The sequence below is a fragment of the Streptomyces chengmaiensis genome (genome assembly GCF_029846775.1).
In the GTDB taxonomy this organism is placed as follows: domain Bacteria; phylum Actinomycetota; class Actinomycetes; order Streptomycetales; family Streptomycetaceae; genus Streptomyces; species Streptomyces chengmaiensis.
The window spans coordinates 1-57,671 of the sequence record NZ_JARWBG010000037.1; the positions used below are offsets into that span (position 1 = coordinate 1).

Below are 57,671 nucleotides of genomic sequence, written 5' to 3' on the forward strand. Positions count from 1 at the left end.
CCCGCCGTCTCCTTCAGATACGAACGGGCCACCGCACCCAGCGCCACCCGCGCCGCGGTCTCCCGGGCACTCGCACGCTCCAGAATGGGCCGCGCCTCATCGAACCCGTACTTCTGCATCCCCGCCAAGTCGGCGTGACCAGGACGCGGACGGGTCAACGGCGCGTTACGCGCCAAAGCCGCCAGCTCCTGGGCGTCCACCGGATCCGCGGCCATGACCTGCTCCCACTTCGGCCACTCCGTGTTCCCCACCATCACGGCCACCGGAGAACCCAGCGTCAACCCGTGCCGGACACCACCCAGGAACGTCACCTCGTCCCGCTCGAACTTCATCCGCGCACCCCGGCCATAGCCGAGNCACCAGTGCGGGTCCGTGCGACTCCCCCGCGGTCAGCCAGCGCAACCTGCTCAACGGTGCTCCTCATGCTCGCTCGCGCCTGGAACTGCGACGGCGCGGCCCGGCTGCGCCTCCCGAGGGAGGACGGCCGTGACCCGCCTCTCCCTCTGATCCTCCCACGTCCCGGCCCGCGACCCGGTCCGTGGTCCAGTAAGCGGACGCTCCGGGCGGAATCCACCCGTCAGCGGGCGGCGAGCGCCCGCTCTCCGGCCTCCCGCATGGCGGCCAGCGGTGCAGGGGTCCGTCCGGTCATCTGCTCGACCTGGAGCACGGCCTGGTGGACGAGCAGATCGAGACCGCCGACGACGGCTCCGCCGTGTGCGGACCAGGCGGCGGCGAGCGGGGTCGGCCAGGGTTCGTACAGTACGTCGAACAGCGTGCCGGGGGTCTCGGGGACGGCCTCGGCGAGCGCGTCCGCGGCACCCGCGGGCGTGGTGGCGATGACGAGCGGGGCGGCGAGCGCATCCGCGGCCCGGGTCCAGTCGGCGGTGCGGACCTCCACGCCGAGCCGCCGGCCCCAGCCGCGCATCTCGTCGGCGCGGGCCTCACTGCGTACATAGGCGGTGACGGGGCCGGTGCAGACCCGTGCCAGTGCGGCCAGCGCCGAGGAGGCGGTGGCCCCCGCGCCCAGCACCGCGGCTCCGTCGACCTTGTCGACACCCCGCTCCCGCAGAGCGGCGACCATGCCGGGAATGTCGGTGTTGTCGCCGACCTTGCGGCCGTCGTCGGTGAACACGACCGTGTTGACCGCCTCCACGGAGGCCGCGGTCTCGGTGACGGAGTCGAGCAGCGGAATGACCGCCCGCTTCAGCGGCATGGTCAGCGAGAGGCCGGCCCAGGTGTCGTCGAGTCCGGCGACAAAGCCGGGCAGCGCCGCCTCGTCCACCTCGAAGCGGTCGTAGGACCACTGGTCGAGACCGAGCGCGGCGTATGCGGCGCGGTGGAGGACCGGGGAGAGGGAGTGGGCGATGGGGGATCCGAGGACCGCCGCCCGCTTGGCTGTGCTGCTGCTCACTGGCCCTTGTTCTCCTGTGCCTCTTCGTACTTCTGCCGGTTGCGTTCGTGCTCTTCGTTGGTGACCGCGAACAGCGTCTCGTCCTCGGTGATCGAGACGAAGTAGTACCACGGTCCCGGAGTGGGGTTGAGTGCCGAATTGAACGCGGACAGACCGGGATTGCCGATGGGGCCGGGCGGCAGGCCCTTGATGTCGTAGGTGTTGTACGGGTCGTCGATCTTGCGCAGATCGTCGACCGCGCCGATGTCCAGCCTGCTCTGGTCCTTGAGGTAGTTGACCGTCGAGTCGAACTCCAGACGTCCGACGGTCTCGGCGTTGTCCGGCTTGAGCCGGTTGTAGACGACCCTGGACACCTTGTCGAAGTCGTGCTTGTACTTGCCCTCGGCCTGGACGAGGCTCGCCACGGTGAGCACCTGGAGCGGGGAGTCGAGCCCCAGCCGCTTCGCCTCCGCTTCGAGGTCCTTCTGGCCGAACTCCGCGTTGGCGCGGGCGACCATCTTGCGCAGGACGTCCTCGGGCTTCATGTCCTTGGCGACGGGGTAGCTGGCCGGGAAGAGAAAGCCCTCCAGCGGGTCCTTGATGTCCTTGCTGTCGTTCGCCCACTCCGGGAGGCCGAGGTTCTTCGCCTCCTTCTCGGCCACGGCGGCAGTGGTGCCCGCCTTCACTTCGAGCCGCTTGTCGATCTGCTCGTAGATGAAGGCGTTCCGCTTGCCCTCGGGGATGACGAGGTTGTTCCGGCTGGCCGGGCTGAGCATCAGCTCGACGGTGCTTCTTGCGGACATCTCCTTCTTGAGCAGGTAGATGCCCGCCTGAATGGTCTTGCCCTTGGGGTCGGCGTTGGCGGCCGACACGAAGGCGTCGGTGCTCTTGACCACGCCGGCCTTCTTGAGGATGGAGCCGATCTCGCCCAGGCCCGCGCCTTCCGGGACCTCGACCTCTACCTGACCGGTGCCGCTGCCCGAGTAGTCCTCCGGTGCGCCGAACCGCCCCTGCCAGAACTGGTAGCCGTAGTAGCCGACGCCGCCGAGGCCGCCCACGAGCACCGCCGCGACGACGAGGCAGGCGAGTCCGTTGCGGCTCTTCTTCTTGCCCGCGCCGCCGCCCTTGTCCCTGCCGCGGCCGTCACGGCCGCTGCGCCGGGACGAGGCGGAGGCGTCGTCGTCACCGTCGTCGTCACCGTCGTCGCCGGCTCCTGTGAAGAAGGGGTGTTTCTCCTCCTCCGGGTCCTCTGCCTCCCAGTCCGCCCCGGCCTGCGGGGCGGGCTCCGGGTCGGGTTCGCTGCGGCGTCGGCGCGGGGGCTGCGGCGGAGGGTACGCCTCGGCCGTGGCGTAGGGGTCGGCTTCCGCCCCGCCGTAGCCGGGCTGCTGTCCCCCGTAGGCGTCGGCCGTGCCCGCTCCGTACGGCATGGCCGTCGGCTGTCCGGTGTCCCAGGCGCCGTACTGCTGACCGTACTGCTGCTGGCCATAGCCCTGGCCGTACTGCACCGGACCGCCCTGCTGCGGCTGCTGACCGTACTGCTGCTGCCCGTACTGCTGCTCGTTGTAACGCTGCTCGCCGTACTGCTGCTGGCTGTACTGCTCGTGACCGTACTGCTGCTGACCGTACTGCTGATACGGATCCTGCCGGTCGCCGTACTGCTGCGGCTGCTGCTGGTACTGGTCATGGCCCTGCTGCGGCTGATCGGCATACGGGTCTTGACCGGCCGAGGCCTGCTGTCCTGACCATCTCTGGTCCCCGTACAGAGGGTCCTCGGGATGCCATGGTTGGGAGCCGGGGCCCCGGCCATACTCAGTCATCGATCCCCTAGGGCCGCGAGGCAGCCGTCCGACGAGCCGTCCTCTTCACTGCACGACGGCTGTTCGAACACAGCCGCTTGGCGCGGAACGTTACCGTATCGCGATCAGACAACCACTTCGACGCCCTCGCCGGGTGGGGCCCCTGACGCCCGTTCGGCCTCCAGGGCGTTCTGGAGGATCACCACGGCGGCCGCCTGATCGATGACAGAACGGCCCTTTCTGGACTTCACTCCCGAGGCCCGCAGTCCCTGGCTGGCCGTCACTGTGGTCATCCTCTCGTCGACCAGCCGGACGGGCACGGGGGCGATGGAACGGGCCAGGTGCTGCGCGAAGGTGCGGATCTTGGCCGCGGCGGGGCCTTCCCGCCCGCTGAGCGAGCGGGGCAGGCCCACGACGACCTCGATCGGCTCGTACTCCTCCACCAGCCGACGCAGCCGCCGGTGGGCGGCCGGGACATCGCGTCCCGGCACGGTCTCCACCGGTGTGGCGAGGACCCCGTCGGGGTCGCACGAGGCGACCCCGATACGGGCGTCCCCGACGTCGATCGCGAGGCGGCGGCCTCTGCGCATCGCGGCGGTCATCTCTCTGCCCTCTTACGCGGTCTCGGCGACAAGCCGCTCGACGGCGGCCATGGCGTCGGCGACGGCGTCCGGGTTCTGGCCGCCGCCCTGGGCGACGTCCGGCTTGCCGCCACCGCCGCCGCCCAGCGTCTTGGCGGCGGTGCGCACCAGGTCACCGGCCTTGAGTCCACGCCCCCGGGCGGCCTCATTGGTGGCGATCACCGTCAGCGGGCGGCCGTTGGCCAGGGTGAACAGGGCGACGACAGCCGGGCGGTCGCTCGCCCCCGACAGTCGGTCCAGCCGGCCGCGGACGTCGAGGACCAGCTTTCGCAGATCGTCGGCGGAGGTGCCGTCCGGGACCTGACCGGTGACCAGCGCCGTGCCCCTGACGTCCCGGGCGCCCTCGGCGAGTCCGGCGGCAGCCGCCAGAACCTTCTCGGCCCGGAACTTCTCGATCTCCTTCTCGGCGTCCTTGAGCTTGGCGAGCATGCCGGAGATCTTCTCGGGGAGCTCTTCGGGACGGCCCTTGACCAGCTCCTGGAGCTGGGCGACGACCGTGTGCTCCTTGGCGAGGAAGTTGTAGGCGTCCACGCCGACCAGAGCCTCGATACGGCGCACGCCGGAGCCGATCGAGGACTCGCCGAGCAGCTTCACCAGGCCCAGCTGGGCGGTGTTGTGGACATGCGTGCCGCCGCAGAGCTCCTTGGAGAAGTCTCCGATGGTGACCACGCGCACCTGCTCGCCGTACTTCTCGCCGAACTCGGCGATGGCGCCCTGCCGCTTGGCCTCATCGATCGGCATGACCTCGGCGTGCACGTCGAGCTCGCGGGCGAGCACCTCGTTGATCTTCTGCTCGACGTCGGTGAGGACCGTGCCGGGCACGGCGGACGGGGAGCCGAAGTCGAAGCGGAAGCGGCCCGGGGAGTTCTCCGAACCGGCCTGGGCGGCCGTGGGGCCCAGGGCGTCGCGCAGCGCCTGGTGGGTGAGGTGGGTGGCGCTGTGGGCGCGAGCGATGGCGCGGCGGCGCCTGACGTCGATCGTGGCGTACGCGGTGGAGCCCAACGTCACCTCGCCGACCTGGACGGAGCCCTTGTGCACGGACACGCCCGGGACCGGCTGCTGGACGTCGCGGATCTGGACGACGGCCCCGCTGTGCAGCTTGATCCGGCCGGTGTCGGCGAGCTGGCCGCCGCCCTCGGCGTAGAAGGGGGTGCGGTCCAGGACGACCTCCACCTCGTCACCCTCGGAGGCGGCCGGGGACGGCACGCCGTTGACGAGGAGGCCGACGACGGTGGTCTCCCCCTCGGCGTTGGTGTAGCCGGTGAACTCCGTGGCGCCGGAGCTGTCGGCGATCTCGCGGTAGGCGGAGACGTCGGCGTGTCCGGTCTTCTTGGCCTTGGCGTCGGCCTTGGCGCGCTCCCGCTGTTCCTTCATGAGGCGGCGGAAGCCGTCCTCGTCCACGGTGAGGCCCTGCTCGGCGGCCATCTCCAGGGTGAGGTCGATGGGGAAGCCCCAGGTGTCGTGGAGCAGGAAGGCCTTGTCGCCGGACAGGACCGTGGAGCCGGCGCCCCTGGCCTCGCTGACGGCGCCGTCGAGGACGTTGGTGCCGGCGTTGAGCGTCTTGAGGAAGCGGGTCTCCTCGGCGAGGGCGACCGTCTCGATGCGCTTGCGGTCGGTCTCCAGCTCCGGGTACTGCTCGCCCATCGTCTTGATGACGGTGTCGACGAGCTCGCCGACGACCGGCCCGGCAGCGCCGAGGAGCCGCATATTGCGGATGGCGCGGCGCATGATGCGGCGCAGGACGTAACCGCGGCCTTCGTTGCCGGGCGTGACGCCGTCGCCGATGAGCATGACGGAGGTGCGCATGTGGTCGGCGACCACGCGCAGGGAGACATCGCTGTCGTGAGCGGCGCCGTACTGCACGCCGGTCAGCGCGGTGGCCTTGTCGATGACGACCCGCAGGGTGTCGGTCTCGTACATGTTCTGCACGCCCTGCAGGATCATCGCCAGGCGCTCGAGGCCGAGACCGGTGTCGATGTTCTTGCTCGGCAGCTCGCCGAGGATCTCGAAGTCCTCCTTGCCCGTGCCCTGGCCGCGCTCGTACTGCATGAAGACGAGGTTCCAGATCTCCACGTACCGCTCGTCGTTGACGGCGGGGCCGCCCTCGACGCCGAACTCCGGACCGCGGTCGTAGTTGATCTCGGAGCAGGGGCCGCAGGGTCCGGGGACGCCCATGGACCAGTAGTTGTCCTTCTTGCCGAGGCGCTGGACGCGCTCGGCGGGCACGCCGACGACATCACGCCAGATCCGCTCGGCCTCGTCGTCCTCCTCGTAGACGGTGATCCACAGCTTCTCCTCGGGGAGGCCGTAGCCGCCGTGCTCGACCGGGGTGGTCAGCAGCTCCCAGGCGAGCTTGACGGCGCCTTCCTTGAAGTAGTCGCCGAAGGAGAAGTTGCCGCACATCTGGAAGAACGTGCCGTGCCGGGTGGTCTTGCCGACCTCTTCGATGTCCGGGGTGCGTACGCACTTCTGCACGCTGGCGGCGCGCGGGAAGGGCGGCTTGACCTCGCCGAGGAAGTAGGGCTTGAAGGGCACCATGCCGGCGGGGACCAGCAGCAGAGTCGGGTCGTCCGCGATGAGCGACGCCGAAGGCACGACGGTGTGCCCGCGCTCCTCGAAGAAGCTCAGCCAGCGGCGGCGAATTTCAGCCGACTCCATCAGTGGTCCTCATTCCGGTTGTATGTCTGCTTGGGGTGCTGGGGATGCGAGGGCTTGCTGTGCTCGAGGGCGGCCCGGCTCCGCTGCGGCGGAAGGGCCCGCGCCGGCGGCGGCGCGTCGACGGGCGTGTGCAGACCCAGCGCCTCGCCGAGCTCGGCCTCGCGCTGGTTCATGGACGTACGCACGTCCAGGGCGAAGTCCCTGAGCCGCTGGCCGGTCTCGACGGCCTTGTGCCGGGCCTTGTCCGCGGCCTGTGCCGCCAGGTTCTCCGGTGTCAGCTGCCGGAGCTTGCGGTTGACCTTGGTCGTGGCCCAGACGCCGGCTGCCGCGCCCGCGGTGAACCAGAACGTACGGCGGAACATCGCAGTGTCAGCCCTTCCGCTTCTTGCGGCGTGCGGACGGCACGGTGCGTCCGACGAGCACGGTGCGGCGCTCCGGCTCGGCGGGCGTCCTGCGTCCGATGGCCCGGCGCACTCCGTAGCCAAAAGCCGCGACCTTGACCAGCGGCCCGCCGAAGGTGGAGGCGACGGTGGTGGACAGCGCGGAGGCGTTGGAGGTGACCTCCTGGACGTCCGATGCGATGGCGTCGACCCGGTCGAGCTGCGTCTGGGCGGAGCGGACCGTCTCCGAGGCGTCCGCGAGCAGCGGCACCGCCTGGTCGGTCACCTCGGTCACCAGCCGGGTGGTCGCCCTGAGCGTCTGGGCCAGCCTCACGAGCGCCACCGCGAGGAAGGAGACCAGGATCGCCCAGAAAACGGCCACCAGGATCCCGGCCACCTCTCCACCGGACACTTCTCCACCGCTCTCTGTGTTTGGAAAAAGTCGCCCTCCGACCCTATCGCGCCTCAGGTCGCACCCCATACCGCATTTGCCCTGCCAGGGAAGGCGGTTGCGCAAGCGGATTGTACGCAGTGCATACGCGCCGGTACGCTCCGCGCCCTATGCGACCAACCCCCCGTGGCCTCCCCTCCGAGCTGAACCGATGCGTCGGACGGGCCGAAGTGCTGGCCGAGCTCGCGCGGCTGCGGAGACCTCCGGCGGCACGGAGGGCGCCGTCGGGAGCCGGACGACGACATGCGCCGGAGCCGGCGTCGGCCCGGGAACGCGCGAGCCCGCCGCTTCCCCGACCGGGAGGGTCGAGGAGGCGGCGGGCTGAAGCGCGCTCGCTCTGACGGCCCGAAGGCCTTGGCCCGAAGGCTTCGATCAGCGGGCGTAGTACTCGACGACCAGCTGCTCGTCGCAGATCACCGGGATCTCCTTGCGCTGCGGGTCGCGGTCCAGGCGGAAGGCCAGGGCCTTCAGGTTGACCTGCAGGTAGCGCGGGGTCTCGCCCTCGGGGGCGTAGCCGCCCTCACGCGCGACCTGGAAGGGGTGCTTCTCACGGCTGCGCTCGCGGACCATCACGACGTCGTCGGGACGGACGCGGAACGACGGCTTGTCGACCTTGCCGCCGTTGACCTCGATGTGGCCGTGGACGACCATCTGACGGGCCTGGTAGATGGTGCGGGCGATGCCCGAACGCAGGACCAGGGCGTCGAGGCGGCGCTCGAGCTCGATGACCAGGGCGTCACCGGTCTTGCCCTCGGCCTTGCGGGCGCGGTCGTAGGCGCGCACCATCTGGCGCTCGCTGATGTCGTACTGGGCGCGCAGACGCTGCTTCTCGAGCAGACGCACCTTGTAGTCCGAGTTCTGCTTGCGACCGCGGCCGTGCTCGCCCGGCGGGTAGGGGCGGGCCTCGAAGTACTTGACGGCCTTCGGCGTCAGGGCGATGCCGAGCGCACGAGACTTCTTGACCTTGGGACGCGACTGGTTAGGCACGTTCTCCAGACCTCCGATATAGGTTAGGTTAGGCTCACCTTAGTAAAGGAGATCGCATGTCTCGCCCTGGGAACACCACGCCCATCACGGACAGCACAGACAACGCCGACGCCCAGAGCATCGACATCATGACGGAGGTCCGATCAGATCGTGGTCAGCCGCGCCCCAGCGGGCTTGAAACCGCCCGGATGCCGTCAGCAGCCGAGCGCACACGAACTCTCGTACAGGGTACATGCTCCGCGGTGCTGCTCATCCCGGGGGTGGACGGGGTGCCTCCCGAACTGCTGATGCCTCAGGCCCGTGTGGCGGGCCCGGAGGGCGAGGTGTTCCTGCTGTATCCCGCAGACTCCCCCGCCGTGCGAGCCGCCACCCACGCCCAGGACGACGAGCTGCCCGCCGTGCTGGAGATCACCGATGTGGCGCCGGTGTCCGTCCCCCACCGCATCCGCGGACGCGCCTGGATCTCCGGCTGGCTCACAACGGCCCCCGAAGTGGCCGAACCAGGCCTGATGATGCTCCGTCTCGAAGTCGGCGAGGCGTCGGTGGACGATCTGTGGGGTGCGCAGCAGGTCGAGCCCGAGGAGTTCGCCCGGGCGTCCGTCGACCCGCTCGTGGCGCACGAGGCGGAGCTGCTGCAGCATCTGCACGCCGCGCACAGCGACCAGGTGCAGTCGCTGTGCGGACTGCTGGGCGAGCGCGCGGAAGCGCCCGGCGGCCCGCCCCAGCGGGCGGTGCCGCTGGCACTGGACCGGTTCGGGCTGCGGGTGCGCATCACGGGGGAACGCTGTTTCGATGCGCGCTTCGACTTTCCCGAGCCGGTGCGCGACATCACCGGGCTGCGGCGCGCGATGCACGCGCTGTTCGAGGCGGCGGCGGCCTGAAGGGGGCCGACGGGCTCCGCCCCCGACCCCGGTGCCGAAACCCAGCCCCGCCGGCGCTTGAGGCGCGGGGATCCGGAGGCGGAGCCCCCGGGAAACGGGGCGGGGGCAGAGCCCCAAGGGCGTCAGCGCGGGTCCTCGCGGAACTCGCCGCGCAGGCGCTCGCGGACCCGGTCCACCACGTCCGCGTACCGCGCCTCCGCGCCATAGCGCGTGGGCTCGTAGTAGCGGCGGCCGTGCACCGCGTCCGGCGCGTACTGCTGTGCCGCGATGCCGCCGGGGACGTCGTGCGGATAGACATAGCCCTGGGCGTGACCGAGCCTGGCCGCGCCCTTGTAGTGGCCATCGCGCAGATGGGCGGGCACGGGCCCCGCCAGGCCGTTGCGCACGTCCTGCCGGGCCGCGGCTATCGCGGTCGTCGCCGCGTTCGACTTGGGGGCCAGCGCCAGGGCGATGGTGGCGTGGCTGAGCGTGAGCGCCGCCTCGGGGAACCCGATCATCGCGACGGCCTGCGCGGCGGCCACCGCGGTCGGCAGCGCGGTCGGATCGGCCAGGCCGATGTCCTCGCTGGCGGAGATCATCAGACGGCGGGCGATGAACCGCGGGTCCTCCCCCGCCTCGATCATGCGGGCGAGGTAGTGCAGCGCGGCGTCCACATCCGAGCCGCGGATGGACTTGATCAGGGCGCTCGCCACGTCGTAGTGCTGGTCGCCGTCCCGGTCGTAGGCCACCGCGGCCCGGTCGACCGTCTCCTCGACGGTGGCGAGGGACACCTCCTGCTCGCCCTTGTCGAGCGCGGCCCCGGCGGCGGCCTCCAACGCGGTCAGCGCCCGGCGTGCGTCGCCGCCGGCGATCCGCAGCAGATGGGCCTCGGCCTCCGCGGACAGCTCCAGCGCCCCGCCTAGGCCGCGCTCCTCCGTCAGGGCCCGGCGCAGCAGCCCGCGCAGATCGTCGTCCGTCAGCGGCTCCAGGGTCAGCAGCAGCGAGCGGGACAGCAGCGGCGAGATCACCGAGAAGTACGGATTCTCGGTGGTGGCGGCGATCAGCGTCACCCAGCGGTTCTCCACCGCGGGCAGCAGCGAGTCCTGCTGGGCCTTGCTGAAGCGGTGGATCTCGTCGAGGAAGAGGACGGTCTCCTTGCCGAATCCGCCGGAGGCGCGGCGCGCGCCGTCGATGACGGCCCGCACCTCCTTGACCCCCGCGGTGATCGCGGAGAGCTCGACGAAGCGCTTGTCGGTCGCCTGGGAGACGACGTAGGCCAGCGTCGTCTTGCCGATGCCGGGAGGCCCCCAAAGGATCACGGACGACGCTCCGGCGGGCCCGCCTCCGGCCTCGCCGACGAGTCGGCGGAGAGGCGACCCGGGCTTCAGCAGATGCTGCTGGCCGACGACTTCGTCGAGGGTGCGCGGGCGCATCCGGACCGCCAGGGGGCTGCTGGACGGGTCCTTCTCCCGGCGCTCCTCGGCTGCTGCGGTGAACAGATCGGGCTCCACGCGGTGAAGCCTAGGTCAGGGCACTGACAATGCCGTGCGCCGCCCGTGGTTCAGCTGGTCCAGAAGTCCCACCAGCGGGTCAGGATCAGCATCCCGATGATCCCGATCCACAGCACCGGCGGCACCCAGTGGAACTCCAGCAGCCCCCGCCGCAACCCCTCGGGCGCCTTCACAACCCGGTGCCGGACGTTGTGCACCNGGTCCAGAAGTCCCACCAGCGGGTCAGGATCAGCATCCCGATGATCCCGATCCACAGCACCGGCGGCACCCAGTGGAACTCCAGCAGCCCCCGCCGCAACCCCTCGGGCGCCTTCACAACCCGGTGCCGGACGTTGTGCACCGTCACGTAGCAGAACATCACGATCGTCGCGACCCACGCCAGACAGCACCACAGACACAGCGAACCGATCACATACAGCGACTGGTACTGCAGCCATGTGCAGAACCCCACCCCGAACAGCGTCCCCGCGTTCAGCCCCAGCCAGAACCAGCGCCGGTACCGCGCCCCCGCCAGCAGCCCCACGCCGATCGCGACTGCCACCGCGTACGAGACCAGCCCCAGCATCGGATTGGGGAACCCGAACGCCGACGCCTGCTCGCTCTCCATGATGTTCCCGCAGGACACAATCGGATTCAGACTGCACCCCGGCGTGAAATCCGGATCCTCCAGCAGCTTGAACTTGTCGATCGTGATCACCCAGGCGGCCAGCAGACCCGCCGCACCCGTGACGATCAACATCCACGCGAACGCCCGACCGCCGCCGNAATCGGATTCAGACTGCACCCCGGCGTGAAATCCGGATCCTCCAGCAGCTTGAACTTGTCGATCGTGATCACCCAGGCGGCCAGCAGACCCGCCGCACCCGTGACGATCAACATCCACGCGAACGCCCGACCGCCGCCGGCAGCCGTGTCCTCAGAGTGCGGCCGGGGCTGTGTCCGAGGTGGTGCGCCTCGTCCGGTCACCGCCGTCGTCGTCATGTCGTCTCACCGTTCCGGTCGATTCCAGGGGCGCTTATTGTGCCGCAATCCAATGCGCCGAATACCACACGGAGTTCATTCGGCAGACGGGTGAAAAACTCCAGGGCGGAGCGTGGGAGCGTGGTGGAATGGCCGCGCAGACCGCGCATGGGATCCGTTTCGGGCGCGGGCCTCCAGCCGGCGGTGCGCAGCACCGCGGGGCAGCCGTGCCGCTGTCTCGGCATGGCGCATCCGGCGCGGCGATCTGCGCATCGGCGGAGGGCGTGAGAGCTCTCCGCCGATGACCATTCAAGCCGTCGATATTCCCGCTGTGGCATTCGGGTGAAGGTACGGAACCAAACCGGGCGAGGGCAGTTGATCAGTCCGCGTTCCACGGTCGTCTCCACGGTCGTTCGTTCACACCAGACGTTCACAGCAAGTTGGGACAAAAAGTGATCAAGAAGATTCTGGCCACCGCGGCCGTCACCGCTTCCGTGGTGGGCACCGGGGCCACGATGGCTCCGCAGGCCATGGCCGTCGGAAACGACGGCGGGACGATGTCGCTCAGCGGCAACGACGCCCATCAGAACTACGGCAACTCCTCCACGTACGGCAACATGAGCCCGCAGATCGGGCTGATCCAGGGCTCGCTCAACAAGCCGTGCGTCGGTCTGCCGCTCAAGGGCAACGTCGGTTCGGTCGCCGGTCTCGTCCCGGTCGCGGTCCAGGACATCAATGTCCTGGCCTCCCCGCAGCAGCAGCAGTGCACCGAGAACTCGACCCAGGCCAAGGGCGACGAGCCGCTCTCGCACGTCCTCAGCAACATCCCGATCCTCTCGGGCAACGGCACGGACAACGCCTAGTCCGCATAGTCCGCAGCACTGTGTGAGTGCGTCCGAAGTTCATAGAGCTGTCCGCATGGAGACGCACTCATATGACAGGGCAAAAGAGTGACTTGTCGAACTGGCTGTCACTTACGGGTTCCCTTTCGGGAATTCAATCGTTACGGATACCGCAGCGGTGTGCACCACCAGGAAACTGGCTGCGCGGCGCGAAGGTCGCGTCGGCGCATGACACCGATGCTGAAAGGATCGAAATGAAGCACAAGAAGGTTGCAGCCGTCGCCGCGGGCGTCATCATGGCCCTGGGCACCGCCGCCCCCGCCATGGCCGACGCGGGCACCACGGGCGCCGCTGTGGGCTCCCCGGGTGTGCTGTCGGGCAATCTGGTCCAGGTTCCCGTGCACGTTCCCCTGGGCGTCTGCGGCAACTCCGTGAACGTCATCGGGCTGCTGAACCCGGCCTTCGGCAGCGCCTGCGTCAACAGCTGACGCACCGACGTCCGACGCCGGCGCGGCATCCGGGCGCGGCAACCGCGCCCCGCGGCCCCGGAGAGCGATCCCGCTCTCCGGGGCCGCCCCTGTTTGCGCCCTCGTTTGCCGCCCCTGTTTGCCGCCTCTTCCGCCGGCCCCGCCAGCCCCTCGCCGGCTTCTTCTCGGCCGCGAGTAGGCCGAGAACACCCCTTGGCAGCCACCGCCCCCGCACTACGATGCCAAGCGCCATCCGACCTTCATGACCACCCGGGAGTTCATTGAAGCGTTGACAGGTGCACGACGAAACAATGTCCAGCGCCGCGACCGGCGATGTTTGCCGGGAGGGGCACTCGTTCCCGGGAACCCCTCACATCCCTCCGACGGGAGAAACCCATGACCCGCGCACTGTTAGCAGGCGGCGCGACGGCGGTCTTCCTCGCCTCGCTCCTCGGCGCCCAGCCGGCCTCCGCGGCGGCCGGCGGCCCTCCGGCCGACCCGGACAAGATGACGATCGAGATCGCGACGGTGAACGGCTCGGGCTGTCGCCAGGGCACCGCGGCGGTGGCCGTGTCCGAGGACAACACCGCCTTCACCGTCACCTACAGCGACTACCTCGCCATGGTGGGCCTCGGCTCAAGCCCCACCGATTTCCGCAAGAACTGCCAGCTCAGCCTGGTCGTACATGTACCGCAGGGCTTCACCTACGCGATCGCCAGCGCCGACTACCGCGGCTACGCCAGCCTGGAGGACGGGGCGTACGCCACCCAGAAGGCCTCGTACTACTTCCAGGGCTCGCCCGACACCGCCGCCCGGAACCACGTGTTCTACGGCCCGCACGACAACAACTGGCAGGCGACCGACGAGACGGACTGGGCGCAACTCGTCTGGGCGCCCTGCGGGGTCCAGCGCAACTTCAACATCAACACCGAGCTGCGGGTGTACGCGGGGAGCTCCGACCCCGCGACGACCACCAGCTTTATGACGATGGACTCGACCGACGGCGAGCTCAACACGATCTACCACCTCGCCTGGAAGGAGTGCCCCGCCTGAGCCGCTTTCGCTGCGGCCCGGCCCTCCTCCTCAGTGGTCGGTTCACTCGCCCATGAGGCGAGGACCCGCAGGTGACCCGGGCTCCCGGGGCGGGCCCGACTCGCCCCGGGAGCCCCCGGGGACTCCCCCACGTGTCCGAAAACACGGAGCGCTCTGCGTCACGCCGCCGTAAGCTCGCGGACATGCAGGTGATCCAGTCGACGAAGCTCGCCAACGTCTGTTACGAGATCCGGGGGCCGGTCCTCGAGGAGGCGATGCGGCTTGAGGCTGCCGGTCATCGCATCCTCAAGCTCAACACCGGCAACCCCGCCGCCTTCGGTTTCGAGTGCCCGCCGGCGATCCTCGAGGACGTGCTGCGCAACCTCGGGGACGCACATGGGTACGGGGATGCGAAGGGCCTGCTCAGCGCGCGCCGCGCGGTGATGAGCCACTACGAGACCAAGGGCATCCCGCTCTCCGTCGAGGACATCTACCTCGGCAACGGCGTCTCCGAGCTGATCCAGATGTCCATGCAGGCGCTGCTGGACGACGGCGACGAGGTGCTGGTCCCGGCGCCGGACTATCCGCTGTGGACCGCCGCCGTGTCGCTGGCCGGCGGGACCGCCGTGCACTACCGCTGTGACGAGCAGGCCGACTGGACGCCCGACCTCGTCGACATCGAGCGCAAGATCACCGACCGCACCAAGGCGCTGGTGATCATCAATCCGAACAACCCGACCGGCGCGGTGTACGACGACGAGACGCTGCGGGGGCTGACCGAGATCGCCCGCCGGCACAATCTGACCGTCTGCTCCGACGAGATCTACGACAAGATCCTCTATGACGGCGTCACCCATACGCCGACCGCCGCGATCGCCCCCGACCTGCTGGTCCTCACCTTCAACGGGATGAGCAAGAACTACCGCGTCGCCGGCTTCCGCAGCGGCTGGCTGGCCGTGTGCGGGCCCAAGGGGCACGCCTCCTCGTATATCGAGGGGCTCACGATTCTGGCCAATATGCGGCTGTGCGCGAACATGCCGGCGCAGCACGCGGTCGCCGCGGCGCTGCAGGGCAGGCAGTCGATCGAGGATCTGGTGCTGCCGGGCGGGCGGCTGCTGGAGCAGCGTGACACGGCATATGAGCTGCTGACCCAGATCCCGGGTGTGACCTGCGTGAAGCCCAAGGGGGCGCTGTATCTCTTCCCCCGGCTGGATCCTGCCGTCTACAAGATCAAGGACGATCGGCAGATGGTTCTCGACCTGCTGCGCTCCGAGAAGATCATGGTCGTGCACGGCACCGGGTTCAACTGGCACGAACCCGATCACTTCCGGATCGTGACCCTGCCCAACACCAAGGACCTGGCCGACGCGGTGACCCGGATCGGGAACTTCCTGGACGGGTACGGCCAGCACTGAAGTGCCTCCCTGATCACCTGGCGATCAGGGTCAACTTTAGACTGAATCCAATGTAGGATGGTCTCTGTCAGAGGGCAGGAGGCCATCTCATGTACGAGCCGATCCGCACCAAGTCCGTCCACGCGATGGCCGACGACGCAGACTTCCCGCATCGCAGCCGCGAGGAGGAGCTGGACATCCAGCTCGCCGGCCATCTGGCCGCGCTCCTCGCCGTCACCGACGAGCTGGGGCTCCTGGAGGCCGGCGACCGCGTCGCGGCCCAGGTGGCCCGGCTGCGCGGCGCGCCGCCCGCCCGCCATGCCGCCCTGTCCGGCGCCGACCACGCCGCCCTGCACCGGCGCGCCCACACGCTGGCGAGCCGTGCCCTGGTGGTCGCCGCCTCCCGCGCCGACACCGCCGCCGCGATCCTCACCGCCGAGCGGATGGACGCGCACACCGCCGCGCTGGACGAGCTCCGGCTGATCGGCGCCCGCTGACCACCCGGTCCACGAGCCGCGAAGGCCCGTGGACCGGGTGACATCCGCGTAGCCACCCCGGCGCCGCGGACGGGAGCGGCACTCCGTGGACCGCGGTGAGGCGCACGCTCAGTCCCTCGCCCCGTCGGGACCCTCGGCGCGCACGCTCAGTCCCTCGCCCCGTCGAGACCCTCGGCGAGCACGAGCTGGGTGACCGTATGGCCGTCGAGGGTACGGACGGCGACCCGGTAGAGACCGGGAGCGGGCAGGGTGGCGGTGGCGCGCACCCGGCCGTCGCCCCAGCCCAGTCTGAGCTGCTGGGCGCCCACGCCGGCGGTGTCCGGGGCGTTTGCGGGGGCGACGGTGCAGCGGACTCCGGACAGCGAGTCGACCCCGCTGAGCACGACGGGCCAGGGGGCCCGCGCCTCGACGAGGTCCGGTACCTCCAGGCCGCACCCCGGCGCGCCCTGCGGAGGGCCGAGGTGCTGGTCGTCGCGCAGCATCTCCGCGACAGCCTTGAGCGCGACCCGGTCCGAGGCGACGGCCCCGTGCTGGAGAGGTAGCGGGGTGACGGCGGGTCCGACGGCCGCAGACTCCTTGTAGACCGTCCCGTCGCCCTTCACGTCGAAGAACCTCAGCCGGCCGCGCGCGTCCCGAATGAAGTCGCCGCTGCTGTGCTGGCGTACGCCGTGGCAGTGCAGTTCGGCGACGCCGTCGCGGAGGGCGAGGCTCTGCAGGGTCGTCTGCTGGGTGCCGGCCACCGCGCGGTGGCCGGGCAGGGCGACCCCTGTGAGCCTGCGGTGGGACTCGGCCGCGGCGCGGGCGAGTTCGGCGTCGCCTCCCAGGGCGGCGACGTCCTCCGGTGCAAGCGTGCGGACGGTGTCGCCGTCGATCAGGCACGCGTAGTGCGGCAGCAGATCGTGCAGCCCCGGCATGCCCGCGGCGACCGACTGCAGCTGCCGGTGCGGCAGGGGCACGGGGGCGCCGCGCCCGGTGTTGAGGATCGCCGTCGCCTTCACGGCGCCGTGGAACGGCGTGCCGAGGGTGAGGACGGCGCGGGTGTCGGCGGCCAGCTCCCCGTCGTGGCCGGGGTCGAGCGCCGCGCGAGTGACCAGCCCGCCCATGGAGTGGGCGACGAAGACCAGCCGCGCCGGGCGTTCGTCGACGCGGTTGCGGCGGGCTTCGTCATGCGCGGGGTGCGCCCGCCATGCGCTGAGGTGGCTGCGCGCGGCCTCCGCGAGGAGCTTGCCGTTGAAGGCTGCCGGCAGTCGCCAGTCATAAGGGAACTCCAGGACGGCCGCGGGGTGCGCGACACACTGACGGACCGTCTCGGCCAGCTCGGTGTAGGGCTCCAGCCCCTGCAGATACGGCGTCCAGGACGAGTGCCGCATCAGCCGGACGGCCTTGATCCGGCCGACTTCGCCGGACCGTTCCTCGGGGGTCAGCCGCAGCGGTTCCAGCCCCTGGGGCCGCGTCCACGCCCGGATCAGCCAGCTCACACCGGATAAGCCCCACACGGTCCGCTGTGTGACGGTGTCGTACAGCTCGCTGCCCATGATGCCGGGCACGATGACGACGGCGTCCTGGGTGCGGTCTTCGGTCAGAACCGGCCTGTGCTCATTCATGGCTGTGAACAATAGGGAACATGTACGGGGAATGCGGGGGATACGGAGAGAGTGGGCAGAACGGGGCCCGAGGTGAGACTGCGTTAGCCGGGAGACCGGAGCCGGCAGTCGGCCGGCCGGCCGGGTCGACGGGCGGCACGGCGACCGGCAGACCGGCGCAGGGGCCGCCCGGCGCGGCGGGGCCGCCCGGGACAACCTGGCCGCACAAGACGGCCGGGTTGCATGAGGCGGCGGAATCGCCCGGGACGGCGGGGCCATATGAGGCGACAGGGTCGCCCGGGACGGCGGGGCCGCCCAGGACAACCGGGCCGGATGAGGCTACGGGGTCGGGGGCCGGCGGCTCCGCAGGGCGCGGCTCGCTGGTCATCGTCGCGGTGGACGACGACGGCGAGCCGGAGTTCGCCAAGGCCGTCGACGAGCAGCTCGCGATCGTCACCGAGTGGTGGGCGACGGGCGCGACGCCGGCAGAGGGATTCGTGCAGACGCTGCTCAGGTCTCCCGAGGAGCGCCACGACGTGGAGCGGTTTCTGCACACGTCGGGCATCCGGGAGACCGAGGAGGACGAGGCGCTCGTCGTCTACGTCACCTCCCATGGCGCGATCGGCGCCTCCAACAGGCACTTCCTGCTGCTGCCCCGCACCGACCCGGACCGGTTGCTGGCCACCGGCATGCCGACGAACGAGGTCGTCATCGCCGCGCTCGACTCACCGGCCCGCCATGTGCTGGTGATCGTGAACGCCTGTGAGGCGGGAGGCATCGGCCCCGAACTGGCCGCGCTGGTGGCGGATCTCGCCCGGGAGCGGACAGCCGGGGGCACCCTGAACGTGCTGGCGACGACGGCCGCGCGCACCCCGGTGATGGGCCGGGAGTTCGCGCTGATCCTGCGGACCGCCCACGACTGGCTGAAGGACGCTGCGGGCATCACCCGTCCCCACCTGTCGCTGTCCGAGTTCCTCCAGGCCCTGGAGCGGGCCACGGACCGGCTCAACGAGGAGCGGGCGCTGTCGCTGCCGGGCCCCCGCCCGGTGCTCCCGTCCAGGCTGGGCGTGCGCACGCCCACGCTGCCCAACCCCGGATACCGGCCGCGGCGCGCCGCCGTCCCCCCCGAGCGCGCGGAAGTCGCGGCGACGCACGACGAACTGGAGTACTGGCTGGACCGGGCCAGCGGCCGAGCGGACGCCGACGACCCCGGCTGGTACTTCTCCGGCCGCCGGGAGCTCAACCGGCGGCTGACGCGCTTCGTCGGGGGCCCGGCAGGCGTGCTCATCGTCACGGGCGCGGCCGCCAGCGGGAAGTCCGCGGTGCTGGCCCGCGCCGTGACGCTCAGCGATCCGGCGTTCCGGGCGTCGCCGCGGTACGCGGACGCAGTCCGCAGGGCGCCCGTGGACGGCGTGCCCCCCGAGGGCTCCGTGCAGGTCGCCGTGTCGGCCCGCAACCGGGGGCCGCTGAGCCTGATAGAGGCCATCGGGGTGCGGCTCGGCTGTGAGCCGGACCCGTCCCGCCCCGCGGCAGACGCGCTGCGGCAGTGGCAGCAGCGGCTGCGTGACGTGTTCACCAAGAGCCGTACGGCGGACGACGCGGTGACCGTCGTGGTCGACGGCCTCGACGAGTCGCCCGCGCCCCTCGCCTGCGTACGCGATGTGCTGGCCCCCCTCGCCGCCTACGCCGGCGGGCCGTGCGGCACGGGCGCGGCCCCGGTTCCGGCGCAGGCGCCGGGCCAGGCGGACGGGCCCGCTCCGCTGCCGCCGCCGCTTCCGGCACGGCGGGGGCTGCGGCTGCTGCTGGGGGTGCGCAGCAGCGTCCCCGGCGCTCCGGACGCGGCCGCCGCGAGCCCCGGAGGTCTGCTCGGGGAACTGCTGGCCGCCTTCCCGGCCGCCCAGGTCGTGCGCACGGACGGCGACGGCGTGCGGGACGACGTCGCCGCGTATGTGACCGCCCTGCTGTGCGGTGAGCCGTGGAGCGCCGATCCGGCACTGGCCGAGCGGGCCGCGCGGATGGTCGCAGCCCGCGTGGGCCGGTCGTTCCTCGACGCCAGGCTGGCCGCCGAACAGCTCCGCCGCGGCGACGCGTCCGCGCTGCTCGGCGACGCGCGGTGGCTCGACCGGCTCGACCGGGGCACGGCGGGCCTGTTCGAGGAAGACCTCCGCAGGGTCGCGGACGAGGGCCTGAACGCCGTCGAGGCGACGGCGCTGCTGCGGGCCACGGCTTTCGGACTCGGCCGGGGCATCCCCTGGGCGCAGGTGTGGCCCGCGGCCGCCGAGGCCCTGCTGGGGGCGCCCATCGAGCACGCGGACGAAAAGATCCGCCAACTGCTGGAAGGCCGGCTGGCCGGGTATCTCACGCATGACAGCGAGGACGACCGCGTGGTGTACCGCCCGGCGCACGAACGACTGGCGGCGATGCTGCGCCGCTGGCCGCGGTACGGGTTGGGGCACGAGGCGCGGCACAAGGCGGGGGGAACGGACATATGACGCCGGACGCACCGGAACCGAACAAGGAGGCCGCGCCGCCGTCGCGCGTCTCACCGGCTGCGGGCGCGACCGGGGGTCCCGCGCCCGGCGACGTCGAACCGGCGGCGCTCACGGGGCTGCCGGACGACGGCGACGGCGAAACCAGCGGCTCCGCGCCCGGCGGCAGCTCGACGGCCACCGAACCACCCGGTGACGCCCCACCCACGGCGTACGCACCCCTCGCTGCCGCGCCGGCCGGGGGCAACGGCGCCCGGACCGGGGGGTCCATCCCACCTGGCGACGCCGAACACACGGCCCACGCGCCGAACCCGGCCGCACTCCCACAGTTGGCGAAGGCAGGCAGCGCAGGGTACGGCGACGGCCCGGCGGATCCCGACCCGCCCGGCCACGCCGAACGCACGGCGCACGCGCGGATCGCCGCCGCGCTCGCGGAGTTGGCGGGAGGCGGCGGGGCCGGGGCGCCGCATCCGTATCTGCGGCGGCATCTGGCGGGGCACGCCGCGCTCGGCGGGGTGCTCGACGACACACACGTTCCTCCGGCGCTGCTGCCGTGGCTGTCCGGCGACGGCGTACGAGGGCTCCTCGGTCTGCCCCGCGCCGGCCGCGCGCAGCAGTCGTGGCTCGCCGCGTGGGCGGCGATCGAGCCGTATCTGCGCGACGCTGACGTCGCGTCACGCCGCTCCAGCCTCCATCTCGCACATACCGCGCTGCGGCACCCCGGCGTCCCGTACGCGCGGCTGCCGCAGGACGTCGCGGACTTTGACGGCTCACGGCTGCGGGTGCTGTGGTCGCGCTGGGCGCCGCCGGCCAACGTCCTGACGACGCTGGGCCGACGCGGCCTGTCCCTCTCGGCGGCGGCCGGCCCCGGCGGGACGCCCCTGCTCGCCGTCGGCAACGAGGCGGGCGGCATCGAACTCGTCGACGCGACGACGGGCGCGGGCGTCGAAGACCGGATTCCGGCCCACGACGGGGCCGTGCGGTGCCTGGACTTCGTGCCCCACGCCACGGGCGCGGGCGACCTCGTGTCGGGCAGCGCGGACGGCGTCGTACGCGTCTGGGACACCGGCCGGGGCACGCTGGTGCACCATATGGCGCTCCGCCGCTCGGCGTGGATCGCGGCGGTCGCGGGCTACCGCGACGCCGAGGGCCGGCTGCATGTGGCGGCGGCCGGCGGGGACGGCTCGGTCACGCTCTGGCGGGAGGGCGCGGGCGAGCGCCGGCTCCCGGAGCTGGCGGCCCACCCGCTGGACCGGGCTGCCTTCGCGCTCACGCTCGCCACCGGGGCCGACGGCCGGCGCCTGCTGGTGGGGGCGGGGCGCTCCCTGCGCGTGTGGGACGTGTCGGACGCCGGGGACGCCGCCCCGCGCCTGGTGTACCAGCACCCGGTCGACGTTCCGGTGCGGTCCTGTGCCGGTACGGGCGTCCCCGGCGGGGTGGCCACCGGGCACGCGGACGGCTCCCTCACGCTGTGGGACCTCGCCGGCGGGGCGCGGGCGGCGCTGCCCGGCGAGGGGGAGCCCGTCACCGCCCTGACGGCCCTCCGGACCGGGGACGGAAGGGATCTGCTCGCCGCGGCCGGCCCAGGAACCGCCGTCGACCTGTGGGACGTCGGCTCCCGCCAGTGGACGGGACGGCTCACCGGTCACGGCGACGCCGTGACCGCGCTGTGCGCTCTCCCGGCGGACGGGCCCGCCCGGCTTGCCTCGGTGGCGCGGGACAACACGGTGCGGCTGTGGGACGGTCAGGACCTGCGCCGTGCCGTGGACGGCGTCGACCCGGCCCCTTCGGCCGTCACGGCGACGCTCGCCGGACGCCTCGGCTCGGCGCCGCGGCTGGCGGTCGGCTACGCCTCGGCGCGGGTGCAGCTGTGGGACGCGGGCACCGGGGAGCCCGACGCCGGTTTCGGCACGGCCCCGCGGCACCAGGTCTCCGCTCTGGCCTGGACGCCCGCAACGCCCCACGGCCCCGGTCGGCTGCTGTGGGCGGCGGCCGACTGCACCGTCCGCGCCTGGGATCCCGCACCCCGGGACCCCGGCCGCGCCGCCGTGCCGTTCCCTCCGCTCAGGGGGCACTCGCTGCCGGTGCGGTCCCTCGCGTCGGCCGTGCTCTTTGACGGGCGGCCCGTCGCCGTCAGCGGGGGTGACGACTGCACCGTACGGCTGTGGGATCTGACGACCGGGCAGCAGCTGCTGCACTGGCGGCACGCCTTCCGGGTGCGCGCCGTGGCGGCGGCGTCCGACGGGCACGGCCGGGACTGGGTCGCCTCCGGCAGCACGGACGGGACGGTGCACGTGGTGGAGCCGGCGGCCGGCGGCCCGGGCCGGGTGCTCACCTGCCGTCAGGGTTTCGTCAACGCGGTCGCCTTCGGGGCCGATCCGGGGGGCCCGCTGCCGCCGTTCCTCGTGAGCGGCGGCGACGACGGCACCGTACGGCTGTGGGACCTCACCGCGTACGCGCCGCTGGGCGCGGTGCTGCGCGGGCACACCGAGGCCGTGGAGGCCGTCGCCGCCTGGACGGCGGTCACACCGTCGGGCGCACGTCGCGCGTTCGCAGCGAGCGCCGCCCGGGACGGCACGATCCGCTTCTGGGACGCGGCGACGTCGCGCTGCGTCCTGCAGCTGGCCGCGGGCAGCCGGGTCCGTGCGCTCTCGGCACAGGGCCCGGCCCTGGCGATCGCGGGCGACGCCGGCGTCGCTCTCCTGGAGCTGGACGGGGACCTCGACGGGGACTTGGACCTGCCCGCGCCCGACTGCCTGGACCTGCCCGGCTAGCGCCCCACTCGGCGGGCTCTGCCCTGCCGCGGCACCGGGCCGGGGGGGGGAGCGCCTCCTCCCGGCCGACCGGTCTGCGCCCCCCGGAGTTCGGGCCATGCGCCCCCTGAAGTCCTTTGTGCGCCCCTGCTGGAATCGCCAAGTCCACACCTCGGGCGTGTCCGGCGTCGGAAGATGATCGTTCAGGAACAGGCAGGTGACGAACAGGACCGATCACCGGGTGAGGAGCGGTGCATGAGCGAGGGGACAGTGTTAGGAGCGAGCCTCATCCGGGCGCCGGAGCGCGGGGTGTGGCGGCTGGGGAAGGCGAAGGACCCCTGCAAGTACACCTACATCAGCCCGGAGGACGACAGCCGTTCGGGTGGCAGCCGCTGGAGCCTGGTCAGCTACGGCACGCTGTACTGCGCCTCCGAGCTGGACGGCTGCTTCGCCGAGGCGCTGGCCCCCTTCCGGGTCGCTCCCGAACTGCGCGCGGTCATCGGCGACGACTGGCAGCAGCAGGCCTATATGCCGCCGGGCCATCTGCCGCGGGACTGGCGCACCCGGCACACGCTGGTACGGCTGCGGCCGGACGAGGAGGCGCGGTTCCTGGACGTCGACGACGAGCAGACGCTGCTCACGCTCTCCGCGGAGCTCAAGGAGCAGTTGGAACGGCTGGGCGTCGACTCCCTGACGCAGGAGTGCACCCAGGGCCCCGACCGCAGGGTGACCCGGCTGATCTCCGCCTGGGCGATAGCGCAGCGCACCCAGCAGCAGGGCCGGCTGATCCACGGGATCGCCTACCGCTCCCGCTTCGGACTGCGGCAGTGCTGGGCGGTCTTCAGCGATGTGGAGCTCGAAGAGATCGAGTCCCAGCCCATCTGGCCGGAGACGGAAGGGCTGCGCACGGTGGCCGAGGAGTACGGGCTCACCATCCGCTGACCCACCGGAAGACCACCGCGTACCCCGCTCGCCCACACGGCTGAAATCCGCCATGTCCGCCGCCTCGCCCCGACCTCGGAACAGCCGGTAAGTCCGCAGCTCAGACGGCAATGCCGGGCACCGGTAAACCACTTGACGCTGGCTCAGGAACGGTGAACTCTATGCATAGGTGGTGGAGTTGGACGTGGTTTACGGGTAGCTTTGTTGGACCAGCCGGCTTCGCAGGACCTACAACCAAGACGATCAACTGCTCCCGCAGACCGAGAGAACCAGCACGGCGCGCATCCGGCGCGCAAGGGGGAGCAGGGGGGAGCTGTTCATGCCCACCACCGCCCCGAGCCCCGCCGTCGGCGTCAAAGCCTTACCCAAGAGTGTGGCCAGCGCCGAACGCGCCCATGTCGCGACCGTCCGCATGTCCGTCGCGGACATCGCGCGCTTCCTTCAGGACAATCTCGGCCAACGGCTGACCGCGCGGATCACCAACATCAGCGATCCGCGCCAGGTCGGCAAGTGGGCGTCGGGCGAGTCCGCCCCCCGCCAGGACGCGGAGGAGCGGCTGCGCGCCGCCCTGCAGGTGTTCCAGCTGATCCAGGACGCGGAGAGTCTCTACACCGCACGGGCCTGGCTGATCGGGATGAATCCGCAGCTGGAGGACGAAGCCCCGCTGACGGTCATCTCCGACGGCCGCTTCAGAGATGTGATGGTCGCGGCCCGCGCCTATGTGGACGGCGGCTGACGAGCGCTCGCAGACACCCGGACGGCCCCCGAAGCCCTGAGGGAGCTTCGGGGGCCGTGGTGTGCGGCGGGCCGGGACGACCACAGGTCAGGGCGGATGCCGGGAGCCCGCCGCGGCATTCGGGGCGGTCGGCCCGGAGGGGTCAGCCCAGGCGGGCCACCAGCGCGCGGTACTCGTCCCACAGCTCCTTCGGAGTGTGGTCGCCGAAGGTGTTGAGGTGCTCGGGGACCAGCGCCGCCTCCTCGCGCCAGACTTCCGTGTCGACCTTGAGCAGGAAGTCGAGGTCCTCCTCGGCCAGCTCCAGGCCCTCGGTGTCCAGGGACTCCCTGGTCGGCAGAGTGCCGATGGGGGTCTCGACGCCCTCGGCGACACCCTCCAGACGCCCGACGATCCACTTCAGAACGCGGCTGTTCTCGCCGAACCCGGGCCATACGAACTTGCCGGCGTCGTTCTTGCGGAACCAGTTCACGTAGTAGATCTTGGGCAGCTTGGACTGGTCCGCGGAGGCGCCGACCTTGATCCAGTGGGCCATGTAGTCGCCCATGTTGTAGCCGCAGAACGGCAGCATGGCGAACGGGTCGCGGCGCAGCTCACCGACCTTGCCCTCGGCGGCGGCGGTCTTCTCGGAGGCGACGTTCGCGCCGAGGAAGACGCCGTGGTTCCAGTCGAAGGACTCGGTCACCAGCGGGACCGCCGAGGCGCGACGCCCGCCGAACAGGATCGCGGAGATCGGCACGCCCTTGGGGTCCTCCCACTCGGGCGCGATGATCGGGCACTGCGAGGCGGGGACGGTGAACCGGGCGTTCGGGTGCGCGGCGGGCTCGTCGGAGTCCGGCGTCCAGTCACGGCCCTTCCAGTCCGTCAGGTGCGCGGGCGCGTCCTCGGTCATGCCCTCCCACCACACGTCGCCGTCGTCGGTGAGGGCGACATTGGTGAAGACCGCGTTGCCCCACAGGGTCTTCATGGCGTTGGCGTTGGTGTGCTCGCCGGTGCCGGGCGCGACGCCGAAGAAACCCGCCTCCGGGTTGATCGCGTACAGCCGGCCGTCCTCGCCGAAACGCATCCAGGCGATGTCGTCGCCGATGGTCTCCACCGTCCAGCCGGAGATCGTGGGCTCCAGCATGGCGAGGTTGGTCTTGCCGCAGGCGGAGGGGAAGGCCGCGGCGACATAGCGGGGCTCGACCGGGCCGGAGGCAGAGGACGGAGGGGTGAGCTTGAGGATCAGCATGTGCTCGGCGAGCCAGCCCTCGTCACGCGCCATGACGGAGGCGATGCGCAGCGCGTAGCACTTCTTGCCGAGGAGCGCGTTGCCGCCGTAGCCGGAGCCGTACGACCAGATCTCACGCGTCTCGGGGAAGTGCGAGATGTACTTGGTGGAGTTGCACGGCCACGGAACGTCGGCCTGTCCGGGCTCCAGCGGGGCGCCCAGCGTGTGGACGGCCTTGACGAAGAAGCCGTCGGAGCCCAGTTCGTCGAGGACGGGGCGGCCCATCCGGGTCATGGTGCGCATGGAGACCGCGACATAGGCGGAGTCGGTGATCTCGACGCCGATGGCGGAGAGCGGCGAGCCGAGCGGGCCCATGCAGAACGGCACCACGTACATCGTGCGGCCGCGCATCGAGCCCCGGAAGACGCCTTTCTCGCCGGTGAAGATCTCCTTCATCTCGGCGGGGGACTTCCAGTGGTTGGTGGGGCCCGCGTCCTCCTCCTTCTCGGAGCAGATGAAGGTGCGGTCCTCGACCCGGGCGACGTCGGTCGGGTCGGACGCCGCGTAGTAGGAGTTGGGGCGCTTGATCGGATCGAGCTTCCGGAAGGTGCCCTTGGCGACGAGCTCCTCGCACAGGCGCTCGTACTCAGCCTCGGAACCGTCACACCAGACGACGCTGTCCGGCTGCGTGACTGCTGCGATCTCGTCTACCCAGGCGATGAGCTCCTGGTGGGTGGTGGGGACGGTGTCGGGAGCCGCGATGTCGCGCGCCACGATTGCTCCTAAATGAGGGGTTTTGTTGTTTTTTGCCCCTTGGGGGCCGCGACCCGGATGCTTCACGGTAAAGATCTCCTTGGCGCTCATCCGGTGCCGACCGCACTCATCTGATCATCGATGCCAGCTGCCCATATGTCCAGAGGGCCTCTCACGTGAGCAAGCCCACTCATGCGTCACTCCTGATTCGCCGGAGTGCGGCGCGTGCTTCGCCTGGAAGAGACGGCACGGTGTGACGAAGACGGACTCCTGCGCCTACGGCTCCGTAGGTACCATCCCGTCATGACTGCCGCCGCCGCGCCCGAAGCGACCGAGACAGCAACGACGACAGCCGAGAACGAGATATCCGCGGACCGGCACCACCTGCTGAAGCCACGACTGCGCGGCTGGCTGCACGCCGGGATGTTCCCTGCCGTCGTGGTCGCCGGGCTGGTGCTCACGGCACTCGCCGACACCGCCCGCGCCCGGATCGCCTGTGCGATCTATGTGCTCACCGCCTGCCTGCTCTTCGGGGTGAGCGCGCTCTACCACCGGGGAAACTGGGGACCGCGGGCCGAGGCCGTGCTCCGCCGGCTGGACCACGCCAATATCTTTCTCATCATCGCGGGCACATATACCCCGCTGACCGTGCTGCTCCTCCCAGATTCCACCGGCCGGACGCTGCTGTGGGCGGTATGGGCGGCCGCGGTGGCGGGCATCGCCTTCCGCGTCTTCTGGGTGGGCGCGCCGCGCTGGCTGTACACACCCTGCTACATCGCGATGGGCTGGGCGGCCGTCTTCTTTCTGCCCGAATTCATGCGCGCCGGCGGGATCGCGGTGCTGGTGCTCGTCATCGTCGGCGGCGTGCTCTACAGCGCCGGCGGAGTGATCTACGGGATCAAGCGCCCGAACCCCTCACCCCGGTGGTTCGGCTTCCACGAGGTCTTCCACTCCTTCACGCTCGCGGCGTTCGTCGTGCACTACGTGGGCATCTCACTGGTCGCCTACCAGGCGTCCTGACCGACCCCACGCCACACGGGCGGCCAGGGCAGGCCGCCGGGCGTGTACGACCTGATGCCCGCCGTGGGCATCCCCGGTGAGGACCTGGGCGACGTCGCCGACGCGGGTGCGGTCCGGACGTTCTCCGTCGTCGGCGAGCCAGGACGCGCCCGCGCGCACCGGCCCGCCCGGCCCCCCGACGGCGACCGCTGGATCGAGCCGGGCAACGCCCCCGGTCTTCCCGGCAAGCCGGGCAGGAACCAGCGCGTCGGCTCAGCGGTCGACGGGACCGCTGCCCATCTCCACGTCGCGCCCCGTTCGGCCCGCGGGCGGGCGGTGCGATGCACGCGCTGCCCCGGTCGAATGCGACCGGCGGCAAGCAGCAGCCGGCGACCTCGTACGTCCCGGCCGGCGGTACGCCCAAGGCGCTCGGCTCCGCCATGAAGCAGCCGCCTGAGCGGTTCGGCCCCCGCACCCACCCGTATGCATGATCTGCACGACCGGGCGCGGGGCCCGGGGCCACCCGCATGCGGCGATCTGAACGACCGGGCACGGGACCACCCGCATGCGGCGATCTGCACGACCGGGCGCGGGGCGCGGGGCCACCCGTATGCGGCGATCTGCACAACCCGGCCCGGGATGCCGGGGCCATGCATGACAATGACGTCCATGGCCGCCACCGCGCATCCCCACTCCGCCGCCCGCGCCGCCCCCGGCCTGCGGGAACGCAAGAAGATCAAGACGCGGCTGGCCATCCGGCGGGCCACCTACCGGCTGATCGCAGAGCGGGGCTACGAGGCGACGACCATCGAGCAGATCGCACAGGCGGCCGAGGTCTCGCCCTCCACGGTCTTCCGCTACTTCCCCAGCAAGGAGGACATCGTCCTGACGGACGAGGCCGACCCGCTGCCGGAGGCGGCGCTGCGCGCCCGGCCCGCGGACGAGCCGCCCATCGAGTCCCTGCGGGCCCTGCTGCACCAGGCACTGGGCGCGATGTCCGCCGAGGCCCCGGAGGAGATGGCCCAGCGGTCACGGCTGCTGGCCGAAGTCCCCGCGGTACGGGCCCGGATGACGGAGTCGGCGTCCCAGGCGGCCCGGCGGCTCGCCATGGTGATCGCGGAGCGCACCGGGCGCGACCCGGAAGACCTTCGGGTACGGGTCTTCACCTCGGCGGTGCTGTCGGCGCTCCAGGAGACCGCCGTCTACTGGGCGGAGCGCGGCTGCCGCGACGATCCGGCCGCTCTGCTCGACCAGACGCTGGACACGCTGGGGCAGGGCCTGACGCTCTGATCCGGGAATCCGTTCGACAACACCCGTCGCGTCGGCGATCGTGCGGAGCGGCCATGAACGGAGCCCAGGGAGAGGGCCGTTGAACCCCACCATCCGGCACATCACGTTCGACTGCACCGACGACCCTACGAACTCGCCGGTTTCTGGAGCGCGTTGCTCGACCGCCCGATGTCCGACGAGCCCGCGCCGGGTGATCCGGAGGCGCTGGCCGAGGACCAGCGCATCCCCGGATGGCTCGTCGCCCTGATCACCACCGCCGGGGGTGCGGCGGGAACATGGTGGGCGCAGCGGTAGGGCGTGACCCGACTACACCGAGATCGTTCACGGTGCATGAAGATCGCGAAGCGTACTTTCGCTGCCCTCGCCATTGCTGCCGCATCAGCCGCAGCCCTTGCGCCTTCCGCATCGGCCAACGATGCCCTTGGTGAACACAGCAGCCGCGCCGACGCTGCCGTTGGCACTGCGCCCGTTGGGTCGGACCCCATCGGACTTACTTCTCAGGGCCGGGATTACCTGACCCTTGAAGTTCGCGTCGAGCACCCCACGCGTTTGCTGATGCCGCGCTAGGCCACGCGCCCGAACTCCGTCCGCGTCTTCAGCGCGTGACAACCCCGGCACAGCACTTGCACGTTGCCCGCCGTGTCGGTCCTCCCATCGCGAGGGGCCGCACATGGTCCACATCGACGTCCGCCGCGGGGAAGACGTCCAGCCTAGACATTTGGTGACGGCCCGTCAGTTCCTTCGGCGGGCCGTTTCGGTTTCGAGCCTGGTGGTCTCGTCGGTCCAGACGGACAGCCGGAGGACGCATACGCCGCGCAGCATTTCCGCCACTCCTCCGTCACGCTTTGCCGCGTGCTTCGTCCCCATGCTGTCCATAAGGAGCACGGAATTCCCGGTGTCCGCCTGCCGTTCCTCCATGCCCCCGTAGGGCCGGACGAGTAAGGGACAACGAACTCCCGCGAACCTCCACATGCCCGCTGACCTGCGCAGATGCCGCCATGGCCGGGTGTCTGCAGAACAGTTGTTCTGAAGCGTTCGGAGACCCGGCGGGCAACGAGGTCTGCACAGAGCGCGGAGAGCGGGGCTGGTGTCCGCGGCGCCCGCGCCACGTCGGCCGGCCTCCGCGGCGGCCCGCACCCCGCCGACCCGCCTCCGCTGCGGCCCGGCCACCACGCCGGCCTGTGCCGTCAGCCGGTCAGCTTCCGGGTGAGCTCCGACGCGTCCGTGGTGGGTGCGTCGCAGGTGAAGTTGCGGCAGACGTACGCGGCGGACAGCCCGCCGACGAGCGGCCGGTCCCGCAACAGCGGGAACTCGGGCTCACCGCCTGCCTCCCCCACGGCGACGACCGCGCCCGGCGCCGGGGCCAGCAGCGCCGTGCGGTGCAGCTCGCGGGTCGCCGGCTCGACCTCCGGCCCCACGACCGCCACCTCGCGCGGCCCGTCGAGCAGGGCTTCCACCGCCGCGAGCCCCCAGCCGATATACCGCGGCGCACGCGGACCGAGCGCCTTCACCACGCCGAGCGCCGCCTCCGCGGCGCTGCGGTGCGCCTCGGAGCCGGTGTGCGCGGCGTACGACAGGAGCGCACCGGCCGCCGCACACCAGCCGGACGGGGCGGCGTTGTCGGTCGGGTCCTGCGGGCGGCGGATGAGCTGCTCTGCGTCATGGGCGGTGTCGTACAGCGCGCCGCCCTCACCGGTGAACCGGTCCAGCACGATGTCCAGCAGCAGCCCGGCGAACTCCAGCCACACGCCTTCACCGGTGACGCCCGCCAGCGCGAGGAATCCCTCGGCGACGTCCGCGTAGTCCTCCAGCACTCCGGCGTTCGCACCCGCGCGGCCGTCCTTGGAGGTGCGGCCGAGCCGGGCCCCGCCGGGACCCTGGTTCAGGTGTACGCGCACCAGCAGATCGGCCGCCTCCGTGGCGTGCTCGATCAGGTCGGGGCGGTCGAAGTACGCACCTGTCTCGGCGAGCGCGGCGATCGCCAGCCCGTTCCAGGCGGCCACGATCTTGTCGTCCCGGCCGGGACGCGCCCGTTCCTCGCGCGCGGTCAGCAGCCGGGCCCGGATGTCCTTGACCCGGTCGGCGTCCAGCACTCCGCCGATCTGCGGCAGTTGCAGCACGGACGCGCCTCGTTCGAACGTGCCCTCCGGAGTGACGCCGAAGTACCGGGCCGCGTACTCCGCGTCGTCCTCCCCCAACACCGCGACCAGCTGCCCGGGCGTCCACACGTAGTACGCGCCCTCCACATGCCGGCCCGTGCCGTCGTCCGAATCCGCGTCGAGCGCGGAGGCGAACCCGCCCTCCGCGGTGCGCAGTTCCCGGACCATGAAGTCGGCGGTCTCCAGCGCCACGCGCCGTGCCAGCTCGGAACCTGTCTGCCGCCACAGATGCGCGTACACCCGGCACAGCAGGGCGTTGTCGTAGAGCATCTTCTCAAAGTGGGGTACCAAAGGCCCATCTGCCCTCGGCGTGAGCACGTACCGGTGGAACCCGCCTCCCACCTGGTCGTACAGGCTCGAACGGGCCATCGCACCGCACAGCCCTTCCGCCATCTCCAGCGCGGCCACGGAGCCGGCCCGCGCGTGGTGGCGCAACAGGAACTCGATCACCATCGACGGCGGGAATTTGGTGTCTCCCTTGAACCAGCCACTCGCGGGGTCAATGTCCCGAGTCAACTGGAGGAGCGCAAGGGCCTGGGTCTCCTCGGTGGGCGTTCCGGCATCCCCGGTGCTCAGTTCCCGCCCGGCAAGGTCCCGAGTGATCTTCCCCGCGACTTCCCCCACCTCGTCCCGGCGGCTCGTCCAGGCGTTGTGCACGCCTTCGAGCACCTGGCGGAAGGACGGCATGCCGTGGCGAACCTCGGGCGGGAAGTAGGTGCCGAAGTAGAAGGGCTCCCCGTCCGGCGTCATGAACACGGACATGGGCCAGCCGCCCTGCCCAGTGGCGGCTTGCACAGCCTCCATGTAGACGGCGTCCACGTCGGGCCGCTCCTCACGGTCCACCTTGACGGACACGAAGTGCTCGTTCATGTACGCGGCGGTGTCGTCGTGCTCGAAGGACTCGTGCGCCATGACGTGACACCAGTGGCAGGCGCTGTAGCCGACGCTCAAGAACACGGGGACATCGCGCCGCCGGGCTTCCTCGAACGCCTCGGCCGCCCATGGCCACCAGTCGACGGGGTTGTCCGCGTGCTGGAGGAGGTAGGGGGACGTGGCCTGCGCGAGTCGGTTGGGCATACCCCCATCCTTGCGCACCCGCCTCCGCCCCGCCCATGCGCCACGGGGGCAGCACGCGAACGGGACGGAGGGGTGCCGGCTCAGTGCTCGCGCGGCCGGTATCGCAACTGTGTGGACCTGCCTCGCCACGGTTCGGGACCGGGACATGGCGGGGACGCCGGAGGGGCGACGGGCTCACCACACGGCAGGCAGAAGGACCATCCCGATTCGGGGTCCGTCACGCACTCGGCGCGACAGCGCGGGCACTCCTGCATAGTCGCCTTCTCAAGTCATGCCGTGATGTCGTACTCCCCGGCCTTCACGGCGTCGGTGAACAGCGCCCATGACTCCGTCGTCATGGTAACGACGGTGTCGGGGTCGTCGCTGTCCCGGAAGGCGACCACGCCGGGCACGTTGGTGGCCACCTCCGGGCAGTTCTGCACCCCGGAGCGCGGGCGGCACATGGACACTCCAACGAACACGAAGTCGGGCCGATTCGCCATGGTGCGATTCCCTTCAACGAAGCAGTGGGGAAGCGGTCCCCGCGCCGTCGTGCACCCGCCCCCGCCATGCCTGTCGGTGTCCACACGGCAGAGGCGGGAACCTATGTGGCCATACTTCGAGCAACGATCAAGGCGACGGCTACGGACCACGTGGCAACAGCGAGTACCACCATGAGGGTGCGTAACGGCCTCATGCGGGACTCAGAGCCGAAGGGGAGGTCGTCCACTCACGGCCTCCGTATTCGGGGCTCACGAATGCCGTGGGGGCCTTCCGACGCTCGCTGGGGAGCTTGGCCGGGTCCTCCCAATCGGCGATCACCTCGCGCAGGATGCCGACCCGCCCGGCGGCGTTCTTGACCGGCTTGCCAATGTCCTCGGTGCCGACCACTACGCGACACCCTTCGGGGCGCACTCGTTGTGCCAGTACGCGACAGCGGGGGCCATGACCGGACGGGTCAGCATCCCCCGGCGGCAGCCCTCAAGGGGCTTGATCGGCTTCGTGCACGCGGGGCACGTCTCGCCCGCCGGGGCGTAGGTGCTGTACTCCATCTGCCGCGCGTCGGTGTCGGTCGCAGTCGCCTTACTGGCCATCGTCGCTCTCCCCTCACGTGGTCCGATGCCGACCACGCTAGGGAGGGCGCAACCTCAACTCCCAGGAAATTGCACGAGATTGCACGGCTTCACCTGAGAGTCCGCATGGCGCTGGTGATCAGCGCACGGGCCTTCGCTCCGTAGACGGCCATATCGGCCAGCTCCGTGAACGTGTCCGCGTACGCGGCTACCTCACTGGGCTGGGTCAACGTGAGGTAGCCGGAGACCAGCTCGACGTTGACCTGTGAGGTGTCGAAGATCCAGAACCCCTCCACCGGCATCCTCGACCGATCCGTTCGGGTAGGCACCACCCCCAGGCTGACGCTGGGAAGTGAGCCGACCGTAAGGAGATGGCCGAGCTGTTCCTCCTGTACGTCCGCCCCGCCGAGCCCGTTTCGCAAGACGGATTCCTCAACCAGGAACGCGAACCACCGGTCACCCTCATGTAGGACGTGCTGACGTTCCATGCGCACGGCCACCGCGTCGGCCACGTCGTCCACCTCCACACGTCTGCGTTGGACAGCGCGCAAGACCGCTTCGGTGTAGCCGTAGGTCTGGATCAGTCCCGGGACGAACCACGAGGAGTAGGCGCGGAACCGGCGGGTACGCTCGAAGAGCGGGAGACGGGCTTCCTGGGCCTGCTTGAGGCCGGCGCGTTCCATGCGCCGCCAGCCGATCCACATATCCTCGACTGTCCGGAGGGAAGCGATCAGATCATCTGTCTGACCTTCGGCACCGCACGCGCAGCACCATGCCCGGATGTCGTCGGCGGACGGGGGCGTGCGGGCGTTCATGATCCGGGAGGACTTCGAGGGGTGCCACCCGCACAGCAGGGCGAGCTTGCGCCCGTTCAGCCCGGCGTCCCGGCAGAGCTCAGCGAGTCGGTTCGCCAGAGCCTGCCGGGCTTGCTGGGCGCTCGATGATGGAGAGACAGCCATGGTCGTGACCGGTCAGCCCGGCTTGTACTCCTCGTGCGGAATAGCTCGCTGCCACACCGCTTCGAAGGCTGTGGCGCACAGACGGACCCGCGCGGGGTCGTTGGTGTACTCCCGTCCCTCTTCGTCCAGCTGGCCGTCCCCGGTGAAGTGGTGGAAGAGGGCTTGCGTGCTGTCGAAGACCCAGAAGTCCGTACCCGGCAAGGCCAAGTCCGTCGTCTGCCGCCGGGGCAGCCACCGGACCAGCTCACCCGCAGCGATGTTCGTGAAGGTGCAGTCGTACTCGTACCGGATGTAGTCACTGATCGGTTCAGACACGATCCGGGCCCGGCGAACCACGACCCCGCGAGCTGTCGCGGCAGCCACCGCGTCATGCCAGCCACCCCACCAAGAAGACCGGTCGGCGGGGTCAAAGCGCTTGCCCTGCTGCCACGCGATGAACTCGGGGTCGTCGCGCATATAGCTGTCGCGCAACTCAAGATGCACGGCAGAGTGCCGGGCCTGGGCCAGTGCGTTACGCGCGGGTGGCTGCACTTGCTGCCTCTCCGTTGTCGTCCGGGCGCGGGATGAACTTCAGCATGACCGCCGGAAGCCTGATGATCGTCTCGTGGTCCGGCACGTCGGTGGAATGGCCGGGGATCGAGCCGATCTCCTGGCACGCCTTCGCCTCTTCCTCAGTCGCCTTATACGACTGAATCAGGAGGTCACCGGTCTCTTCGTCAAGCCAGATCGTCGGAGACTCGTCGGTCGGCGTGTTGGGGATGATGCCGAGGAACTTTAGGTTCACGATCGCTCCCGCTGTCGAGTCGGTTGCATGGGCGTGCACGAGCCTCACCCCTGCGGCTGACGGACGCAAGAGGGCGTCAGCACAGGGTGGTTGGAATCTCCAGTCGCACGACGACGCCCCCGACAGCCACCCGGTACGGGCAACCATCGGGGGCTTGGGTGGTCCTTCGCGGGGCTTATCCACCTCTTAACGGTGTCTTTCTCGGGGGCTCAAACAGGCTCTTGTCCAGTAGCCGCAGAGGTCGGCCGCCCAAAAACGGAGCCGCACCCAGGGCGCGTTTTCCGAGCTGGAGCCGGGGTCGCCGGCGGGCACGCGCGGGAACTTCCGGGCCGCTCTCCCCTACCCGGGCGGGTTCGCCGGGCACTGTGGGCAGTCGATGACCATGCGTCCGAGCGTGCTTCGCGGTGGACATCGACCGGTAGGCGGTCCTTGCGGGCGTAGCCGAACCGGGGGCACGAACGGCAGCGGATCGGCACCCACAGGTGGTCATCTCCGCTGAGCGAGACACGGCCATCGGGCCTGACCTCGTCACGGCGGGTCTCCCAGTGGGGGCGCGAAGAGGCCCCGGACAGACAGCCGGGGCAGCGCATGAGCAGCGGGCAGCGCGAGCGGTGACGAAGTGACCCTGAATCCGGGTTACCTCTTATAGATAGTGTTTTTGGATCCTATGCACGGAACGGGACTAAACGTCATTCCGTCACTTCGTCACCACGTAGGCGGCCAGCGGGGCTCGTCCGCGCTGTCCCGACACACTCACGCGGGGCGCGAAAATGAACAAGGCCGGGTCCCGATGCCCAGCTTTGCGCTTCGAACTCACTTCTCGGTGGTGGTGTCCTTCTTCGACAGCCAGTCGAACTCAAGCCGTTCCAAGATCGGGGTGTGATCCCCCTGCCGCGCTGCGGGCTTGACCGTGATGCCCTTCTTTCCAAGGGCGCACTTCAGGAGCATCCGCTTGTCCGCCATGTCCGCCGCTTCCCATGCCTCACGCAAGGTGTTGACCTGAGTGAGGGGCGAGAGGTCTGCCTCCGCGTCCAACGCCTCAAGGGTCGCGGCGGTGCTCTCGATGACGGCGCGCTGCCCTTCACTCAGCTCCTCGAAGCGCTCTTCATCCATCTTCCCGTACACGTAGAAGTCGTCTTCGAGCTTCTTCACGCGCCGCTGGGCGGCCTCAAGGGCCTTCTGGGCCTCTTCCTTCTTCGCCTGCGCTTCGGGGTCCGCGAAGGCGAGCCACCGGCGGGCTATCTCGATGACCACCGGGTCACCCGGCTCAAGGGCCGTGATGTGGTGGATCCAAGCCTGTCCAACCGCGTGGTCGATGCGGTCGGCGAGGGTCACCACTCCCTCGCAGGTCGACTTGCCCCGCGTCTGCCGGACCTCGCACCGATAGCGTCCGCCACGGTGGCTCATCGAGCCACCACACGGTTCAAGCTCGCCTGTACCCTTCTTGTCCCGCATCCGCCCGCATCGGTAGCTCCCCGTCCCCAGGTACTTCGCTTCCGGCTTCCCCTTCGCCCACCGTTCATCGGTCCGTTCGGCGATGAGGGCCTTGATCTTGAACCACTCGCCCGGCGTCACAACCCCCTTGCCGCACATGGTGACTTCGCCCTTCTCATTGCGCAGGGGCTCGCCGTATCCCTCCCAACTGTCCAACGGGTTGCCGTGCTCGTCCGTCTTGCGCCGCCGGACCGGGACCATGCCCGCGAAGAGCGGGGACTGAGCCAGCTTGCTCACCGCCGTGGGCGACCAGGTGGCACCGCTCCGGGTCCGGTACCCCTCCTCATTGAGTTGGTGGGCCGTGTCCTTCGTCGTCTTCTTGTCGAGCAAGAGATCCGCCAGCCTGCGAGCTGTGCCGTACTCGTAGGGATGGGGTTCGACCTTGCCGCTTCCGGGAGCGCTGTCACTTTCTCGAAGTGGGGCACCGTCCACTGCTGGTCCACTGAGTAGCGTGCGAAGCCGCCGCCGAGCTGGTCGTAGATCCCGCCGCGAGCCATCGCCTCGCAGGTGTCGGCAGCCATTTGCAGCGCCCCTGCGGCCCCGGCGCGGGCCGCGTGCCGCAGCAGAAACTCGACCACCATCGACGGCGGAAACTTGGGCGCGCCGCCGAACCCGCCGAACCGGTCGTCGTACTCCCTGGTCAGCGCCAGCAACGCCTGCGCCTGCTCCTCTCCGCCGGGCGCACCCTCCCCGCCGAACGCGAGCGAGCGCGCGGCCAGACTGCGGACGACCTTCCCGGCGACCTCCCCGACCTCCTCACGCCGCTCGTCCCATGCGGCCGCAACTCCCTCCAGCACCTGCCGGAAGGACGGCATGCCGTGCCGGGGCGCGGGCGGGAAGTACGTACCGAAGTAAAAGGGCTCCCCGTCCGGCGTCATGAACACTGTCATGGGCCATCCGCCCTGCCCGGTCGCCGCCTGTACGGCCTCCATGTACACGGCGTCGACGTCCGGCCGCTCCTCGCGGTCGACCTTGACGGACACGAAGTGCTCGTTCATGTACGCAGCGGTCTCGTCATCCTCGAACGACTCGTGCGCCATGACATGACACCAATGGCACGCAGAGTAACCGACCGACAACAGTACGGGCACATCGCGCCGTCGCGCCTCCTCGAAAGCCTCCGGCGCCCAGGGCTGCCAGTCGACCGGATTCTCCGCATGCTGAAGCAAATAAGGCGAGGTCACGCCAGCCAACCGGTTCATACGAACCAGCCACTCACAGCGCCCGGCGCGACCGATGAAGCCTTCGCGGGATCGCTGAGCTTGGCTGACTTGCACTTGTGCGCCATCACGTGGTGGGCGACTCCGTCCCCCTCCGAGACGGGCGGCCCGACACCTCGGAACAGTAGGCTGGGCGCAGCAGTGCCAGCCCTGCCGAGGCTCCTCGAAGGAGGTACACCATGACCGCCGAGATGGTGGCGCCCGCGTGGATGCATTCGCAGATCAGCGCGGAGCAGTACGACTCCTGGTCCGAGGAGCAGTGCGCCGGCATCGAGATCGTGGACGGGATGGTCGTCGTGAGCCCGAGCGCCTCCAAACGGCACAACCGGCTGGCTCGGATCCTGGCCAATGCCCTGGACTCCGCCGCGGGGCCCGACTGGAACGCGGACACGGACTTCGACGTCCGTCTGCAGGACGTTCCCCTCACCAACCGCCGTCCGGACGTCATCGTCTACCGGGCGGAGACCATCGACCTCACGCCCACCCGCCCCGAGCATGTGCTCCTGGTCGTCGAGGTCGTGTCGCCCGGTTCGGAAACAACCGACCGCGTCGTGAAGGTGGACCAGTACGCCAAGTCCGGCATCCCCTTCTACTGGCGGGTCGAGCAGGCCGCCACCGGCGTCCCGATCGTCTACACCTACGTCCTCGACCCCGCCACCAAGGCTTACAGGGACGGCGAGATGTTCACCGGCACGGTGAATGCCACCGCACCTTTCTCCCTCACGGTCGATCTCGGGGACATGTAGGGACGTTGCGGGCATCCGTGGCTTCGGGCGTGGAAGGTGGCCGGACACGTCGCCGTCCATCGAATCCGCACGGCAGGTCTTCACAACCCCGGCACGCGCCGTGAAGACACACGCTTCGTCCCGCCGGTCATCTGCGGTCGGCCCCGCAACCCCCTGCCGCACCGGACAGGAAACGCCAAGGGGTGCCCGGCCCAGCCATACGCCATGGCTCAGGCGCGGGTCGTGGTGGGCGCCTGCTCGGCTGGGACGCTCTGCCGGGCCGTGCGCGTCCGCCCGGTGCCCGCGCTGGACGGGGCAAGGAAGCCGACGAGGAGCGCGGCGACGCCGAAGCCCACTGCGACGCACAGCGCGACGCCCATGAACTGGCCGAAGAGCTGGGGCACCTGGGCACCGAGCCCGGCGCCGAGGTTGAGCAGGAAGCCGTAGACGGCCAGCACAGTAGCCCGGGAGGCACCTGCGGCCGTCCCCACCGCCTGAATCAGGGCGGGTCCCGCGGTGGTGGCCGCGAGCATGGTCACGAACAGCGCCGCGCCCAGTCCGATGACGCTGTCGTGCGCGAGACCTGCGGCGGCCATCCCGAGGGCGGCCAGCACCAGCGCGCCCGCAGCCCGCCGGCCCGCGCCGATGCGGGACAGGGCGGGGGCGAGCAGAACAGAGGCGATCAGCGCGGGCAGCGCGCTGGCCCGCAGGGCGAGGATGGCGTTGGCATCGCCGACCAACTGCTCGGGCCCGTACAACTGGACCGCGGTGTACGCGGCAGTAATCCCCCCGAGCACCACCAGCGCGCTGAGGAACAGCGGCAGCAGCCGACCCAGACGCGGGGCGGCGGCAGTGGACTGGCCTGTCTCGTGCGATGCGGGGGGCGGCGCGTCCGGCAGCATCACCTTGTAGATCAGCACCGCGGCCACCGCGAGCAGCGGCGCGGAGATCCAGAACACCGAGTCCCAACCAGCCGCCGGGGCCAGCAGCTGACCCGCCATCTGCCCGATGACGAGGCAACCGCTCAGACAGCTCGAGAAGATCGTGATGCCGACGGCGAGGCGCTCACCCGGAAGCCGCTCACCGAAGTACACGTACACCACAGGCGGGACGACACCAGCCGCCAGGCCCTGAAGGGCACGCACCACAGACCCGCTCAGCAGATCACCGGTCAGCGGCATGATCGCGGTGAAGGCCGCGAGTACAGCAAAAGACCAAGCGATCGTGGCGCGCCGCCCGAGCCACTTGGTCAGCGGCGCAGCGAGCAGCGAACCGCAGGCGAAGGCAATGGCGAAGGCGGAGGTGGCCCAGGCTGACGCCTCCTGCGTCACATGCCACGCGTCGGCCAGGTAGGGCATGAGCGGGATCGACAGATATGCCTGGCAGGCCAGGATGACGGCGGCCGGGGCCAGCGTCCACAGGGTTCTGGCGAACGGCGCCGTTGGGGCACTCGCCTTGTCGGAATGCTTCAAGGGTGGGGACTTTCTATGGAAGGGCAGGGAAAGGTGCGGACTCGGAGCATCTGCCAGCAGGCCGCGGCCGCGACGAAGTTGGCGGCGCGACGGACAGAGCCCTGGATGGCCAAGGGGCATCGATGACGCCAGTTCGTTTGGTCCGGCAATCCGCCGAACGCGACGAGAGCTAGTTCCATGTCGAATAGTACGACATCAAATCATCTCGCACGAGGCCCTCTAGAGTGGGGACGTGGCAGAGAAGACGCAGCAGACAGACGCGGTGGACGAGATCCTCGCCCAGTGGCACAGGGAACGCCCCGACCTGGATCTGGCAGCCATAGGGATCTTCGGCAGGCTGGGGCGGCTCTCCCTCCTCCTTGGACCAGCCCTCGACGAGGTGGCCGCCGGGCACGGACTGCGACCCGGCGAGTTCGACGTACTGGCCACCCTGCGCCGCTCCGGGCCCCCGTATACGCTCATCCCGTCGGCACTCGCCCAGACCCTGATGCTCTCCCGCGCCGGAATGACCAACCGGCTGGACCGCCTGGAGGCCGCCGGTCTGGTGGAACGCACCCTCGACCCCGCGGACCGCCGCAGCTTCCGGGTCTCCCTCACCGACCGCGGCTATGAACTCGTCGACGCCGCAGTCACCGACCACGTCGCGAACGAGACTCGACTCCTTTCCGCCCTCACTCCCGAGGAGCGCGCGGCCCTCGACCGGGCCCTGCGTGGCCTCCTGCACGCCATCGGGTAACAGCCGCATCACACCGCAGGTCACGGGCGGGTACATGCCAGAGGAGTGGCCTCGTGCCCGATATACACCCCAGCCACAGCGGCATGCCATCGCTGGACGAAGCCGGTCAGCGGCCACCGCGACTGATGGACGATGCCGGTCATCGGACCTGGCCACGCAATCGTGGCGGGGCCCAACGCGGCACATCCGGACGATCCGGCACCTGGAGAGAACGGTTCCGTGATCGCCGTCAGCGCTCGAAACGACGCACGCACTGACGAGGGGCTGGACTCCGATCGCCGCCGCGTTGTGGACAGCCCCCCGTCAACCCACTACGTGGCCACGACTGACATCCTGGCGCGCTGCATCACTCATGAGCGGGGACCGGCGACTGGAACACAGCGCCACGCGCCCGCTTCCTGAGGCAGAGTGGCACCTTCAAGGCGCACCCGATGCTGATACACCGCTCGGGCGCCCACCCCATGCAAGCCCTCAGTTGATCTTGGACCCGGGCGTCTTCCCTGCGAGTCAGATCCTCACCTTGCGTGTACATACGGGCACTTCTTGGAAACATGCCAGGTCAGAACTACCTGGTTGTCTTCTTACAGTGGCACTAATGGCACGCAGAGTAACCGACCGACAACAGTACGGGCACATCGCGCCGTCGCGCCTCCTCGAAAACCTCCGGCGCCCAGGGCTGCCAGTCGACCGGTTTCTCCGCACGCTGAAGCAAATAAGGCGAGGTCACGCCAGCCAACCGGTTCATACGAACCAGCCTCTCACGCCGACACGACCCTGACGGCTCGGCCCGCAAGCCCCTGCCCCACTTGACCGATTTGCCCTCATATACCACCACCTCGTGGTCGAGGTCGTGTCACCGGGCCCGGAGACCACTGACCGGATCGTGAAGGCGGACCCAGTACGCCAAGCCGGGATCCGGTGCGCGCGCCCGGGCGGCTTTGCACTCCCGTGTTCACCGACGCCGACCGTCCGGCCTCATGGACGGACTGGAGACCGCCCGACGCTCCCTCAACTGCGCGTTGCTGATGCTGGTTTGATGCTGCTGCGGGATCCCCTGGACAGCGGCAGCGAATCGCCTTTGACGGGCGGTGCCACTGCCGACACCTTGGTAGCGTGGTCGGACGCGCGGTGTCCCGGTCAGCCGAATGCCGAAGCCCGCGCCACCGATGCGGGAACCAGGCCAGTTCGGGAGTTGGCGTGGGACAGGGCAATCTTCCAGCCGAGGCCACCAGTTTTGTCGGCAGGCGTCGAGAGATCGCTCTGGCCCGGGAGATGCTGTCGCGGACCCGGTTGCTGACCCTCACCGGTCCAGGCGGCATCGGCAAGACGCGTCTCGCGCTACGACTCGCAGACCAGGTGAAACGATCGTTCCCGGACGGTGTCTGGCTCGTGGAGCTGGCCGCCACCGAGGACGAGGAGGCGGTTGTCCAGACGGTCCTGTCCGCCTTGGGCCGGGACGACGACGGAGGCCGGCCGCCCATGACCGTACTGGCTGACCATGTGCGCCAGCGGCAGCTCCTGTTGGTTCTGGACAACTGTGAGCATGTGCTGGTGCCCTGCGCCGCTCTGGCGCGAAGCCTGCTGCAGGCAGCACCGAGCCTGCGTGTCGTCGCCACCAGTCGGCAGGCACTGGGAGTCAGCGGGGAGGGAGTGGTGCCCGTGCCGGCGCTCGAGGCTCCCGATCCATGTGGGGGACAGACAGGCCGGTCGCCCGGCGAAGCCGTGCAGCTCTTCATGGAGCGTGCCGCTGCCGCGCTCGGCGACCCGGCCGCCACCGCCGTCGACGCGCACACGGCCGCACTGATCTGCCACAGGCTCGAAGGAATTCCACTGGCCGTCGAGATGGCCGCCGCGCGTCTACGGGTTCTCAGTTGTGAGCAGATCCTGCAACGCCTGGACGACAGGTTCGCTCTGCTCACCGGCGGCTGCCGCGGCGGGCTGCCTCGACAGCGCACGCTGCAGGCCACAATTGACTGGAGTTTCGAGCTGTGCACCCCCGCGGAACAGCTGCTGTGGGCGCGGATGTCGGTCTTTCCCGGCGCCTTCGACCTGGATGCCGTGGAAGCGGTGTGTGCGTTCGGCGATCTTGCGCACCGGGATGCTCTCGACGTCCTGACGGGTTTGGCGGACAAGTCCGTCGTGTTGCGTGAGGACCATCATCCGTGTGCCCGCTACCGGATGCTCGACACGGTACGGCAGTACGGCTTGCTGCGGTTGGGGGAGTCACACGACGAGGGGCTTCTGCGCCGTCGCCACCGGGACCACTTCCACGGCCTGGTCCTGCGCGCGCGGCAGGATTGGTTCACTCCGCGTCAGACGGCATGGACCGAACGCCTCCATTGCGAACGGCCCAACCTGCGGACCGCGATGAACTTCTGCTTCAGCACGCGTGGCGAGGCACAGGCCGGGCTGGAGATGGCCGCCGCGCTGTGGAGCCATCGCCTCGGCGCGGGCAGCCTGTCGGAGGAACGCCGCTGGCTGGAACGGGCCCTGGCTTCGACGGCTGTCCCCGGCCAAGCCTGGGCCAGAGCCCTGTGGGCGGACGGATGGCTGGCGTTGCTGTGCGGGGACCCTGACACGGCGCGGATCCGCGTCGCAGAATGCCGTGCGCACGCCGACCAGCTGAAGGACGCCCTGACGGCGGCACAGGCCGCCCAGCTGGAGGGCTTGGCCGCACTCTTCGCCGACGACTTCTCGCGGGCGTTGCCCGCGCTGGAAGCCGCACTCGACCGGTTCGGCCCGTGCGGAGACCTCGGCGACATATGGACCACCGTGTTCCTCCTGGGCCTGGCCTGCTGCCTGCATGGCGACGCCCGTGCCGCCGACCTCAGCGCACAGTGCCTCGCACTCTGCGAGGCACATGGAGCCCAGTGGTCCCGTCCCTACGCCCTGTGGCTCCTGGGTCTGCACCACTGGCTCCGCCAGGAAACCGGGCATGCGGTCCGGCTGCTGCGCGACGGTCTGCGCACCATCAGCCCTGCCCAGAACCGCCTCGCCGTCGCACAGTGCCTGGAAGTCCTGGCCTGGGCGCAAGCACACGACGGGCATCACTCCGAGGCCGCCGAGCTGCTGGGCGCCGCACACAGCGCCTGGCAGCTCGTCGGCGCCACCCTGCCCGGAGTAGGACGCCTGCTGCACCATCGCACCGCATGCGAGGAACTGCTCGTCTCCCGCCTCGGCGAGAGCAGGTTCACCGCACTGCACCGCACAGGCGCCGCACTGGAAACCGCCCAGGCCCTGGCCCTCGCGCTCGGCCGGCAAGAGGAACCCCCCGCCGGCGATCCTCAACCCCCACCGCTCGCCCAGGCCCTCACCCTGCGCGAGCGTGAAGTCGCCGAGCTCCTGGCCGAAGGCCTCACCGACAAGGAGATCGCCGCCCGGCTGGTGATCTCATCCCGCACCGCTGAGGGCCATGTCCAGCGCATCCTGCGCAAGCTCGGCTGCACCTCCCGTGTGCAGGTGGCCACCTGGCTCTGCCGCTGAGATGGTCGCGGCCTTTGCCGGCTGCGAAATCCCGGGCGGCGCCATCCCTGGGCGGAGCCGCGCTGGTGGTGCACGGCTCCGCCGCCGTTCGGGGGCGCTAGCTGAGGGTGATGTCGTCGATGTAGCCGCTGTAGTCGGCGTTGCCGGGTCGGTCCTGGTCGTAGCCGACGTTGATGCGGTTGATCTCCTTGTCCTTCAGCCCGTCGGGGAGCTGGACGGTGACGTGGTTCCACTGGCCGGGCTTGAGGCCCTGGCACTGGCCGGCGGGATGGATCCTGTTTCCGTGCTGGTCGACTGCGGCGGAGTCGCGCAGGGTGGAGCCGTCAGTGAACACCAGGTCGAGCGCGACGCAGTTGCCGTTGTTGACCGGCCAGTCCACGTTGTCCCATCGGTCGTCGGTCTTCGGGTGGATCCAGTAGCTGAGCGTCTTTCCGCCGTCGACCTTGATCGGCTTGTCACTGAGGTCGAAGAGCTTGAGATAGGCGTGGGCGTTGGGGTGGGCGGCGCCGCCCCTGGTCGAGCCGGAGTACTTCAGCGATCCGGTCCCGGTGCGGGCCGTCTCATCGGTGCGCGGACTCGCCACCGGCCCGGGGACGCTGTACCGGCCGCCGACGTCGGACACGCCGCCCTTGTCCTGGTCGACGGTGTCGGTCCAGGACGGCATGGCGTCGCCCTGCTCGAAGCCGGTGGTGAAGTCCGCACCGTGCTCGGGGTGGGGGTCTGTCGGGGCGGGCGAGTCCGGAGGGGACTGGCCTGGGTCGGTTCGTTTGGTCTGCCGGTAGGTGAAGTCGGTCTGGGCTGTGTCGAAGTCCAGGCGCGGGGTGTTCAGGAGGAAGCAGTACGCGACGTTGAGCTGGGGGTCTCTAGTGGTGAAGCCGCTGTAGCTGCACAAGGTCGCGGTCTCGCCGTCACGGGGAGCGAAGTGCCTGACGAGGTAGGCGCCCTTGTCCTGGTTTGCTTCGTAGACGCCGTAGGCGAATGCTGCGGGTCCGCTGACAGTGCATTCGTCTCCGTCGCGGGCGCAGGCGTGCGCGGCCCAGTCGGCGTCGACGCTTTCCCTCTCGTGGCCGGTGTCCGCACCGAGGACCAGGTCGTGGTCTTTCGCGGAGAGGTAGCAGTAGCCGCGGCTGCCGCCCTGCACGTCGTTGCCCGACAGGCTGGCGACATCGGCGAAGGAGGCGTCGTTGCAGGTGAACTCACCGGCGGGGACGGTCTTGACCACCCAGGATCCGTCGCCGCCGTAGGCGGCCTGATAGGCGCCGGACTCGGGCACCGCGCACGTTTGATCCGGGCCCGCGCAGAAGGCGAACGGGGCCGGGGGGTTGGCGATGTAGCAGCTCTTCGTCTCGCCGGGCAGGGGGTCCTTGCCGAAGGCGGCGATGGTGCAGGGGACTCCGTCGGGGTAGTCGGCCGCCTTGACCGTCTTGTAGGTCCAGCCGCGGTCCTCGTCGTTGATGTGCGCGCCCAGCGCCAACCGGACGGCGCCGGTGACGTGGCAGCGCTCGCCCTCGACGGCGCATGCCTGGTACGGCCCGCCGGCATTGACCGCCTGGCTCGGCGGCGCCCCGGTCAGCACACGGCACTCCTTGGCCTTGCCGGGAGCCGGATCGCCGCCGAAACCGCCGACGGAGCAGACGGCAGTGGACGTGACGGGCTTGACGAGCCAGCTCGCCCCGGTGCCGAACGCCGCCAGCTGCGTGCCGGAGACCTCACATGTCGCGCCCTCTTGCGCACATACACGTACCGAAGCCAGCCACGACCCGTCGCTGCCCTTGACCGGGCTGTCCTGAGCGGGGACGAAGCACGACTGGTGAGCCCTGGGGTTCGGGTTGACCGGGAACGAGGACGCCTTGCACGCAATCCCCTCGGCAGGCAGCGGCACGGTGACGTACGACCCCGCCGCACCGAATGCCACCTGCCCGGTGCGCCCCTCGATTCCCTTGCACTCGCCCCCGTCGTCCGCACACGGGATGAACCCGGCCGGGGCCACCGGAGCAGTGTCTGAGACGGACATGGGCATGAACATCTTTCCCTGGCGTACACGGGTGTCAACCGCGTCCTGAGCAGCCTTCACATCATCCGCGGTGAACAAGTCCTTCGGCGTGTCGGCGACGACGGGCTTCACATGGCGCTCCTTGAAATCCGCCTGCATCCGAGGAATGTACTTCTCAGGGTTGCGGCACGACTCATAAGTGGAGTTGGGGTCGCGCGGGCAGTAGTCGAATATGTGATCGCTCGACCACTGCGGCCAGACAGCCTTGTCCATATAGGCCCTGGTGAACTCCTTGGAGCCGGTCCCCTCGTTCAGCGAGGCGAATACCGCGTCGACCGCCTGGTGCACGCCGTTGATGAAACCGCTGCGCAGCGACCCGACCGACGCCTCCGCATCCGCCGAGATCCGTGCGTTCGCGGTACGGGCGGCGGCGATCGCCGTGGAGTGCCCCGTCCTGGCCGCGTTGGCGCTCACGGTCTCCATCGTGAGGTGGGCGCCGAACAGAACCTGCTTCTGCGCACGGTCGAACGCCTTCTGCGCGGTGGACAGCAACTCCGGAATGGACTTCTCGATCACATTCTTCTTCATCGTGTCATGCCACGCCTGATTACGGGCCTCGATCTCCCTGTCCGCCTCGCTCTTCCCACTCGCCCAGTCCGCAATCTGGGCGACGACCGTCGTGACAAGCGCCACGACCCCGAAAAGCATGGCCAGTTCCGGCTGCCCTGCCATCTCAGATACCGTCGCCAGCAGAGCCAAGGCGTTCACCACGCCGCTCAGCGCGTCATGCCGCTCCACCGCATCCGCAATGCCCAACAGCTGCCCCACGACCGGAACCGGAGCCAGAATGACGGTCGCCTTGGTCAGATCGGAGGCATCCTGACTGAAAGCCTCCGCAATCGAGTTGATCCAGGCGGCCGCCATCGCCGGTGTCAGCGCCTCATTGAATACACCCCAGCCCTCCGTCAGCGCTGTGGAAACCCGGGCTGGCGCCACACCCTCCACCGACGTCGCCCCGCCGAACGGATGGAACAACTTGCCGGGGTTCTTCCAGGACTCTGCGAGATCAGATGTGAACCCGACTTCCGACAGATCAGAACCAGCGGCCCTCGCAGCCTCATAGGAGGACGCCGCACTGCGGACCGAGGCGCGCGCGTACACCGGAATCTCCTCCGGTGACAGACCTGCAACCACCTCCGACTCGGCGGGCACCTGGAAGACCTTCCCCTCCTCCGCGGCGGAGCGGAACTCCTCAACGGCCTTCACCTCGGCTGCAGTCGCAGCACGCAACGAGATCGCGCACCCTTCAACAGGACTCGCTGCGCCGCATGCGACTGGCGCGGGAGAATCCTTGACCAGTCGGGAGGATCTATCGGGGTTGTTGTAGTCGGCAGCCTCCAGAGATGCCCAAGAGTGGCCCGAGGCAGGCTTGAATGAGTGTCGCGCGAAACCCTTGGGGCGATCATAGCTCGGGCGATGGGGCTGGCTGATTGGGCTTCTCTTGACAAAGGACAACTCGCTGATCGGTCTCTTGGCGATCTCAAGACGGGCCGCGAGCGCTCGCTGCACTTCCGGATTTGTGGGGTCGTTGGCTGCCCACTTGGTGGCTATGCCCACTGCCTTCGCCGCGTAGGGATCAGCTTTGATCCCGAAGTCGAACACGCCGAAGAGCGTCCTCTTCACCCCGAACGTCTCTTTCAGGCCAATTTTGCCGCCATGGGTGATCAGTTCTTCAGCACGCGTGGAAAACAACTCGTACTTCGGCGTCCTCAGGACGTCCTCCGTACCCGGCGTCGCCACAGGGTAGTCGATTTTGACCTGCTGCCGAGATGCGTCCAGCGGCTTGAAACCCAGAGTGCCCCGCATCGCGTGAATCATCTCGTGAAAGAGCACGGTCGCGGAGCGCGGGGCGAAGAGCCTTCCGTTCTTGTCATAGAATCCAGGGACGTAGTCCGCTATCGTGATGACGTTGCTCGCGTTCCCGACCCCTTCGCCGTCCCAGGGGCTTCCGGAAAGCGAGACTCCCGTAGTTCGTCCCTGGGTACTCAGTGTCGTGCTTTCGCCGTTAGGGTCAGCTCTCGCGATCAAGGCGTTCACACGCAGCGTTTCTGCGGGGCTCACCGGATCGTTGAACTCATTCCCAAAGACGGTAGCCGGCAACACGGATGCCCGCCCCATCACCTCAAGCAGTCTGATTCCTTCGGGGTTCGACGCGATCTCGTCAAGATCTGCCCAGATCCTGTTCAGAAATTCCTGCGCTTCTGAACCACTGGCGTTGGCGGGCGGCCAAGAGTTCCCGTCGAGCAGACTTCCATTTTCATCGGTCACTGTGCCGGGGTATACGGCGATACCCGTCGGCGCTCCTGAGGGCAGCACGTACTCGAATGCCACGACCTTGGCTTTGCCTGCCCTGGAGCCGACGTAGTAGTAGTCGTACATCCCCACCTGAACGCTTCGAGGGTCACCGGATCCCTTGCTCAGGTCAGGCGGCGTGGTGTGAACCGTATCCGGCTGTGTCGGCGCGGCCGAAGCAGCGGAGGGAAACCGCCACTGCACGACAGTGGCCCCCGTGGCCAAGAGCACCACGGGGAGAATCAACGCCATGAGGCGACATTGCCACCAGGGCGATTTGCGGTGTACGGGCACGACTGCTCCTGTTCTCTTGCGTGAGGACGTCGTCCGAAACCCCCGCAGCCGCCTTTGCCCCGCCAGAGGCGGGCGTGCTCCGAATTCGAGCTGCCCCGCGCCGGCGGCACGCGCCGAACCGCCGGCCGCATGGACTTCGGCAGTGTCCCCACTCCTCCTCCCGCGTCCGAGCCGACCCGGAAGTGGCGAGAAGTGTCCACTCATGGCAAGAGAGAGCAGCAGCGTAGAAATACCTGAACAGCTACGTGGCCCCTGTGGGCTCGCAAGCGATCTTCCTGACGTGCCCGTTGAGCGTGGCCGGCATGACAACTCGGCCGATCAGGAGCGTCTGAGCCTGTGCCAACTCCAGGCTGGGACCCGGGTTGCCGCTGCTCGGCCGCGAGCGCGGACATTGCATCATGGTGTCGACCAGACCGGCGTCGGCGCGCCGAGCCAGCCGATGTCGTTGAAACCCAGCTCGACGATGGCGTTGTCCAGGTCCGACTGGTCGCCGCAGTGGGCGGAGCCCGAGGTGTTGTTGTGGACGAGGCCCTCGGCGATCTGACCGTCCGGCCCGATGGCCGGGACGTTGCAGCAGCCGTCCCTGTCGTAGTCGAGTGCCGGCTGCCGCTTCGGATCCGCCGCGGTGGCGCTTTCGGGGAGCGCGGGCGGTGGCTCGGGGCCGGCAGCCGCCACGGGGACGGCAGGAATGAGGACGGCAGCCATCTGCCAACCTCCGGTGTCTGCGGAGCGAGGACGTGAGCGGACAGCGCGGAAGGCGGCGTGCTGATTCTCGGCAAGCCCTTGACCGGCGCGGGCCCGAAAGAGTGCATGGAATTCGATGAATATTGAACCAGTGCAGCGAAGGAGAGGGCACTTTGCAGTCGGGATTCACGGCGAGATTTCAAGATCACTCAGCTTGATGCAAGCCGCACAAACAGTCGCAAACAGTGATGACGGGAGGACTGAACGGCGAACACTCCGGACAGAACGACCGTTGCACGCGGTGTTCGAACCGTTGCCGGGGTGCAGCAATTTCACCCTTCGATGAACACGCATCGAGAAATGCCTCTACCTGTGAGTCACCTGTGGGATATGGGTGAACGTTGAACAGATCGATGCGTTCAGACGACCGACCAGCCTTTCTTTGCACAATCCGGATTTCGCACCGGGTGAGGCGACTGCATTATGTTGAATAGCAGTGAGAGGGTCGGCGGCGGTGTTCGGCAGGACAGGCACGCGGTGGTCACGCTGCCCGGCCCTGTTCGGGACCACGCATGTACGGGAGAGGCAGGTATGGCCGGGCACCGGGGTGAAAGCGCGACGAGGCTCTGTCAACCGATTGTGTCCGCGAGACTGGCGCCGCCCCTCATGGGCCCGTTGCTCGATCGCCCGAGGCTGCATCGGAGGCTGGCCACCGGGGTGACGGGCCGACTCACGGTCGTCATCGGCCCCCCGGGTGCGGGCAAGACGGCGCTCCTGGCCTCCTGGGCGCGCTCCCACGTCTGCATGCCCGGCCACACGGCGTGGCTCACCCTGGACACGGATGACAACGATGCAGCGCAGTTGCTCGCCCACCTGGAAGCGGCCCTGGCCCGCATCGGCATGATGTCCCCCGACTCCGTCGACCGGTTCTCCTCCGGTCAACGGGAGGGCGAAGTCAGCGTGTCGGCGCTGCTGAACGCGGTGAGCGAGTTCCGGACCCCCATCGTCCTGGTGCTGGACGGGGTGCACGAACTGCGAGCCGGACCGGCGCTGAACGCGCTGCTGCAGTTCACCCGCTACGCCCCGAAGTACCTGCGCATCGTGCTGGCGTCGCGCAGGGAACCCGGACTGCCCCTGCACAAACTGCGCGCCCTGGGTGAACTGACGGAGATAAGGGGCTCCGACCTCGCCTTCACCCGCGAAGAGGCCGCCGTGCTGTTCCGCGAACACGGTGCGGAGGCAGGCGAGGAGCGGATGGCGCGGGTCATCGAGTGCTCCGGCGGATGGGCGCTCGCAGTCCGTTACGCAGCCGTGCACCCGGTCCGCGGCACCAGCCACCAGTCCTGTCTTGAGAGCTGGTCACAGGCCGTCCGCTCCTGCTCCGACTTCCTGATATCAGAACTGCTGGAGCCGCTGCCCGCGGAGCATCAGGACGTGCTGCTGCGCACCAGCGTCCTCACCGAGTTCAGCGCCTCTCTGGTGCGCGCGCTGACGGGACGGACGGAGGCCCACCGCATCCTGCGGGTGCTGGCCACCCACTACGACCTGCTGGACCGCGACGACGAGTGGACTTACCGTCTGCCGAATCCGCTGATCCGCGGAGTGCTCTCCAGGGAGCTGACCGAGCGGTACGGCTGGGACGAAGTCATCCGCCTGCTGCGGACGGCCGCGGACTGGCACGGCGAGGGCGGCCGGCGCATCAAGGCCGCGGAGTACGCCCGGGCGGCGGACACCCATGCCGCGCGCCCCCCTTCCGACACCGGCATCGTGTTCCCGCCCGCCCTTGCGACGTACCAGGCCGACCGGGAACGCGCGGCGGGCCGGGCCGTCGACACGGCGACGGCATCACCCGTTTCCGCGGAGGAGGCGATCACCCGCCCGTCGCCCTCGCTCTCACCCGGCCACTTCCGGCCCGGCGCAGAGGACTTCGAACCCCTGACGCCGACCGAACTGGACGTGCTGAGGCTGCTGCCGCGCGGACTGACCCTGGAGGAGATCGCCGCACAGCGCCATGTCTCCCTCAACACGGTGAAGTCCCAGGTGAGGGCCATCTACCGGAAACTCCGCGTGAGCCGTCGGCGTGATGCCGTCTCGATCGCCGCCGAGCACGGCGTGATCTGATCCGCTCCCAGGACCCCTCGGCCCCACCCCGCGCCGTGCCGCCGTGCCGCCGTGCCGCCGTGCCGCCGTGCCGCCGTGGCGCCGTGCCGCCGACGAGCTGCGGTCGGCCCTTCGGTCTCGCCGCGCCCCGCCCCTCCCGCAGTGCCGCCGCCGCGCTTCGGCGACGTACGTCATCCGCACCCCACGCCCATCGAGCCCCTCCCGGGTGATGCCCATCACCTGGGAGGGTGATCGCCAAAGCCCGCGCATTTCACCTTCGACGCATGATGATCCGCCGGTCGCCGGGGAGTTGTCTTGAGCCATCGGCACAGTCTCACGCGAGGGAGGCCGACGGTGCGCGACGACAGCCAGGGCGGGGCGAACGGTGACAGCGAGTTGGACGGACTCCGGAGGGTGGAAGCCGTCAGCGGGCCGGCCGTGCGGCCGGTGCGCGGATCAACCCGACTGCCGCCGCTCCCGGGCGAACCGCCTTACTCGGTCTTCGTTTCCTCGATCGGGGACCCGACCGTGCTCTGGTCCGACACGCCTGCCCAGCCCCAGGGGCTGGACGGCGCGGGCGGGGGCGTCGATCCGGAGCGGGCGCGCCTGATCAGTGTGGCCGAGGCGGTGGAGCGGTACACCAATGCCTTCTACCAGCCGCACATGGTGCGGTGGGCCTCGGCGGACGAACTCGGGGACGAGGCCGTCTCGTTGCAGTCACTCCCGCGCTGCTCGGCGGCCGAGCTGGCGGACGAGGCCAACTGGCTGATCGACCCCGACCCGTCCCTGCCGCAGCGCTGGGTGCGCGGCTGGTCCTTGACCAGAGGGCGCCCGGTATGGGTACCGGCCACCTACGTCTGGCTGTTCACGGCGCACGAGGCGTACGGCGAACGCATAGCCAACCCCATCTCAACCGGCTGTGCCGTTCACTCCGACGTCCACCAGGCCCTCGTCAACGGCATCTGCGAAGCGGTCGAACGCGACGCGATCTCGCTGGTCTGGCTCCAGCGCCTGGAGCTGCCCGAGATCGACGTCTCCGACGACCCGGCGTTCACCGCGCAGCGCGACCTCGTGCGCGACGGTTTCGTGGAGTACCGGTTCTACGACGCCACGACCGACGTCGGCGTGCCCACCGTCTACGCCGTCGTCCTCAGCGATCACCACGAGTCCCTCGGCCAGCTGGTCATGTGCGCGTCCGGGCCGGACCCCGTCGGCATCGTCCGCAAGATCTACCGCGAGGCGGCGTCGTCAAGGATCGCGCTCCAGATGCCGCACCAGGTGCCCGACGATCCCCAGGACTTCACCAGCGTGCTGCACGGCGCCATCCGCATGGGGCGCCCCGAACAGCGCGACGCCTTCGACTTCCTGCTCAAGCGGCCCCGCCCGACCCGGTCGCTGGCCGACCTGCCCTCCGCTCCCGCCGCCGACCCCGCGGAGCAACTGGCGTGGCTGGTCCAGCGGCTGGACGCGATCCGGGCCGAGGTGATCGCCGTCGAGCTGACCACCTCGGAGGCACGCCACGCGGGCCTGCGCTCGGTACGCGTCATCGTGCCCGGGCTGATGCCCCTGTCCTTCGTCCACCGGAACCGGTACCTCGGCCACCCCCGGCTCTACCGCGCACCCGAGGCGATGGGATTCACCAGCCGTCCCGAGCACGAGCTCAACCCCCACCCCCAGCCCTTCGCCTAGACCCTCTCGTTCGGATCGTGCCGGGCTCGCATGCCCGCGCCGCGCCGATCCCGCAGCCCCCGGGCCCGGGAAGCCCCCAGCCCTCCGGCCCTGGCGGACCCGGGGGCACAGGCGACAAGCCCATGACAGCTCATTGTGCACCTCCTGCTCTCGCCGCCAGGCAAGCCGGCAGATCCAGGTGCACTGCCCTGCAGCACTAGGAGAACCCCGTGCCGCTCACCCGAGAACCCACCCACGTCCTGTGGACCGGTACGTTCGGCCGGAGCGTGGCCGACCACCTGTCCAGAACAGCCGGCTGGCGATCGTCCCCCGCCGACGTGCACGGACGCCGATCCGCCGAGTGGCCCCCTGCCGCGTTCCGCGTCGTTGCCCTCTGGCGCCATGAGTCCGCCCTGCTGGCCCGGGTCGCCCGGCTCCATGCGGCCTGGGGCACGGCCTGGCTCCCGGTAGTGCAGGAGTACCCGGTGATCCGGGTGGGACCGCTCGTCGTGCCGGGCGAAGGATCGTGCTACTCCTGCTACCTCCGGCGCAGAGCGCAGCACGACCAGGGACGCCCTGTGACGCAGGCGCTGGAGACGGCGTTCGACGCGGCGCCCGAGAACGGGGTCACCGGCTACACCGACGCCCAGGCGTTGATCGCCGCCGGTGTCACGGCCGACCTGGTGTCCCGTCACCTCACGGAGCGGACCGTCGCGCCGGGCCATGTCGTGTTCTACAACGTGTTGACCCGCTCGCTCTTCGCCGACACGGTCCTCGGGGTCCACGGCTGCCCGGAGTGCGGACCTTCCGTCGACCCCGACGACGGCTGGCGCGAACTCGCCGAAGACCTGACCCGACCGCCGGCCGCCGGGGCAGGGGCCGGTGCAGGGGCCAGGGCCGGTGCAGGGGCCGGAGGCGGAGGCGGACGGTGAACGCACCCGCGAACGACACCCGCCGGCGCGGCACCCCCGCCGCCGTACTGGCCGCCGCCGTTCAGGGCGATCCGCAGTTCCGGGTGCCTGAACGCCCGCAGCTCTGCCGTGGACTGCACATCGTCGACACGCCCGAAGGAGTGGTCGTCGACGGCGCGGCCGAGCGCCAGCACCTGCGCGGAGCATCCGCCGCGGTGCTCCGGCAGACCCTGCTGCCCCTGCTCGACGGCACCCGGGACCACGCCGCCCTGGCCGAGGCGACCGGCTGGAGCCTGAAGGCCGTCGGTCAGGCGGTGGCGACCCTCTACTTCGGCGGCGTACTGGAGGACGCGGAACAGGCGGTCGCCCTGCCGGAGGGGACGGGGCCGTCATCGTCCGCCGCGATCTGGATGTCCCGGACCCTGGACTGCAGCCGTGTCCACGCCCATTCCAGCCTGATGGCCCAGGCCGCCCTGTGGTCCCGGGTCCGCCTCGCCGTCCGGGAATCCTGGCGGGCTCCGCTGCGGGCGGCACTCGCCGACCTCGGCATCACCGACGTCTCGCAGGCCACACCGGCCTCGGCGAAGACGCTGGCGAGCGACGCCCTGGTGGTGGTCGACCTGGCCGCCCCCGCCGACACGGTCGACCGGATGGTCGAGGCCACCGCGGACCGCGGCCTGCGCCTGCTGCTGGTGGACGAGCGGGACGGCCGCGTTCTCGTCGGCCCGCTGGTCGACCCCACGGCGACGGCCTGCGCACGCTGCGCCCGCGCCGCGGTGGGACCGGAGAGCGATCCCGTCCTGTGGGAGTCGGTTCCCACCGCGGGCTCGATGGTCGCGGCCGGGCTGATCGCCGAAGAGGTCCGGGCGCTGCTGCTCCGCAACGAACCGGCCCAGTCCCTCGGCGGGCAACTGGCAGTGGACCTGGCGAACGCGACCACCAGCGTGTACAAGCTGACCCCCGAGACCGACTGCCCCACCTGCTACCCCACGTCCGCCGAGCGCACCGACCCGCTGCCGGCCGCACCGCTGCACTACGAACACGCCGTCGGCTTCCCGCCCCGGCACCTGGTCAACCCGAAGGCCCACCAGCACCACTTCCGTCCCGAGAACGTCGGCCTGCAGTTCGAGCACCTGCGGTACCCGAGCAACCCGCGCCAGCCGCTGCCCGAGCTGAACCTGGCCGAGCTCCAGGCCCTTTCCGCCGCGGAGGAACCCGCGGACTGGCCCACCGTGCTCGCGGCGGCGCTCCGCTTCACCGCCGGGCTGCGCGCACCCTCCGACGCCGGCGAGGCCACCGATCCCGGCCGGGTGAACCGCTGGTCGCCCAGCGGCGGGAATCTCGGGTCCTGCCACGCCTACGCGGTGCTCCGCGGTGTGCCGGGGCTCGCCGACGGCATCCACTACTACGACGCCGCGGCACACGCCCTGACCGCGATGCACCCTCATGCCGATTACGCGCGCGCCGTGTTGACCGCACTGGGAGCGCCGCCGGACAAGGAGTCGGGCGTTCCGGACGTCTACCTGGTCCTCGCCTCGGACATCGGACGGGTCGCCCGCAAGTACGGGCCGTTCTCCTACCGGGTCGGGAACCTCGACACCGGATGCGCGCTGGCCCAACTGGGCCTCGTCTCCTCCGCGACCCGGACGGCACTCCGGCTTCTCGACCCCCATGTCCTCCAACCCCACCGGGAGACGGTGACCGGCGTCAGCGGTCCCGCGCTCCTCACCGCAGCCGTGCAGCTCCGTCAGGAAGGGAGCGCCCCGTGCCGCTGATCGACATCGGCCGTCTCACCGAGGACCTGCTGACCGCGCCGCCCGCGTCCACGCCGCCGGCGACGCATGAGCCCCCGCCCCGGGCGCCCGTGGCCGTGCCGGGCAGTCCCGTCGAGGCCCTGCGCAGGCGGGGAGCGGTGCGTGCCTGGTCCCATGAGCCCCTCGACGGAACTCTGCTGCCCCGGGCTCTGGACTATGCCCGCGAGCAGGACGCCCGCCTCTGGCAGCCGGCCTTCCCCGAACTGCCCTCCCCGGTGGCGACCGTCCTCGCCCACAGCGTCGAGGGCCTCCCCCGGGGCGTCTATCGCTACGGCGCGGGAGCGCCGGGCCCCACCCCGGAGCCCGGCGAGCTGCCGCCGCTGGAAGACCTGGTGCTCCAGCTCGAGTTCGCCCGGGCTCCGGCCGTGGTCGTGGTGCACGGCGACCTTGCGACGGCCGTGGCACGGTACGGCGTGACCGGCCATCGGCAACTCCTGGCTCGGGGCGCGGCATTCGCGCACTCCGTGTGGCTGGCGTCCCTGTGCGGCGGCGCCGTCGGCTCCGTATTCGCGGGGGTGCTGAGCGCCGCCGGCCGCAACCATCTCGGTCTGGACGGCGCGGGCCGGGCCCAGCTCCTCGGCCTGGCCCTCGGCCGCCCACGGCGTTCCGCGTCACCCGAGGGCGGCTCCCGGCGATGACCACACAGACCGCCGGCGCGAGCGCCGGCACCCCACCGCCGTCCTGGCTGGACACCGAACGACCCGCCGCCCGGCCGGACATCGAGATCACCGAAGGGCTCAACGGCGAGCCCCTCGCCTACGACCCGGCGGGCGGCCACTACACCAGGCTCTCCCGCAGCGGAGCTGCCATCCTCACGGCACTCGACGGCACTGTGACCGGGCGGGAGTTCGCCCGCCGCGCGGTCGGCGCCGGCCGACCGGACGCCGACGGGAACGCCGAGCGGATGGTGCTGGACTTCCTCGGCGAGTTGCGGGCGGCCGGGCTCCTCACCGTCCCGCCCGCCCGGGGACGGCAGGAGGCGGCTGTCCGGTTCGCCCGGAGCAGTCATATGCCGCGCCGGGCTCTGGTGGGACCGCGCGTGTCCGACGTACTGGATCCGGTGGCCGCCGTACTGCGGCGCGCGCCGGGCCTGTTCGGCGTCCTGTGGACGGCGGCGGCCGTCGGCAGTCTGATCGCCGCGGGCACTGTCGTCGCCTCGCAGGCCGCGGCCGAGGGCCCGAGTCTGTCCGGGCTGGGCACGGGCTGGGCCCTGATCGTCGGACTCATGATCGTGCAGACCGTGGTCCACGAGCTGAGCCACGGGGTGGCCTGCCGGTTCTACGGCGTGCGGGTCAGGGAGATCGGCATCGGGCTGCTGTTCTACCTCGTGCCCGCGGCCTATGTGGACCGCACCGACGCCTACCGGCTGCGCACCCGCGGACCGCGGGCGGTCATCGCCCTCGCCGGCGTGGCGCTGGACATGCTGTGGCTCGGCGGCTGGGCCGTGCTCGCGCTCACCGCGAGCGGCGGCGCCGCCCAGCTCTCGGTGGTGATGGTCTGGCTCCAACTCGGCCTGCTGCTGGCCAACCTGAACCCGCTGCTGCCCACCGACGGGTACCACGCGCTGGAGGCCGCGTTCGGCGCGGTCAACCTGCGGTCCCGGGCGCTGACCGCACTGCGCTGCCGGATCCTGCGCCAGGCGCCGCCGAGCTGGCTCGCCGCTCGAAGCCGCTCCCAGCGTGTCCGGTACCAGCTGTTCGGACTCGTCTGCCTGGTCTACGCACTGGCCATCGCGGTCTTCGTCGCCCGCTCGCTGGCGCTGTTGACGGGGTGGACGGCATGACCCGCACCATGCTCGGGAACGACGGCGTGGACACCACCGGCCACACGCTCGTCGAGGGACCTGCTCTGGCCCGCGTGGCCGGGCTGCCGGCGCGGTCCGTGGCGGTCCTGGCCGCCGAACCGCTCGCGCGGCTCCTCGACCGGATCGCCGCCGCCCGCGCCGACCTGCACGCCCTGGGCGTCGAAGTGGCGGAACTGCTGTACGCGGCCGTGCCGCTGATGGACTCGGCGTCCGGTCGCCGGGCGGCCCTCCGGTGGCGACGGGCCGCGCATGCGGCCGATCCTGTGCCGGCG

The 57,671-nt window shown here is 70.2% G+C and carries 47 protein-coding genes and 5 pseudogenes (1 of these 52 running past the window's edge); 26 read left to right on the forward strand and 26 right to left on the reverse strand.

All coding sequences use genetic code 11. From position 1 onward, the window contains the following. The 8 genes and pseudogenes from QCN29_RS25700 to rpsD all read right to left on the reverse strand — a co-directional run. Positions 1 to 411, reverse strand: a pseudogene (locus tag QCN29_RS25700) (chorismate synthase); the annotation flags it as partial. 166 nt (positions 412 to 577) lie between these two features. Continuing rightward, entirely contained in the window at positions 578 to 1,411 is an 834-nt protein-coding gene (locus tag QCN29_RS25705) for a shikimate dehydrogenase (protein WP_240140205.1), read from the reverse strand. Beyond that, entirely contained in the window at positions 1,408 to 3,207 is a 1,800-nt protein-coding gene (mltG, locus tag QCN29_RS25710; RefSeq protein WP_279931116.1) for an endolytic transglycosylase MltG, read from the reverse strand. The genes QCN29_RS25705 and mltG overlap by 4 nt, the downstream gene beginning before the upstream one ends. 104 nt (positions 3,208 to 3,311) lie before the next feature. Beyond that, positions 3,312 to 3,776, reverse strand: a complete 465-nt coding sequence (gene ruvX / locus QCN29_RS25715; RefSeq protein WP_240140212.1) for a Holliday junction resolvase RuvX — start codon at positions 3,774 to 3,776, stop codon at positions 3,312 to 3,314. 24 nt (positions 3,777 to 3,800) lie between these two features. Beyond that, positions 3,801 to 6,485, reverse strand: a complete 2,685-nt coding sequence (alaS, locus tag QCN29_RS25720; protein WP_279931117.1) for an alanine--tRNA ligase — start codon at positions 6,483 to 6,485, stop codon at positions 3,801 to 3,803. After that, on the reverse strand, positions 6,485 to 6,847 hold the full coding sequence (locus QCN29_RS25725; RefSeq protein ID WP_279931118.1) for a hypothetical protein: 363 nt from the start codon (positions 6,845 to 6,847) through the stop codon (positions 6,485 to 6,487). Before QCN29_RS25725 ends, alaS begins: the two co-directional genes overlap by 1 nt. A gap of 7 nt (positions 6,848 to 6,854) precedes the next feature. Beyond that, entirely contained in the window at positions 6,855 to 7,277 is a 423-nt protein-coding gene (locus QCN29_RS25730; RefSeq protein ID WP_240140209.1) for a DUF948 domain-containing protein, read from the reverse strand. A 411-nt stretch (positions 7,278 to 7,688) separates the two neighbouring features. Further along, complete coding sequence (rpsD, locus tag QCN29_RS25735) at positions 7,689 to 8,303, reverse strand: 30S ribosomal protein S4 (RefSeq protein WP_279931120.1); 615 nt, start codon at positions 8,301 to 8,303, stop codon at positions 7,689 to 7,691. Positions 8,304 to 8,491: 188 nt separating this feature from the next. On the opposite strand from rpsD, the gene QCN29_RS25740 reads away from it, so the two are divergent. Then, positions 8,492 to 9,184, forward strand: a complete 693-nt coding sequence (locus QCN29_RS25740) for a DUF2470 domain-containing protein (protein ID WP_279931198.1) — start codon at positions 8,492 to 8,494, stop codon at positions 9,182 to 9,184. 122 nt (positions 9,185 to 9,306) lie between these two features. Here the strand turns inward: QCN29_RS25740 and QCN29_RS25745 are convergent, their stop codons facing one another. The 3 genes and pseudogenes from QCN29_RS25745 to QCN29_RS25755 all read right to left on the reverse strand — a co-directional run bounded on the left by QCN29_RS25745 (position 9,307) and on the right by QCN29_RS25755 (position 11,413). Then, positions 9,307 to 10,674 (reverse strand): replication-associated recombination protein A, encoded by a 1,368-nt coding sequence (locus QCN29_RS25745; RefSeq protein ID WP_279931121.1) that lies wholly within the window; start codon positions 10,672 to 10,674, stop codon positions 9,307 to 9,309. 50 nt (positions 10,675 to 10,724) lie between these two features. After that, positions 10,725 to 10,868 (reverse strand): annotated as a pseudogene (locus tag QCN29_RS25750) (vitamin K epoxide reductase family protein); the annotation flags it as partial. Continuing rightward, positions 10,844 to 11,413, reverse strand: a complete 570-nt coding sequence (locus tag QCN29_RS25755; protein WP_279931122.1) for a vitamin K epoxide reductase family protein — start codon at positions 11,411 to 11,413, stop codon at positions 10,844 to 10,846. The gene QCN29_RS25755 and the pseudogene QCN29_RS25750, both read right to left, overlap by 25 nt. A 673-nt stretch (positions 11,414 to 12,086) precedes the next feature. Here QCN29_RS25755 and QCN29_RS25760 point away from each other — a divergent pair. The 5 genes from QCN29_RS25760 to QCN29_RS25780 all read left to right on the forward strand — a co-directional run bounded on the left by QCN29_RS25760 (position 12,087) and on the right by QCN29_RS25780 (position 15,866). Then, positions 12,087 to 12,497 carry a rodlin gene (locus QCN29_RS25760; RefSeq protein ID WP_240138796.1) on the forward strand — a complete coding sequence of 137 codons (411 nt, stop codon included), beginning with the start codon at positions 12,087 to 12,089 and terminating at the stop codon, positions 12,495 to 12,497. 233 nt (positions 12,498 to 12,730) lie between these two features. Next, entirely contained in the window at positions 12,731 to 12,964 is a 234-nt protein-coding gene (locus QCN29_RS25765) for a chaplin (protein ID WP_279931124.1), read from the forward strand. 375 nt (positions 12,965 to 13,339) lie between these two features. Beyond that, complete coding sequence (locus QCN29_RS25770) at positions 13,340 to 13,996, forward strand: DUF4360 domain-containing protein (RefSeq protein ID WP_279931126.1); 657 nt, start codon at positions 13,340 to 13,342, stop codon at positions 13,994 to 13,996. A 182-nt stretch (positions 13,997 to 14,178) separates the two neighbouring features. Next, complete coding sequence (locus QCN29_RS25775; protein WP_279931127.1) at positions 14,179 to 15,390, forward strand: pyridoxal phosphate-dependent aminotransferase; 1,212 nt, start codon at positions 14,179 to 14,181, stop codon at positions 15,388 to 15,390. 89 nt (positions 15,391 to 15,479) lie between these two features. Further along, on the forward strand, positions 15,480 to 15,866 hold the full coding sequence (locus tag QCN29_RS25780; RefSeq protein WP_279931129.1) for an SCO4983 family protein: 387 nt from the start codon (positions 15,480 to 15,482) through the stop codon (positions 15,864 to 15,866). Between the two features lie 146 nt (positions 15,867 to 16,012). On the opposite strand, the gene QCN29_RS25785 is transcribed toward QCN29_RS25780, so the two are convergent. After that, positions 16,013 to 17,470 carry an esterase/lipase family protein gene (locus QCN29_RS25785; protein WP_279931131.1) on the reverse strand — a complete coding sequence of 486 codons (1,458 nt, stop codon included), beginning with the start codon at positions 17,468 to 17,470 and terminating at the stop codon, positions 16,013 to 16,015. A 374-nt stretch (positions 17,471 to 17,844) separates the two neighbouring features. Between QCN29_RS25785 and QCN29_RS25790 the strand changes: the two genes are divergently transcribed. The 4 genes from QCN29_RS25790 (at position 17,845) to QCN29_RS25805 (ending at position 24,369) form a co-directional block, all read left to right on the forward strand. Next, positions 17,845 to 19,941 (forward strand): hypothetical protein, encoded by a 2,097-nt coding sequence (locus QCN29_RS25790; protein ID WP_279931132.1) that lies wholly within the window; start codon positions 17,845 to 17,847, stop codon positions 19,939 to 19,941. After that, entirely contained in the window at positions 19,938 to 22,712 is a 2,775-nt protein-coding gene (locus tag QCN29_RS25795) for a WD40 repeat domain-containing protein (RefSeq protein WP_279931133.1), read from the forward strand. The genes QCN29_RS25790 and QCN29_RS25795 overlap by 4 nt, the downstream gene beginning before the upstream one ends. Before the next feature lie 234 nt (positions 22,713 to 22,946). Continuing rightward, a complete protein-coding gene (locus tag QCN29_RS25800) occupies positions 22,947 to 23,633 on the forward strand; it encodes an RES family NAD+ phosphorylase (protein ID WP_240138804.1) in 687 nt (228 codons plus the stop codon). A 319-nt stretch (positions 23,634 to 23,952) separates the two neighbouring features. Then, complete coding sequence (locus QCN29_RS25805; protein ID WP_279931135.1) at positions 23,953 to 24,369, forward strand: XRE family transcriptional regulator; 417 nt, start codon at positions 23,953 to 23,955, stop codon at positions 24,367 to 24,369. A 142-nt stretch (positions 24,370 to 24,511) separates the two neighbouring features. Here QCN29_RS25805 and QCN29_RS25810 read toward each other — a convergent pair whose 3' ends face one another. Continuing rightward, positions 24,512 to 26,350 (reverse strand): phosphoenolpyruvate carboxykinase (GTP), encoded by a 1,839-nt coding sequence (locus tag QCN29_RS25810; RefSeq protein ID WP_279931136.1) that lies wholly within the window; start codon positions 26,348 to 26,350, stop codon positions 24,512 to 24,514. Positions 26,351 to 26,632: 282 nt separating this feature from the next. On the opposite strand from QCN29_RS25810, the gene trhA reads away from it, so the two are divergent. The 5 genes from trhA to QCN29_RS25835 all read left to right on the forward strand — a co-directional run bounded on the left by trhA (position 26,633) and on the right by QCN29_RS25835 (position 29,185). Beyond that, complete coding sequence (gene trhA / locus QCN29_RS25815; RefSeq protein WP_279931137.1) at positions 26,633 to 27,349, forward strand: PAQR family membrane homeostasis protein TrhA; 717 nt, start codon at positions 26,633 to 26,635, stop codon at positions 27,347 to 27,349. A 320-nt stretch (positions 27,350 to 27,669) separates the two neighbouring features. Next, complete coding sequence (locus QCN29_RS25820; protein ID WP_279931139.1) at positions 27,670 to 27,819, forward strand: hypothetical protein; 150 nt, start codon at positions 27,670 to 27,672, stop codon at positions 27,817 to 27,819. Between the two features lie 178 nt (positions 27,820 to 27,997). Next, positions 27,998 to 28,618, forward strand: coding sequence for a TetR/AcrR family transcriptional regulator (locus QCN29_RS25825; protein WP_279931141.1), 621 nt, complete (start codon positions 27,998 to 28,000; stop codon positions 28,616 to 28,618). 168 nt (positions 28,619 to 28,786) lie between these two features. Then, the gene (locus QCN29_RS25830) at positions 28,787 to 28,912 is read left to right on the forward strand and encodes a hypothetical protein (protein ID WP_279931143.1); all 126 of its coding nucleotides are present in this window, start codon (positions 28,787 to 28,789) and stop codon (positions 28,910 to 28,912) included. A 36-nt stretch (positions 28,913 to 28,948) separates the two neighbouring features. Beyond that, positions 28,949 to 29,185 carry a hypothetical protein gene (locus tag QCN29_RS25835; RefSeq protein ID WP_279931145.1) on the forward strand — a complete coding sequence of 79 codons (237 nt, stop codon included), beginning with the start codon at positions 28,949 to 28,951 and terminating at the stop codon, positions 29,183 to 29,185. A 620-nt stretch (positions 29,186 to 29,805) separates the two neighbouring features. Here QCN29_RS25835 and QCN29_RS25840 read toward each other — a convergent pair. The 9 genes and pseudogenes from QCN29_RS25840 to QCN29_RS25880 all read right to left on the reverse strand — a co-directional run. Then, positions 29,806 to 31,854 carry a thioredoxin domain-containing protein gene (locus tag QCN29_RS25840; protein WP_279931147.1) on the reverse strand — a complete coding sequence of 683 codons (2,049 nt, stop codon included), beginning with the start codon at positions 31,852 to 31,854 and terminating at the stop codon, positions 29,806 to 29,808. A 269-nt stretch (positions 31,855 to 32,123) separates the two neighbouring features. Next, a complete protein-coding gene (locus tag QCN29_RS25845) occupies positions 32,124 to 32,336 on the reverse strand; it encodes a DUF397 domain-containing protein (RefSeq protein ID WP_279931149.1) in 213 nt (70 codons plus the stop codon). A 190-nt stretch (positions 32,337 to 32,526) separates the two neighbouring features. Further along, a complete protein-coding gene (locus tag QCN29_RS25850) occupies positions 32,527 to 32,724 on the reverse strand; it encodes a hypothetical protein (protein WP_279931150.1) in 198 nt (65 codons plus the stop codon). Beyond that, complete coding sequence (locus tag QCN29_RS25855) at positions 32,724 to 32,927, reverse strand: hypothetical protein (RefSeq protein ID WP_279931151.1); 204 nt, start codon at positions 32,925 to 32,927, stop codon at positions 32,724 to 32,726. The genes QCN29_RS25850 and QCN29_RS25855 overlap by 1 nt, the downstream gene beginning before the upstream one ends. Before the next feature lie 89 nt (positions 32,928 to 33,016). Continuing rightward, entirely contained in the window at positions 33,017 to 33,865 is an 849-nt protein-coding gene (locus QCN29_RS25860) for a helix-turn-helix domain-containing protein (RefSeq protein WP_279931153.1), read from the reverse strand. Positions 33,866 to 33,877: 12 nt separating this feature from the next. Continuing rightward, complete coding sequence (locus QCN29_RS25865; RefSeq protein ID WP_279931154.1) at positions 33,878 to 34,396, reverse strand: DUF6879 family protein; 519 nt, start codon at positions 34,394 to 34,396, stop codon at positions 33,878 to 33,880. Beyond that, positions 34,377 to 34,649, reverse strand: coding sequence for a hypothetical protein (locus tag QCN29_RS25870; protein WP_279931156.1), 273 nt, complete (start codon positions 34,647 to 34,649; stop codon positions 34,377 to 34,379). Before QCN29_RS25870 ends, QCN29_RS25865 begins: the two co-directional genes overlap by 20 nt. An 813-nt stretch (positions 34,650 to 35,462) precedes the next feature. Then, the gene (locus QCN29_RS25875; protein WP_279931158.1) at positions 35,463 to 36,575 is read right to left on the reverse strand and encodes a recombinase family protein; all 1,113 of its coding nucleotides are present in this window, start codon (positions 36,573 to 36,575) and stop codon (positions 35,463 to 35,465) included. Beyond that, positions 36,548 to 37,345, reverse strand: a pseudogene (locus QCN29_RS25880) (thioredoxin domain-containing protein); the annotation flags it as partial. The gene QCN29_RS25875 and the pseudogene QCN29_RS25880, both read right to left, overlap by 28 nt. 197 nt (positions 37,346 to 37,542) lie before the next feature. Here QCN29_RS25880 and QCN29_RS25885 point away from each other — a divergent pair. Beyond that, entirely contained in the window at positions 37,543 to 38,109 is a 567-nt protein-coding gene (locus QCN29_RS25885) for a Uma2 family endonuclease (protein WP_279931159.1), read from the forward strand. A 209-nt stretch (positions 38,110 to 38,318) separates the two neighbouring features. On the opposite strand, the gene QCN29_RS25890 is transcribed toward QCN29_RS25885, so the two are convergent. Beyond that, positions 38,319 to 39,560: an MFS transporter gene (locus QCN29_RS25890; protein WP_279931160.1), complete on the reverse strand. Its 1,242-nt coding sequence runs from the start codon at positions 39,558 to 39,560 to the stop codon at positions 38,319 to 38,321. A gap of 232 nt (positions 39,561 to 39,792) precedes the next feature. Here QCN29_RS25890 and QCN29_RS25895 point away from each other — a divergent pair, with 232 nt between their 5' ends. Continuing rightward, the gene (locus QCN29_RS25895; RefSeq protein ID WP_279931161.1) at positions 39,793 to 40,296 is read left to right on the forward strand and encodes a MarR family winged helix-turn-helix transcriptional regulator; all 504 of its coding nucleotides are present in this window, start codon (positions 39,793 to 39,795) and stop codon (positions 40,294 to 40,296) included. Between the two features lie 595 nt (positions 40,297 to 40,891). Here the strand turns inward: QCN29_RS25895 and QCN29_RS25900 are convergent. Continuing rightward, positions 40,892 to 41,041: pseudogene (locus QCN29_RS25900) on the reverse strand (DUF255 domain-containing protein); the annotation flags it as partial. A 90-nt stretch (positions 41,042 to 41,131) separates the two neighbouring features. On the opposite strand from QCN29_RS25900, the pseudogene QCN29_RS25905 reads away from it, so the two are divergent. Further along, a pseudogene (locus QCN29_RS25905) lies at positions 41,132 to 41,212 on the forward strand (Uma2 family endonuclease); the annotation flags it as partial. Positions 41,213 to 41,493: 281 nt separating this feature from the next. Further along, entirely contained in the window at positions 41,494 to 43,779 is a 2,286-nt protein-coding gene (locus tag QCN29_RS25910) for an ATP-binding protein (RefSeq protein ID WP_279931162.1), read from the forward strand. 97 nt (positions 43,780 to 43,876) lie between these two features. Here the strand turns inward: QCN29_RS25910 and QCN29_RS25915 are convergent, their stop codons facing one another. Further along, positions 43,877 to 48,376, reverse strand: coding sequence for a hypothetical protein (locus QCN29_RS25915; protein WP_279931163.1), 4,500 nt, complete (start codon positions 48,374 to 48,376; stop codon positions 43,877 to 43,879). A 438-nt stretch (positions 48,377 to 48,814) separates the two neighbouring features. Continuing rightward, entirely contained in the window at positions 48,815 to 49,123 is a 309-nt protein-coding gene (locus QCN29_RS25920; RefSeq protein ID WP_279931165.1) for an NPP1 family protein, read from the reverse strand. A 645-nt stretch (positions 49,124 to 49,768) separates the two neighbouring features. On the opposite strand from QCN29_RS25920, the gene QCN29_RS25925 reads away from it, so the two are divergent. The 7 genes from QCN29_RS25925 to QCN29_RS25955 form a co-directional block, all read left to right on the forward strand. After that, positions 49,769 to 51,223, forward strand: a complete 1,455-nt coding sequence (locus QCN29_RS25925; protein ID WP_398859968.1) for a helix-turn-helix transcriptional regulator — start codon at positions 49,769 to 49,771, stop codon at positions 51,221 to 51,223. Between the two features lie 333 nt (positions 51,224 to 51,556). After that, positions 51,557 to 52,891, forward strand: a complete 1,335-nt coding sequence (locus QCN29_RS25930) for a YcaO-like family protein (RefSeq protein ID WP_279931168.1) — start codon at positions 51,557 to 51,559, stop codon at positions 52,889 to 52,891. 209 nt (positions 52,892 to 53,100) lie between these two features. Continuing rightward, the gene (locus QCN29_RS25935) at positions 53,101 to 53,802 is read left to right on the forward strand and encodes a TOMM precursor leader peptide-binding protein (RefSeq protein ID WP_279931169.1); all 702 of its coding nucleotides are present in this window, start codon (positions 53,101 to 53,103) and stop codon (positions 53,800 to 53,802) included. Then, positions 53,799 to 55,556 carry a nitroreductase family protein gene (locus QCN29_RS25940; protein ID WP_279931171.1) on the forward strand — a complete coding sequence of 586 codons (1,758 nt, stop codon included), beginning with the start codon at positions 53,799 to 53,801 and terminating at the stop codon, positions 55,554 to 55,556. Before QCN29_RS25935 ends, QCN29_RS25940 begins: the two co-directional genes overlap by 4 nt. Beyond that, positions 55,547 to 56,233 carry a nitroreductase family protein gene (locus QCN29_RS25945; protein WP_279931173.1) on the forward strand — a complete coding sequence of 229 codons (687 nt, stop codon included), beginning with the start codon at positions 55,547 to 55,549 and terminating at the stop codon, positions 56,231 to 56,233. Before QCN29_RS25940 ends, QCN29_RS25945 begins: the two co-directional genes overlap by 10 nt. Continuing rightward, on the forward strand, positions 56,230 to 57,378 hold the full coding sequence (locus tag QCN29_RS25950; protein ID WP_279931175.1) for a PqqD family peptide modification chaperone: 1,149 nt from the start codon (positions 56,230 to 56,232) through the stop codon (positions 57,376 to 57,378). Before QCN29_RS25945 ends, QCN29_RS25950 begins: the two co-directional genes overlap by 4 nt. Further along, positions 57,375 to 57,671 carry the start of a hypothetical protein gene (locus QCN29_RS25955; protein WP_279931176.1) on the forward strand. It continues 2,400 nt past the right edge of the window, so only the first 297 of its 2,697 coding nucleotides appear in the window; it begins with the start codon at positions 57,375 to 57,377; its stop codon lies off the right edge, out of view. The genes QCN29_RS25950 and QCN29_RS25955 overlap by 4 nt, the downstream gene beginning before the upstream one ends.

What these genes read in the sequence shown, in the direction of transcription:
- mltG (WP_279931116.1), bottom strand. Translation starts at nt 3,207, where the DNA reads ATGACTGAGTATGGCCGGGGCCCCGGCTCCCAACCATGGCATCCCGAG.
- ruvX (WP_240140212.1), bottom strand. Translation starts at nt 3,776, where the DNA reads ATGCGCAGAGGCCGCCGCCTCGCGATCGACGTCGGGGACGCCCGTATC.
- alaS (WP_279931117.1), bottom strand. Translation starts at nt 6,485, where the DNA reads ATGGAGTCGGCTGAAATTCGCCGCCGCTGGCTGAGCTTCTTCGAGGAG.
- QCN29_RS25725 (WP_279931118.1), bottom strand. Translation starts at nt 6,847, where the DNA reads ATGTTCCGCCGTACGTTCTGGTTCACCGCGGGCGCGGCAGCCGGCGTC.
- QCN29_RS25740 (WP_279931198.1), top strand. Translation starts at nt 8,492, where the DNA reads ATGCCGTCAGCAGCCGAGCGCACACGAACTCTCGTACAGGGTACATGC.
- QCN29_RS25765 (WP_279931124.1), top strand. Translation starts at nt 12,731, where the DNA reads ATGAAGCACAAGAAGGTTGCAGCCGTCGCCGCGGGCGTCATCATGGCC.
- QCN29_RS25770 (WP_279931126.1), top strand. Translation starts at nt 13,340, where the DNA reads ATGACCCGCGCACTGTTAGCAGGCGGCGCGACGGCGGTCTTCCTCGCC.
- QCN29_RS25775 (WP_279931127.1), top strand. Translation starts at nt 14,179, where the DNA reads ATGCAGGTGATCCAGTCGACGAAGCTCGCCAACGTCTGTTACGAGATC.
- QCN29_RS25780 (WP_279931129.1), top strand. Translation starts at nt 15,480, where the DNA reads ATGTACGAGCCGATCCGCACCAAGTCCGTCCACGCGATGGCCGACGAC.
- QCN29_RS25785 (WP_279931131.1), bottom strand. Translation starts at nt 17,470, where the DNA reads ATGAATGAGCACAGGCCGGTTCTGACCGAAGACCGCACCCAGGACGCC.
- QCN29_RS25795 (WP_279931133.1), top strand. Translation starts at nt 19,938, where the DNA reads ATGACGCCGGACGCACCGGAACCGAACAAGGAGGCCGCGCCGCCGTCG.
- QCN29_RS25800 (WP_240138804.1), top strand. Translation starts at nt 22,947, where the DNA reads ATGAGCGAGGGGACAGTGTTAGGAGCGAGCCTCATCCGGGCGCCGGAG.
- QCN29_RS25805 (WP_279931135.1), top strand. Translation starts at nt 23,953, where the DNA reads ATGCCCACCACCGCCCCGAGCCCCGCCGTCGGCGTCAAAGCCTTACCC.
- trhA (WP_279931137.1), top strand. Translation starts at nt 26,633, where the DNA reads ATGACTGCCGCCGCCGCGCCCGAAGCGACCGAGACAGCAACGACGACA.
- QCN29_RS25820 (WP_279931139.1), top strand. Translation starts at nt 27,670, where the DNA reads ATGCACGCGCTGCCCCGGTCGAATGCGACCGGCGGCAAGCAGCAGCCG.
- QCN29_RS25825 (WP_279931141.1), top strand. Translation starts at nt 27,998, where the DNA reads ATGGCCGCCACCGCGCATCCCCACTCCGCCGCCCGCGCCGCCCCCGGC.
- QCN29_RS25830 (WP_279931143.1), top strand. Translation starts at nt 28,787, where the DNA reads ATGTCCGACGAGCCCGCGCCGGGTGATCCGGAGGCGCTGGCCGAGGAC.
- QCN29_RS25835 (WP_279931145.1), top strand. Translation starts at nt 28,949, where the DNA reads ATGAAGATCGCGAAGCGTACTTTCGCTGCCCTCGCCATTGCTGCCGCA.
- QCN29_RS25840 (WP_279931147.1), bottom strand. Translation starts at nt 31,854, where the DNA reads ATGCCCAACCGACTCGCGCAGGCCACGTCCCCCTACCTCCTCCAGCAC.
- QCN29_RS25845 (WP_279931149.1), bottom strand. Translation starts at nt 32,336, where the DNA reads ATGGCGAATCGGCCCGACTTCGTGTTCGTTGGAGTGTCCATGTGCCGC.
- QCN29_RS25855 (WP_279931151.1), bottom strand. Translation starts at nt 32,927, where the DNA reads ATGGCCAGTAAGGCGACTGCGACCGACACCGACGCGCGGCAGATGGAG.
- QCN29_RS25860 (WP_279931153.1), bottom strand. Translation starts at nt 33,865, where the DNA reads ATGGCTGTCTCTCCATCATCGAGCGCCCAGCAAGCCCGGCAGGCTCTG.
- QCN29_RS25885 (WP_279931159.1), top strand. Translation starts at nt 37,543, where the DNA reads ATGACCGCCGAGATGGTGGCGCCCGCGTGGATGCATTCGCAGATCAGC.
- QCN29_RS25915 (WP_279931163.1), bottom strand. Translation starts at nt 48,376, where the DNA reads ATGGCGTTGATTCTCCCCGTGGTGCTCTTGGCCACGGGGGCCACTGTC.
- QCN29_RS25920 (WP_279931165.1), bottom strand. Translation starts at nt 49,123, where the DNA reads ATGGCTGCCGTCCTCATTCCTGCCGTCCCCGTGGCGGCTGCCGGCCCC.
- QCN29_RS25925 (WP_398859968.1), top strand. Translation starts at nt 49,769, where the DNA reads ATGGGCCCGTTGCTCGATCGCCCGAGGCTGCATCGGAGGCTGGCCACC.
- QCN29_RS25950 (WP_279931175.1), top strand. Translation starts at nt 56,230, where the DNA reads ATGACCACACAGACCGCCGGCGCGAGCGCCGGCACCCCACCGCCGTCC.